This is a genomic window from Vibrio sp. UCD-FRSSP16_30, from assembly GCF_001676025.1.
Lineage (GTDB): Bacteria > Pseudomonadota > Gammaproteobacteria > Enterobacterales > Vibrionaceae > Vibrio.
Genome location: NZ_LZFW01000005.1, coordinates 1 through 56,359, shown reverse-complemented (window position 1 = coordinate 56,359; position 56,359 = coordinate 1). Strand labels below are relative to the sequence as shown.

68 protein-coding genes and 1 pseudogene (1 of these 69 cut by a window edge) are annotated in these 56,359 nt (G+C 43.0%); 19 read left to right on the top strand and 50 right to left on the bottom strand.

The annotated features are described in order from the left end of the window. Both apaG and apaH read left to right on the top strand, forming a co-directional pair. Positions 1–40: the end of a Co2+/Mg2+ efflux protein ApaG gene (apaG, locus tag A9260_RS04500; RefSeq protein ID WP_068696622.1), read on the top strand. 341 nt of this gene lie to the left of the window's left edge; the window shows 40 of its 381 coding nt (coding positions 342–381); its start codon lies off the left edge, out of view; the stop codon is at positions 38–40. A gap of 15 nt (positions 41–55) precedes the next feature. Next, complete coding sequence (apaH, locus tag A9260_RS04495) at positions 56–859, top strand: bis(5'-nucleosyl)-tetraphosphatase (symmetrical) ApaH (RefSeq protein ID WP_068696620.1); 804 nt, start codon at positions 56–58, stop codon at positions 857–859. 15 nt (positions 860–874) lie between these two features. Here the strand turns inward: apaH and A9260_RS04490 are convergent, their stop codons facing one another. The 9 genes from A9260_RS04490 to rplU all read right to left on the bottom strand — a co-directional run bounded on the left by A9260_RS04490 (position 875) and on the right by rplU (position 7,537). Beyond that, complete coding sequence (locus A9260_RS04490) at positions 875–1,423, bottom strand: porin family protein (RefSeq protein ID WP_231892567.1); 549 nt, start codon at positions 1,421–1,423, stop codon at positions 875–877. 118 nt (positions 1,424–1,541) lie between these two features. Further along, a complete protein-coding gene (locus A9260_RS04485) occupies positions 1,542–2,486 on the bottom strand; it encodes a LysR family transcriptional regulator (protein WP_068696617.1) in 945 nt (314 codons plus the stop codon). 68 nt (positions 2,487–2,554) lie between these two features. Further along, a complete protein-coding gene (gene folA / locus A9260_RS04480; protein WP_068696615.1) occupies positions 2,555–3,040 on the bottom strand; it encodes a type 3 dihydrofolate reductase in 486 nt (161 codons plus the stop codon). A gap of 10 nt (positions 3,041–3,050) precedes the next feature. Beyond that, positions 3,051–3,527 (bottom strand): threonine/serine exporter family protein, encoded by a 477-nt coding sequence (locus A9260_RS04475; protein ID WP_068696613.1) that lies wholly within the window; start codon positions 3,525–3,527, stop codon positions 3,051–3,053. Beyond that, positions 3,524–4,291, bottom strand: a complete 768-nt coding sequence (locus A9260_RS04470; protein ID WP_068696611.1) for a threonine/serine ThrE exporter family protein — start codon at positions 4,289–4,291, stop codon at positions 3,524–3,526. Before A9260_RS04470 ends, A9260_RS04475 begins: the two co-directional genes overlap by 4 nt. Before the next feature lie 117 nt (positions 4,292–4,408). Continuing rightward, on the bottom strand, positions 4,409–5,467 hold the full coding sequence (locus A9260_RS04465; protein ID WP_068696609.1) for an FUSC family protein: 1,059 nt from the start codon (positions 5,465–5,467) through the stop codon (positions 4,409–4,411). A 108-nt stretch (positions 5,468–5,575) separates the two neighbouring features. Next, positions 5,576–6,748 (bottom strand): Obg family GTPase CgtA, encoded by a 1,173-nt coding sequence (gene cgtA / locus A9260_RS04460; protein ID WP_068696607.1) that lies wholly within the window; start codon positions 6,746–6,748, stop codon positions 5,576–5,578. 200 nt (positions 6,749–6,948) lie between these two features. Then, the gene (gene rpmA, locus A9260_RS04455; RefSeq protein ID WP_017029046.1) at positions 6,949–7,206 is read right to left on the bottom strand and encodes a 50S ribosomal protein L27; all 258 of its coding nucleotides are present in this window, start codon (positions 7,204–7,206) and stop codon (positions 6,949–6,951) included. Between the two features lie 19 nt (positions 7,207–7,225). After that, complete coding sequence (rplU, locus tag A9260_RS04450) at positions 7,226–7,537, bottom strand: 50S ribosomal protein L21 (RefSeq protein ID WP_017029047.1); 312 nt, start codon at positions 7,535–7,537, stop codon at positions 7,226–7,228. Positions 7,538–7,806: 269 nt separating this feature from the next. Between rplU and ispB the strand changes: the two genes are divergently transcribed. Next, positions 7,807–8,778, top strand: coding sequence for an octaprenyl diphosphate synthase (gene ispB / locus A9260_RS04445; RefSeq protein ID WP_068696606.1), 972 nt, complete (start codon positions 7,807–7,809; stop codon positions 8,776–8,778). Between the two features lie 65 nt (positions 8,779–8,843). Here ispB and mdh read toward each other — a convergent pair whose 3' ends face one another. After that, on the bottom strand, positions 8,844–9,779 hold the full coding sequence (gene mdh / locus A9260_RS04440; RefSeq protein WP_068696604.1) for a malate dehydrogenase: 936 nt from the start codon (positions 9,777–9,779) through the stop codon (positions 8,844–8,846). Positions 9,780–10,071: 292 nt separating this feature from the next. Here mdh and argR point away from each other — a divergent pair, with 292 nt between their 5' ends. The 4 genes from argR to A9260_RS04420 all read left to right on the top strand — a co-directional run bounded on the left by argR (position 10,072) and on the right by A9260_RS04420 (position 15,259). After that, positions 10,072–10,542, top strand: coding sequence for a transcriptional regulator ArgR (argR, locus tag A9260_RS04435; RefSeq protein WP_068696706.1), 471 nt, complete (start codon positions 10,072–10,074; stop codon positions 10,540–10,542). A gap of 422 nt (positions 10,543–10,964) precedes the next feature. Further along, the gene (locus A9260_RS04430; RefSeq protein WP_068696602.1) at positions 10,965–11,933 is read left to right on the top strand and encodes a TAXI family TRAP transporter solute-binding subunit; all 969 of its coding nucleotides are present in this window, start codon (positions 10,965–10,967) and stop codon (positions 11,931–11,933) included. A gap of 241 nt (positions 11,934–12,174) precedes the next feature. Beyond that, complete coding sequence (locus A9260_RS04425) at positions 12,175–14,748, top strand: TRAP transporter permease (protein ID WP_068696599.1); 2,574 nt, start codon at positions 12,175–12,177, stop codon at positions 14,746–14,748. Between the two features lie 73 nt (positions 14,749–14,821). After that, on the top strand, positions 14,822–15,259 hold the full coding sequence (locus tag A9260_RS04420) for a universal stress protein (protein WP_068696597.1): 438 nt from the start codon (positions 14,822–14,824) through the stop codon (positions 15,257–15,259). Between the two features lie 259 nt (positions 15,260–15,518). Here the strand turns inward: A9260_RS04420 and A9260_RS04415 are convergent, their stop codons facing one another. Genes A9260_RS04415 through rapA form a run of 3 tightly spaced genes read right to left on the bottom strand, consistent with a single transcriptional unit; the run spans position 15,519 to position 20,188 of the window. Beyond that, a complete protein-coding gene (locus A9260_RS04415; RefSeq protein ID WP_068696595.1) occupies positions 15,519–16,487 on the bottom strand; it encodes a D-2-hydroxyacid dehydrogenase in 969 nt (322 codons plus the stop codon). Positions 16,488–16,530: 43 nt separating this feature from the next. Then, complete coding sequence (gene rluA, locus A9260_RS04410; protein ID WP_068696593.1) at positions 16,531–17,268, bottom strand: bifunctional tRNA pseudouridine(32) synthase/23S rRNA pseudouridine(746) synthase RluA; 738 nt, start codon at positions 17,266–17,268, stop codon at positions 16,531–16,533. A 13-nt stretch (positions 17,269–17,281) separates the two neighbouring features. Then, the gene (rapA, locus tag A9260_RS04405) at positions 17,282–20,188 is read right to left on the bottom strand and encodes an RNA polymerase-associated protein RapA (RefSeq protein ID WP_068696591.1); all 2,907 of its coding nucleotides are present in this window, start codon (positions 20,186–20,188) and stop codon (positions 17,282–17,284) included. Positions 20,189–20,486: 298 nt separating this feature from the next. Between rapA and A9260_RS04400 the strand changes: the two genes are divergently transcribed. Continuing rightward, positions 20,487–21,863, top strand: a complete 1,377-nt coding sequence (locus A9260_RS04400; RefSeq protein WP_068696589.1) for a PhoH family protein — start codon at positions 20,487–20,489, stop codon at positions 21,861–21,863. Positions 21,864–21,963: 100 nt separating this feature from the next. On the opposite strand, the gene A9260_RS04395 is transcribed toward A9260_RS04400, so the two are convergent. Together A9260_RS04395 and mpl are read right to left on the bottom strand one after the other, a co-directional pair. Beyond that, a complete protein-coding gene (locus A9260_RS04395) occupies positions 21,964–22,605 on the bottom strand; it encodes a flavin prenyltransferase UbiX (RefSeq protein WP_068696587.1) in 642 nt (213 codons plus the stop codon). Continuing rightward, positions 22,605–23,960 carry a UDP-N-acetylmuramate:L-alanyl-gamma-D-glutamyl-meso-diaminopimelate ligase gene (gene mpl / locus A9260_RS04390; protein WP_068696585.1) on the bottom strand — a complete coding sequence of 452 codons (1,356 nt, stop codon included), beginning with the start codon at positions 23,958–23,960 and terminating at the stop codon, positions 22,605–22,607. Before mpl ends, A9260_RS04395 begins: the two co-directional genes overlap by 1 nt. A 219-nt stretch (positions 23,961–24,179) precedes the next feature. Between mpl and fbp the strand changes: the two genes are divergently transcribed. Continuing rightward, positions 24,180–25,196, top strand: coding sequence for a class 1 fructose-bisphosphatase (fbp, locus tag A9260_RS04385; protein WP_068696582.1), 1,017 nt, complete (start codon positions 24,180–24,182; stop codon positions 25,194–25,196). Here fbp and A9260_RS04380 read toward each other — a convergent pair. From A9260_RS04380 to tamA, 4 genes are read right to left on the bottom strand one after another with little or no spacing between them, the layout of a single operon-like run. Beyond that, the gene (locus A9260_RS04380; protein WP_068696580.1) at positions 25,193–25,714 is read right to left on the bottom strand and encodes a lipocalin family protein; all 522 of its coding nucleotides are present in this window, start codon (positions 25,712–25,714) and stop codon (positions 25,193–25,195) included. The genes fbp and A9260_RS04380 overlap by 4 nt on opposite strands. 37 nt (positions 25,715–25,751) lie before the next feature. After that, positions 25,752–26,096 carry a gamma-glutamylcyclotransferase family protein gene (locus A9260_RS04375; RefSeq protein ID WP_068696578.1) on the bottom strand — a complete coding sequence of 115 codons (345 nt, stop codon included), beginning with the start codon at positions 26,094–26,096 and terminating at the stop codon, positions 25,752–25,754. A gap of 20 nt (positions 26,097–26,116) precedes the next feature. Beyond that, a complete protein-coding gene (tamB, locus tag A9260_RS04370; protein ID WP_082957054.1) occupies positions 26,117–30,112 on the bottom strand; it encodes an autotransporter assembly complex protein TamB in 3,996 nt (1,331 codons plus the stop codon). Continuing rightward, complete coding sequence (tamA, locus tag A9260_RS04365) at positions 30,112–31,836, bottom strand: autotransporter assembly complex protein TamA (protein ID WP_068696576.1); 1,725 nt, start codon at positions 31,834–31,836, stop codon at positions 30,112–30,114. Before tamA ends, tamB begins: the two co-directional genes overlap by 1 nt. Before the next feature lie 137 nt (positions 31,837–31,973). Between tamA and msrA the strand changes: the two genes are divergently transcribed. The 6 genes from msrA (at position 31,974) to A9260_RS04335 (ending at position 36,659) form a co-directional block, all read left to right on the top strand. Beyond that, entirely contained in the window at positions 31,974–32,609 is a 636-nt protein-coding gene (gene msrA, locus A9260_RS04360; RefSeq protein ID WP_068696574.1) for a peptide-methionine (S)-S-oxide reductase MsrA, read from the top strand. 75 nt (positions 32,610–32,684) lie between these two features. Then, complete coding sequence (locus A9260_RS04355) at positions 32,685–33,236, top strand: YtfJ family protein (protein WP_068696572.1); 552 nt, start codon at positions 32,685–32,687, stop codon at positions 33,234–33,236. Positions 33,237–33,392: 156 nt separating this feature from the next. Then, positions 33,393–34,115, top strand: coding sequence for a zinc uptake protein ZrgA (zrgA, locus tag A9260_RS04350; RefSeq protein WP_373604468.1), 723 nt, complete (start codon positions 33,393–33,395; stop codon positions 34,113–34,115). A gap of 66 nt (positions 34,116–34,181) precedes the next feature. Further along, positions 34,182–34,898 (top strand): ABC transporter ATP-binding protein, encoded by a 717-nt coding sequence (locus A9260_RS04345; protein ID WP_068696570.1) that lies wholly within the window; start codon positions 34,182–34,184, stop codon positions 34,896–34,898. Beyond that, positions 34,898–36,157, top strand: a complete 1,260-nt coding sequence (locus A9260_RS04340) for an ABC transporter permease (protein WP_068696568.1) — start codon at positions 34,898–34,900, stop codon at positions 36,155–36,157. The genes A9260_RS04345 and A9260_RS04340 overlap by 1 nt, the downstream gene beginning before the upstream one ends. 10 nt (positions 36,158–36,167) lie before the next feature. Next, positions 36,168–36,659, top strand: a complete 492-nt coding sequence (locus A9260_RS04335) for a DUF3299 domain-containing protein (RefSeq protein ID WP_068696566.1) — start codon at positions 36,168–36,170, stop codon at positions 36,657–36,659. A 49-nt stretch (positions 36,660–36,708) separates the two neighbouring features. Here the strand turns inward: A9260_RS04335 and cobA are convergent, their stop codons facing one another. Further along, complete coding sequence (cobA, locus tag A9260_RS04330; RefSeq protein WP_068696564.1) at positions 36,709–37,548, bottom strand: uroporphyrinogen-III C-methyltransferase; 840 nt, start codon at positions 37,546–37,548, stop codon at positions 36,709–36,711. Positions 37,549–37,733: 185 nt separating this feature from the next. Between cobA and A9260_RS04325 the strand changes: the two genes are divergently transcribed. Next, a complete protein-coding gene (locus tag A9260_RS04325) occupies positions 37,734–38,192 on the top strand; it encodes a GNAT family N-acetyltransferase (protein WP_068696562.1) in 459 nt (152 codons plus the stop codon). Here A9260_RS04325 and A9260_RS04320 read toward each other — a convergent pair whose 3' ends face one another. After that, entirely contained in the window at positions 38,193–38,783 is a 591-nt protein-coding gene (locus tag A9260_RS04320) for a LysM-like peptidoglycan-binding domain-containing protein (RefSeq protein ID WP_068696560.1), read from the bottom strand. It lies immediately after the preceding gene. Positions 38,784–39,072: 289 nt separating this feature from the next. On the opposite strand from A9260_RS04320, the gene A9260_RS04315 reads away from it, so the two are divergent. The 3 genes from A9260_RS04315 to A9260_RS04305 all read left to right on the top strand — a co-directional run bounded on the left by A9260_RS04315 (position 39,073) and on the right by A9260_RS04305 (position 41,893). Further along, positions 39,073–39,693: an FKBP-type peptidyl-prolyl cis-trans isomerase gene (locus A9260_RS04315; RefSeq protein WP_068696558.1), complete on the top strand. Its 621-nt coding sequence runs from the start codon at positions 39,073–39,075 to the stop codon at positions 39,691–39,693. Positions 39,694–39,841: 148 nt separating this feature from the next. Beyond that, positions 39,842–41,110 (top strand): O-acetylhomoserine aminocarboxypropyltransferase/cysteine synthase family protein, encoded by a 1,269-nt coding sequence (locus tag A9260_RS04310; protein ID WP_068696556.1) that lies wholly within the window; start codon positions 39,842–39,844, stop codon positions 41,108–41,110. A 288-nt stretch (positions 41,111–41,398) separates the two neighbouring features. Continuing rightward, complete coding sequence (locus tag A9260_RS04305) at positions 41,399–41,893, top strand: DUF2780 domain-containing protein (RefSeq protein ID WP_068696554.1); 495 nt, start codon at positions 41,399–41,401, stop codon at positions 41,891–41,893. A 69-nt stretch (positions 41,894–41,962) separates the two neighbouring features. On the opposite strand, the gene rplQ is transcribed toward A9260_RS04305, so the two are convergent. The 29 genes and pseudogenes from rplQ to tuf all read right to left on the bottom strand — a co-directional run. Continuing rightward, positions 41,963–42,343: a 50S ribosomal protein L17 gene (gene rplQ / locus A9260_RS04300; protein WP_021712504.1), complete on the bottom strand. Its 381-nt coding sequence runs from the start codon at positions 42,341–42,343 to the stop codon at positions 41,963–41,965. A 26-nt stretch (positions 42,344–42,369) separates the two neighbouring features. After that, positions 42,370–43,362: a DNA-directed RNA polymerase subunit alpha gene (locus A9260_RS04295; protein ID WP_068696552.1), complete on the bottom strand. Its 993-nt coding sequence runs from the start codon at positions 43,360–43,362 to the stop codon at positions 42,370–42,372. Positions 43,363–43,386: 24 nt separating this feature from the next. Continuing rightward, entirely contained in the window at positions 43,387–44,007 is a 621-nt protein-coding gene (rpsD, locus tag A9260_RS04290) for a 30S ribosomal protein S4 (RefSeq protein WP_068696550.1), read from the bottom strand. 31 nt (positions 44,008–44,038) lie between these two features. Further along, a complete protein-coding gene (gene rpsK, locus A9260_RS04285) occupies positions 44,039–44,428 on the bottom strand; it encodes a 30S ribosomal protein S11 (RefSeq protein WP_004398450.1) in 390 nt (129 codons plus the stop codon). 18 nt (positions 44,429–44,446) lie between these two features. Beyond that, entirely contained in the window at positions 44,447–44,803 is a 357-nt protein-coding gene (gene rpsM, locus A9260_RS04280) for a 30S ribosomal protein S13 (protein WP_068696548.1), read from the bottom strand. A 147-nt stretch (positions 44,804–44,950) separates the two neighbouring features. After that, positions 44,951–45,064, bottom strand: coding sequence for a 50S ribosomal protein L36 (gene rpmJ, locus A9260_RS04275; protein WP_068696546.1), 114 nt, complete (start codon positions 45,062–45,064; stop codon positions 44,951–44,953). Between the two features lie 39 nt (positions 45,065–45,103). Beyond that, the gene (gene secY / locus A9260_RS04270; RefSeq protein ID WP_068696544.1) at positions 45,104–46,438 is read right to left on the bottom strand and encodes a preprotein translocase subunit SecY; all 1,335 of its coding nucleotides are present in this window, start codon (positions 46,436–46,438) and stop codon (positions 45,104–45,106) included. A gap of 20 nt (positions 46,439–46,458) precedes the next feature. After that, positions 46,459–46,893, bottom strand: a complete 435-nt coding sequence (gene rplO / locus A9260_RS04265) for a 50S ribosomal protein L15 (protein WP_068696542.1) — start codon at positions 46,891–46,893, stop codon at positions 46,459–46,461. Positions 46,894–46,898: 5 nt separating this feature from the next. After that, positions 46,899–47,075 carry a 50S ribosomal protein L30 gene (rpmD, locus tag A9260_RS04260; RefSeq protein ID WP_068696540.1) on the bottom strand — a complete coding sequence of 59 codons (177 nt, stop codon included), beginning with the start codon at positions 47,073–47,075 and terminating at the stop codon, positions 46,899–46,901. Positions 47,076–47,080: 5 nt separating this feature from the next. Beyond that, positions 47,081–47,581, bottom strand: coding sequence for a 30S ribosomal protein S5 (gene rpsE, locus A9260_RS04255; RefSeq protein WP_068696538.1), 501 nt, complete (start codon positions 47,579–47,581; stop codon positions 47,081–47,083). 14 nt (positions 47,582–47,595) lie between these two features. Beyond that, the gene (gene rplR / locus A9260_RS04250; protein WP_021712512.1) at positions 47,596–47,949 is read right to left on the bottom strand and encodes a 50S ribosomal protein L18; all 354 of its coding nucleotides are present in this window, start codon (positions 47,947–47,949) and stop codon (positions 47,596–47,598) included. Between the two features lie 9 nt (positions 47,950–47,958). Continuing rightward, on the bottom strand, positions 47,959–48,492 hold the full coding sequence (gene rplF, locus A9260_RS04245; protein ID WP_068696536.1) for a 50S ribosomal protein L6: 534 nt from the start codon (positions 48,490–48,492) through the stop codon (positions 47,959–47,961). A 10-nt stretch (positions 48,493–48,502) separates the two neighbouring features. Then, positions 48,503–48,895, bottom strand: a complete 393-nt coding sequence (gene rpsH, locus A9260_RS04240) for a 30S ribosomal protein S8 (RefSeq protein WP_068696534.1) — start codon at positions 48,893–48,895, stop codon at positions 48,503–48,505. A 29-nt stretch (positions 48,896–48,924) separates the two neighbouring features. Continuing rightward, positions 48,925–49,230: a 30S ribosomal protein S14 gene (rpsN, locus tag A9260_RS04235; protein WP_068696532.1), complete on the bottom strand. Its 306-nt coding sequence runs from the start codon at positions 49,228–49,230 to the stop codon at positions 48,925–48,927. A gap of 17 nt (positions 49,231–49,247) precedes the next feature. After that, entirely contained in the window at positions 49,248–49,787 is a 540-nt protein-coding gene (gene rplE / locus A9260_RS04230) for a 50S ribosomal protein L5 (protein ID WP_068696530.1), read from the bottom strand. A gap of 23 nt (positions 49,788–49,810) precedes the next feature. Next, positions 49,811–50,128: a 50S ribosomal protein L24 gene (gene rplX, locus A9260_RS04225; RefSeq protein WP_023402471.1), complete on the bottom strand. Its 318-nt coding sequence runs from the start codon at positions 50,126–50,128 to the stop codon at positions 49,811–49,813. Between the two features lie 11 nt (positions 50,129–50,139). Continuing rightward, positions 50,140–50,511: a 50S ribosomal protein L14 gene (rplN, locus tag A9260_RS04220; RefSeq protein WP_006075569.1), complete on the bottom strand. Its 372-nt coding sequence runs from the start codon at positions 50,509–50,511 to the stop codon at positions 50,140–50,142. 164 nt (positions 50,512–50,675) lie between these two features. Next, on the bottom strand, positions 50,676–50,930 hold the full coding sequence (gene rpsQ / locus A9260_RS04215) for a 30S ribosomal protein S17 (RefSeq protein ID WP_068696527.1): 255 nt from the start codon (positions 50,928–50,930) through the stop codon (positions 50,676–50,678). Then, positions 50,930–51,121, bottom strand: coding sequence for a 50S ribosomal protein L29 (gene rpmC, locus A9260_RS04210; protein WP_017029095.1), 192 nt, complete (start codon positions 51,119–51,121; stop codon positions 50,930–50,932). The genes rpsQ and rpmC overlap by 1 nt, the downstream gene beginning before the upstream one ends. Then, entirely contained in the window at positions 51,121–51,531 is a 411-nt protein-coding gene (rplP, locus tag A9260_RS04205) for a 50S ribosomal protein L16 (RefSeq protein WP_068696525.1), read from the bottom strand. The genes rpmC and rplP overlap by 1 nt, the downstream gene beginning before the upstream one ends. A gap of 11 nt (positions 51,532–51,542) precedes the next feature. Then, entirely contained in the window at positions 51,543–52,241 is a 699-nt protein-coding gene (rpsC, locus tag A9260_RS04200; RefSeq protein WP_068696523.1) for a 30S ribosomal protein S3, read from the bottom strand. Positions 52,242–52,257: 16 nt separating this feature from the next. Further along, positions 52,258–52,590: a 50S ribosomal protein L22 gene (rplV, locus tag A9260_RS04195; protein ID WP_068696521.1), complete on the bottom strand. Its 333-nt coding sequence runs from the start codon at positions 52,588–52,590 to the stop codon at positions 52,258–52,260. A 10-nt stretch (positions 52,591–52,600) separates the two neighbouring features. After that, complete coding sequence (gene rpsS, locus A9260_RS04190; protein WP_004736729.1) at positions 52,601–52,879, bottom strand: 30S ribosomal protein S19; 279 nt, start codon at positions 52,877–52,879, stop codon at positions 52,601–52,603. 19 nt (positions 52,880–52,898) lie between these two features. Beyond that, the gene (gene rplB, locus A9260_RS04185) at positions 52,899–53,723 is read right to left on the bottom strand and encodes a 50S ribosomal protein L2 (protein WP_023402468.1); all 825 of its coding nucleotides are present in this window, start codon (positions 53,721–53,723) and stop codon (positions 52,899–52,901) included. A 15-nt stretch (positions 53,724–53,738) separates the two neighbouring features. Further along, on the bottom strand, positions 53,739–54,041 hold the full coding sequence (rplW, locus tag A9260_RS04180; protein ID WP_068696519.1) for a 50S ribosomal protein L23: 303 nt from the start codon (positions 54,039–54,041) through the stop codon (positions 53,739–53,741). Further along, positions 54,038–54,640, bottom strand: coding sequence for a 50S ribosomal protein L4 (gene rplD / locus A9260_RS04175; protein WP_068696517.1), 603 nt, complete (start codon positions 54,638–54,640; stop codon positions 54,038–54,040). The genes rplW and rplD overlap by 4 nt, the downstream gene beginning before the upstream one ends. A gap of 16 nt (positions 54,641–54,656) precedes the next feature. After that, positions 54,657–55,286: a 50S ribosomal protein L3 gene (gene rplC, locus A9260_RS04170; protein ID WP_068696514.1), complete on the bottom strand. Its 630-nt coding sequence runs from the start codon at positions 55,284–55,286 to the stop codon at positions 54,657–54,659. Positions 55,287–55,300: 14 nt separating this feature from the next. After that, positions 55,301–55,612 carry a 30S ribosomal protein S10 gene (rpsJ, locus tag A9260_RS04165; RefSeq protein WP_004736761.1) on the bottom strand — a complete coding sequence of 104 codons (312 nt, stop codon included), beginning with the start codon at positions 55,610–55,612 and terminating at the stop codon, positions 55,301–55,303. Between the two features lie 425 nt (positions 55,613–56,037). Further along, positions 56,038–56,359: pseudogene (tuf, locus tag A9260_RS04160) on the bottom strand (elongation factor Tu); the annotation flags it as partial.

The window sequence follows — 56,359 nt, the reverse complement described above, 5'->3', positions numbered from 1 at the left end:
CGCTCCCTTTAACCTTTCGATTCCAAATATCATCAACTAACCAGAGGCTATTTATTTGTCCAACTATCTTGTTGGAGATATCCAAGGATGCTTGGATGAACTCCTTTTATTGCTAGAGCAAGTCTCCTTTGATTCACAAAAAGATACTTTATGGATAGCCGGCGATCTGGTTGCTAGAGGTCCTAAGTCACTAGAATCTTTACGCTTTATTCGCTCTTTAGGTGATTCAGTCAAAGTAGTATTAGGTAATCATGATCTGCACCTTATTGGTGTTTACTTAGGTCTTCATCGAGTGAACCCTAAAGATAAGACACAAGCTATTTTTGACGCCGACGATTGCAGTGACATCATTGACTGGTTAAGACAGCAACCATTGTTAGTCGAGCATCCAGAGTTTGTCATGAGCCATGCAGGTATTTATCCCCTATGGACATTGCAACAAGCAAGACAAGCGGCTCAAGAAGTAGAATCGGTGTTATCCGGTGATAACTGGCAATCGTTAATCAAAGAGATGTACGGAAACGCTCCCGATATCTGGAGTCCTTATCTACAAGGTATGGCTCGCTTGCGCTTTAATATCAATGCACTCACTCGCATGCGCTATTGCTATCATGATGGTCGCCTTGATATGGCAAGCAAACTTCCTCCAGAGCAAGAAGATAAAAGTACATTAATACCTTGGTTTGAATTAAAGCAAAGGCAAACATTACCCAAGCAGGCCATTTTTGGGCATTGGGCTGCTCTAATGGGGATAGAGTCTGATGATGTGATTGGGCTAGATACAGGCTGTGTATGGGGAAACCATATGACGATGTTACGCTGGGAAGACAAGCGCTACTTTATTCAAGCAGCGCTGTAATTAAAATAGTCAGCTCTAAAAGCGATAACCAAACGTGAGTGAGAATTGACCATAATCTGCGTAGTCAGTAGAAAAGCCTTCAATACGCATATCGGCATAATAATGCTGATCGAGTGTCGCTCTTGCACCTACACCCAAGAATAGCGTAGTGTCATCAAAATCGTCTTTCTCACCATATAAATTCCATTCTTCATTGAGTTTAACCACACCAATTGCACCATACGGTTTAATAGAGAAGCGGTCAAAATGGAATGTGTAACCGATATCCGTATCAAGCTTAAAGGTTGAGCCTTCTACTTTTAGTGTAATACCTTGCTCTGAATAGCTATCACTAAAACCAGAATAAGAAAAATTCACGCCAATAATATTATTAAACTCATAGCCATATTCTAGTTTCAATCCATTACCTAGGCTAAGGTCATCATGAGTTACATCCTTGGTTGTTGCAAAGCCAACACCAATTCGGTGTCCATTCGCTTCTTGCTTAATAACTGCAGCATCATCCGCTAATACTGAGAATGAAAGAAGTACAGTGCTTGCAACTAAAGTAGTAAATTTGTTCATTTTAAGTCTCATCAATAAAGTTCGACGCTACATCTGTAACGATTAAATAAGCGTCTTGTGTCTGGATTGATGAGAAGTATAGGTAAGCTGAATAATAAGTAGAATTAAGAAGATCTTATTAGTCTAATAAGCATTTGTTATCAGCTATCTGCTGTTTCAATTCCGAACTTATAATATTGATCAACCATTTAATTAATGGGTTATTCCTATCTTTGACATGATAGTGAATATATAAAGGCACTTTGGTAACAGAGCGATCTACATTGACCTTTAGCGGGGTTAATTCAGGAAAGGCTAAGAAAGGGAAAATAGTTGAATGGGCCATGATTGCATCACTGCGCCTGACTATATCAATGACAGGGTAAAGTAACTCAGACCGAACACCTACTTGAATATTGATGTTCTGCTTAGCTAAAACATCGGCTATAACAACCCGATTATCATTCCAGCCCTTAGTGACAAATGATGCAAATTCAGCACCTTGTAGCTCTTCTAGCTCAATAACTCTTCCTGATAACGGATGATCTTTTCTTACAATAAGAACGCCATCGATATCAAGTAACCGCTGACTATAAACCTCTTTAAAATCCTTATTTTCATAGCCAATGGCCAGCAATGAAGTTCCTTTAATCAACTGTTGTAAAGAGTCCTCCCCCCAACTTGCAAACTCCAATTGCAAACTAGGAGCAAGCTCCCTTACTCGCTCATAAAGCCTTCCAATAAGCGAGGACTCAACAACTGAGGTACAGATAATGCTGACATTATGATCAAGATATTGAGGGTTAAACTCATTTAAGCTATTTACTGCTTGAGCTAAACCATCAATATGTGGCGTGATTCTTTCAATCAACTCCACAGTAAAGCTCGTTGGTTCTAACCCTGAGCGAACTTTAACAAATAGCTCATCATCAAAATGGTAACGCAACTTTTGCAGTGCTTGGCTTATTGCAGGTTGGGTGACATTAAGGCGTGTTGATGCTTTACGCATATTGAGCTCTTGAAATAGCACAACAAGCGTCTTTAATAAATTAAGATCTAAATTGCTAAACCGATCTTTTGCCATCAATATCCCAACCGTTAATAATGATACCAATCGTAGTAAATCTCTGATTGGTATGAGTCAAATAGCGACTATTTCTGCTTATCCAAAACAATAAATTCCATTGAGTACGCATTTTTTTCATCCGCAGAATAATGCTCACTATGGGTTTGTGTCCAATCCTCTCCCCAATCAGGAAACTGCGTATCACCATCCACTTCCAGATCGATATGAGTAAGATAAAGCTTATCTGCAAGTGATAAACAGCGCTCATAAATAGAACCGCCACCAATAATCATCACTTCTTGCTCATCAGATACAAGCGCTAATGCCGACTCAATAGAAGTCACCGTCGTCACACCTTCAATGCTTAAATTAGCATCTCGACTAATGACAAGGTTATGGCGGCCAGGCAACGGGCGACCTATCGATTCATAAGTTTTTCTACCCATAATGACGGGTTTACCCATAGTGCACTTCTTAAACCAGATAAAATCTGCGGGTAAATGCCATGGCATTTGATTATCTTTACCGATAACACGGTTGTTAGCCATAGCGGCAATCATACTGATGATCATTGATGTACCTTTAAACAATAGGACGACGACGATAAATAAACAATCCGGGCATTGCCAGCCCGATTGCAAGCCCTGCAATAATAAACATTGCAGTTAAAAAATTCTCTATCAAGCTAGCAAATAGTACATGGCTATAGCCTGCTTGATTTATTTCTACCATAGCAATCATGGCATTAAAGGCATACACCCCCGGAACCATAGGGATCATTGCGGCAATGGTAAATACTTTAGGGTGGGCTAAAAAGCGATGCGACCAAGCAACGCCTATAAAACCAACAAGAGTGGCAGCAAATAACGTAGCCCATTCAATAGGGACGCCAAAATGCAGTAACAAATAGCGAGAGCCATGACCGATAGCACCTCCTAATGCGCAATATTTTAACGCGCTAGTGGGTACATTAAAAACCAATGCAAAACCCACCGCAGGAATCGCAGCAAAGAACATATCATCAATAAGGCCAAGCAACAGCGAAAGAAACTCATTCATAGTGCAACTCCAAATAGACCTAACACACCACTGACAGCAACGATCCCCAAACAAGTGGCAAGCGTTAACAAACTCCCCATAACAAAACGAGCGATACCCATATTAATGTAGCCTTTGAGGACATCGGCTACTGCATTAATCAAAGGAAATCCAGGAACCAGCATCAGTACTGATGATGCCATGACTAAGTTGGGATCATTACCAATTTCAAAGACCACGGCTTGAGCTGAAATAAAGGTAGTTACAAAGGCTGTTGTAGCGAAGTTAAGCAGCGGATTAAAGTGACGATGACCTATCTCTTGTCTCACAATCATCCCAATGGCAGAAGCAACAAATGTCATCACGAAGACTGCATTATTACCTCCTGCAAGGTGACTAAATGCAGCGCAAGATAAACCAATCATAAATACGACTAACCAACGGTTATATCGTTCAGGAGTGATCTTATCTAGTTTCTGTTGGGCTAACTCATGGTCTAAAATGCCTTTTTCAAGCATGATGCAGACTCGCTGAACTTCCGTCACCACTTTCATGTTAATCCCTCGGTCGGGACAACGACGAGTTGTGGTCATGCAGTGTTCATCAGTTACAGTTGTGATGACTAATGAACTTGCAGAAAGGGAGACTTCAACCTCATCCATACCGCAGGCTAAACCAATACGTTGCATGATGCCGCCAATCAGAGCGCTTTCAGCACCATGCGCATGTAACATTTGCCCGGCTTGAGCAATAAGGCGGGATATAGCGCGTTGTTTAGATTCCATTCTTTTCTTAAAACAGCTTAAAATAAAGTCAATATTCTATTGGGTTTGCATGTAAAACAATACCCATATCTCAAATTAAGTTGATTGAAAACAAACGAATTTTAAAGTTCAACACGGTTACTGCTTATGCGATAAATTTAGAGCGAAAATCAACAATCGTTTCAAGTCGCCTAAATCTTCGATCAATTTAAGATTCAACCAAACATAGCCATAAATATTAGACTCATCACCACCTAGTTCTGCAATATTGTCTTTTAATTCACGCGTAATTTCATCGGATCCATCAATTTTTAATCCTCCTCGAACCTCACCTTTTTCAACTAAATAGGCGAGATCTAGCAGCTCTTGTTCAATCTGTTTTTGGCAACTATTTAAAGACTTAGACCAGAGCATATTTAAATGGCTTTCTCTATCACTCCAGTATGAGTGATTCAATAACTCGATAATATTGACTAAGTTCCGTATCTGAATATTAATGGCATCAAGCAATTGACGCTTCAGTTTGGTCTCTTTTATCGAAGGTGAAACCAAGGTATTAATGACGTTCATTTCTTTGATTATCGTACTTCGAAAAGGCTCTAAACTTGGTTTTTCTAACACATTGAGAGAATAAGAAAGATGATATAGTTTAGAGATATTGGTTAAGGTACTCACCATCCTTAAACGCCAGTGTATAAAGGCTCTCTGGGGGTGAATGAGGCAAAACAAGACTGCAATGACACAACCAATAACAACATCAAATCCCCGCCAAATAGCAACATGAATATCGGCATTTGAGGCACCTAAAGTGACCCCCAAAGTAATACCAATCAGTATGCCAACATAGGGCCTTTTACCTAAAGCAAAGTAACCACTCAAGAAAATAACAACAGAGCACCAAACATACATCAGCACCATAGAGTGCTGACTTATTGCGATACCTAATATCCCTGAGGCTGCACCAATTAACGTCCCTAATACTCGATGCCAAGCTCTAGGTATAACATTCCCTAGATAAGACATCGGGCCAATCACCACAAATAATGTAATTAGGATCCACGATCGTTCGGGTAGATCAAAGAAAGACGTCACGATCAGTGTTAATACAAAAGCCACCGCAATACGAATGCCATGAACAATACGGTATTTAGAAAAGATAAACGCTTCAAGATTGGAGATCTTTTGGTTTAGATTCATAATCTCAGATCCTTGAGATGAGGCTATACAACGCACAAAAAAAGAGCCAGAAATAATTCGGGCTCTTTTTATTATGTTTAAAAATCAATTCATTGTCTACTGATGAGATTAATCACGAACGTAGATGACGTGACCATCATCTTCATCGTCGTCGTCATCCCAGTCATCATCACCTTCTTCAGTGATAACATTGCTGCCAGACATCGCATCTTTATGGTAGTCATCCCACATAAAGTCGACTTTATCTTCTTCTTCAATTTCTTCAGCGTGACGAGGTAGTGCTTCCATGAAGTCGGCTAATTTGTAGCATAGCTCTTTAGTACCAAACTTATTGATTGCTGAAATCTTAAAGTATTGCTCTTCCCAACCAAGCGCATCAACGATCTGTTGGATCACTTCATTGGCTTCATCTTCTGGCATAAGATCAACTTTGTTGAATACTAACCAGCGAGGTTTACCTGCAAGTTTTTCACTGTATTGCTCTAGCTCATCAATGATGGTTAGTGCATTTTGGACAGGATCACTTTCGTCAACTGGCATGATATCAATAACATGCAGCAATACACGACAACGTTCCAAGTGCTTCAAGAAACGAATACCAAGACCGGCGCCATCAGCTGCACCTTCAATAAGTCCTGGAATATCAGCAACAACGAAGCTCTTTTCTGGAACCACACTCACTACACCCAAGCTTGGGATAAGAGTCGTAAATGGATAATCCGCTACTTTTGGTTTCGCAGCAGAAACTGAACGAATGAAAGTTGATTTACCAGCATTTGGCAGACCAAGCATGCCAACATCAGCTAACAATAGTAGCTCTAAACGAAGTTCACGAACTTCACCTTTAGTACCCATTGTTTTTTGACGAGGTGCACGGTTAACCGATGACTTAAAGCGGGTGTTACCCAAGCCATGCCAGCCACCTTTACCAATCATTACTTTCTTGCCATGCTCTGCAACTTCACCAACAACTTCATTGGTGTGAATATCAACAGCACGAGTACCAACAGGTACTTTCAATGTAAGATCTTTACCACGCTTACCAGTACAGTTACCACCGCGACCATTCTCACCACGATCAGCGGCATAGAAACGTTGGAAACGGTAATCAATAAGAGTATTTAGGTTCTCGTCAGCTTCAAGGTAAACATCGCCACCGTCGCCGCCATCGCCGCCGTCAGGGCCGCCTTTAGTAATAAATTTTTCACGCCAGAAACTGACAATGCCGTTACCGCCATCGCCTGCTTCTATTTTTACTGTTGCTTCATCTACGAATTTCATTTCTCACTCCGTATTGGTGTGAATATCCCGTCTGGATCAACTTTAGCAGATCCAAATCTAAACAGGATCTGGGATTCTTGGCTATAGGCCCTAGATAATCATTCACTAAGGGCCTAGGGCTAAGAAACCTAGTATCCTACAAATAAAAAACCCCGCCGAATCGGCAGGGCTTTTGAATTCAGCTTGAAACTAAGTATTAATTACTCAGAGTCGATGCTAACGAATTTACGGTTCTTAGGACCTTTAACTTCAAATTTCACTTTACCTTCAGTAAGAGCGAAAAGAGTATGGTCTTTACCGATACCAACGTTGTTACCAGCGTGGAATTTAGTACCACGTTGACGAACGATGATGTTACCCGCTAGAACTGATTCGCCACCAAAACGCTTAACGCCAAGACGTTTGCTTTCTGAATCGCGACCGTTACGAGTAGAACCACCAGCTTTTTTGTGTGCCATTGTTAAACTCTCCTAATACTTAAGCGTTGATGCCAGTGATCTTCACTTCAGTGAACCACTGACGATGACCTTGTTGCTTACGAGAGTGCTTACGACGACGGAATTTAACGATTTTTACTTTATCGCCACGACCGTGCTTAACCACTTCAGCTACAACTTTGCCACCTTCAACAAGAGGTGCACCAACAGTGATTTCTTCACCGTTAGCGATCATAAGAACTGAGTCAAACTCAACAGTTGCACCAGTTTCAACGTCCAATTTCTCTAAACGAAGAGTTTGGCCTTCGCTTACACGGTGTTGTTTACCACCAGATTGGAAAACAGCGTACATATTTTACTCCGCTTTTTCCGCACAGCCTTTGCTTAATTTTAGCATATCGGGTGTGCGCTAACTAATTCATCAATAGGGCGCAGATTCTACGTGAACGCATCACATAAAACAAGCCATATTTTAAAAAAATAGGCGAAAAGATAATCGCCACATAAAAGTGTGAGAATGATGCCTTTTACAGCTGTATTTGGCAACGTTTTTTAGTGTAAAATTCGACATTAATTATCATTTTAGCTACTGCGTAGTAGCAACTCAAAACCGGAAGTATCATGGACTTTAATGCTATCCAGGCTCTTACTGCTGACGACATGGCAAAAGTGGACCAAACTATTCACGCTCAACTGACATCTGAAGTCGCTCTAATTAATCAATTAGGCTATTACATTGTCAGTGGCGGTGGTAAACGTCTACGCCCTCTCATAACGCTTCTTTCAGCTCGTGCTTTAGGCTATTCAGGAGAAGGCCATATTACCGCAGCTGCATTTATTGAGTTTATCCACACTGCTACCTTGCTACATGATGATGTTGTTGACGAATCGGATATGCGACGAGGCAAAGAAACGGCCAATGCTGCTTTTGGCAATGCCGCTAGCGTACTTGTCGGTGATTACATTTACACCCGCTCTTTTCAAATGATGACTAGCTTAGGATCAATAAGGATCCTTGAGTTGATGAGTGAAGCTGTAAACGTAATTGCCGAAGGTGAAGTACAGCAGTTAATGAACTGTAACGATGCTTCTACCACTGAAGAAAGCTATATGCAGGTCATTTATTCAAAAACTGCTCGCTTGTTTGAATCTGCCTCGCAACTTGCTGCAATATTAACGGATGCAAGTCCTGAAATAGAAACGGCTATGCAAAACTATGGCCGACACCTAGGGACGGCATTCCAATTGGTCGATGATGTATTAGATTACACTGCCGATGGCAAAGAGATGGGGAAAAACGTGGGTGATGATCTTGCCGAAGGTAAACCTACCCTCCCGTTACTGTACGCCATGCAGCATGGCTCTACTGAGCAACAACAGATGATTGTTGAAGCTATCGAGAAAGCCAATGGTATGGACCGTCTAAGTGATATCTTAGCGGCTATGCATGAAACAGGCTCTTTAGAGTACACCACCCAAGTGGCTAACCAAGAAGCGGATAAGGCTATTGCAGCCCTAGCCATCTTACCTGATTCACCAGAGAAGCAGGCGCTTGAAGCATTAGCTCATTTGGCCGTCAAGCGTAATAAATAGAATAAAAAAGGCGGATCATGATGATCCGCCTTTCATTTATTCGATCGAACCAATAGCCATTGATGCTATTTTGCGAACTCTTCACCTTTACTAATATCAGCGCTAAGGGTTTCAAGCATATCGTCTAATGCGGCACGTTCGAAGTCGCTAAGTACACCATAACCCAATACCTCTTCAACACCTTCTTTGCCAAGCTTAACTGGCTGTGCGAAGAAACGGCTATGCTCACCATTACCTTCAACGTAAGCACACTCAACAATATTGGCTTCACCTTGAAGTGCTTTGACTAAAGACAGACCGAAACGACAGGCTGCTTGTCCCATAGACAACGTAGCGCTACCGCCACCCGCTTTAGCCTCAACAACTTCGGTACCTGCATTCTGAATTCGAGTCGTTAGAGACGACACTTCTTCATCAGTAAACTCAACGCCTTCCACCTGTGATAGCAAAGGTAAAATAGTCACGCCAGAGTGTCCGCCAATTACTGGGACATCTAGTTTAGTCGGATCCAAACCTCTTAGCTGGCCAATAAATGTTTCTGAACGAATCACATCCAGAGTAGTTACACCAAACAAGCGACGCTTATCATAAACGCCTGCCTTTTTAAGAACGTCAGCAGCAATTGCGACTGTCGTATTCACAGGGTTAGTAATGATGCCAATACATGCTGTTGGACATACAACAGCAATTCTTTCCGCTAAAGACTTAACAATGCCTGCATTAACGTTGAATAGATCTTCACGATCCATACCAGGTTTACGTGCAACGCCGGCGGAAATAAGTACGACATCTGCGCCTTCTAGAGCTGGCGTTGGATCTGGGCCTGCAAAACCGGTAACAGAGACTGGCGTTGGGATATGATCAAGATCAGCTGCCACACCAGGAGTAACTGGTGCAATATCATAAAGAGCTAGATCTGATCCAGCAGGAAGATTATTTTTAAGTAGTAGAGCGAGTGCTTGTCCAATACCACCAGCGGCTCCGATAACAGCGACTTTCATTGTGTTCTCCTTGGAAAAAATAGGGTCATTCAAGTTCCGTTTATATTGTTCCGAAATTATAATATTTACTTTGCATTTACAAATGTGTAACGCCACCTTTGCGACCTTACTCACTCATCCAAGGCTGATTCATTGCATTCACAGCCCTTCATCACGAATTGACACACTAAGTCGCTCGTTTTTCTCGACTCATCGCTCGACCGCTTGGGTATAAGAACGTTATATGAGACACTCTATTAATGGGATACTGGTCTCTGATAAAAATCAAAACCAATTATATGTGGAACAAGTCATGCGAAACAGCGAAAAACAGGACCGTTTAGTCCGCGAATTCAAATCTCTTTTGAAACAAGAACGTTTCGGCTCACAGAGCGAAATCGTTGAGGCGCTAAAACTAGAAGGGTTTGATAATATCAACCAATCTAAAGTCTCTCGCATGCTCACTAAGTTTGGTGCAGTTCGTACACGTAATGCAAAAATGGAAATGGTTTACTGTCTTCCAGCAGAACTTGGAGTACCGACTGTTTCAAGCTCGCTACGTGAGCTTGTTTTAGATATTGATTACAACAACGCGCTTGTTGTTATTCATACTGGCCCAGCTGGTGCTCAACTTATTGCTCGCCTACTCGACTCTCTTGGTAAGTCTGAAGGTATCCTTGGCGTTGTTGCCGGAGACGATACTATTTTCATCACTCCAACCTTAGATATTGATACAAAACAACTGTTTGAGTCAGTCTGCGACCTATTCGAATACGCCGGATAAACCTTGATAATCTCCTTATCACAGCCTAATTCTTAGGCTGTGATTGCGATCACAGCTCAGAAAAATACCACCTCACCGCCAAAACCCTCTAACTTATTGTTTTAAAACACATTAATCACTCAATCATATTTATTCGATCATATAAGTGATTAATTTCCTATGCATCAATTGATATACGCACCCTATTTCGCATTGTTTTTTGATATGATCCAGTCACTTTTTCAACGTTTTGCCCTTCACTACTGATGGAATACTAACCGTTCCTATAACAATCTCACTAAGCTTAAAGATTCAATGAGATCAGATACATAGCAGTTTTGTAGGTGACAGATCCAATTGAAAAAGATGCCGTTTCCATACAGGAAACCTCAACAGCACAAAGAAGGCTGTTGGTATGATCATGGACATAAGGAAGCAACATCATGGCATTTAAGAAAGTAATTAAAGTAGGTGCAATTGCCGCAACCATTATGGGTGCTGGCGTAGTTTCAGCTCAAGAGTTCATTACTATTGGTACTGGTTCTGTAACGGGTGTTTACTACCCTACAGGTGGCGCAATATGTAAATTAGTGAACAAAGATCGCAATGATCACAATGTACGTTGCTCAGTTGAATCAACTGGTGGTTCAATTTACAACGTAAATACACTTCGTTCAGGCGAGCTTGATTTTGGTATTGTGCAGTCTGACTGGCAGTTCCATGGTTACAACGGAACCAGCAAGTTTTCAGAGCAAGGCCCATACAAAAAACTGCGTGCTGTGTTCTCTCTTCATACCGAACCTTTTAACATCATTGCACGTCAAGATGCTGGCATAAACAATGTGACTGATTTAGCCGGCAAACGAGTCAATATCGGTAACCCAGGTTCTGGTGACCGCGCAACAATGGGTGTGGTCATGGACGCCTTGGGATGGACAAATGACAGCTTCAAGCTAGCTTCTGAACTTAAAGGTTCTGAGCGTTCACAAGCCCTTTGTGATAATAAAATTGATGCGTTCATCTATATGGTTGGTCATCCAAACGGATCAATCAAAGAAGCAACCACTTCTTGTGACGCTAAACTGGTCCCAGCAACTGGTCCTGAAATTGATAAAATCGTAGCGGATAATCCTTACTACGCATTTAGCACAGTTCCTGCTGGCATGTACCGTGGCACAGACCAAGACGTGAAAAGCTTTGGTGTAGCGGCAACAATGGTAACAACATCAGACGTTTCTGATGAAGTCGCCTATACCGTTGCTAAAGCTGTATTTGAGAACTTCAATACCTTTAAACGTTTACACCCAGCCTTCGCTAACCTTAAAAAAGAAAATATGGTTAAAGACGGCATCTCTATTCCTCTTCACCCTGGTGCAGAAAAATACTACAGAGAAGTCGGTCTACTTAAATAGACCAAATATAAAAGGAGGCAACTTGCCTCCTTTTTCACTGACTTGTAGAAATGGGGAGCTTATCCCCACTAGCTAAACCCAATTTTCATTGGGGCTTTCTTGCTTACCACTTTTTGGTAGCACCCCTCTCTATGGCAACACTTTTAGTTAGTATTTTAGCTTGGCTTAAAGCCGCTCAGTAATTAACAGCAATCCCTTTGCAGCTATCCAAGTATCGCGTCAACAGAATTAGGATACACTAATGACACATTCAACAACTCCAGCTCAAGAAGCGCAAGATATTGTCGCTCAGTCCGAAACAGGAGCACGAAACCCTGCCGGAATACCGGGGAAAATTCTCTGGTTTGTACCATTATGCTGGTCACTATTTCAGCTATGGTACGCCTCACCACTGCCATTTATTTTCAATTTTGCCATTTTAAACGATACTGAAGCGCGATCTATTCACCTTGCGTTTGCTATCTTCCTTGCTTTTACTGCTTATCCTGCGATGAAAAGATCGCCGCGAGATAGGATTCCCGCTATTGATTGGTTCTTGGCAATATCAGGCAGTTTAGCGGCCGCTTACATTTATCTATTTTACACCCAGTTAGCAGGCCGCTCTGGGGCACCAACCTCTCTTGACGTTGTCAGTGCCGTAATAGGAATGGTGTTACTACTCGAAGCAACACGCCGTGCATTAGGTCCACCTCTGATGGTGGTTGCGGCGATATTCCTTACCTACACCTTTGCTGGCCCACATATGCCAGACGTTATTGCTCACAAAGGCGCAAGCTTAAACAAAGCAATGTCCCATCTGTGGCTAACGACAGAAGGCGTATTTGGGATTGCGTTAGGGGTTTCAACCTCTTTTGTCTTTCTATTTGTACTATTCGGAGCAATGCTAGAGCGTGCCGGAGCAGGTGCTTACTTTATTAAAGTCGCCTTTTCTTTATTGGGCCATATGCGCGGAGGACCAGCCAAAGCTGCGGTTGTCGCTTCTGGACTTTCAGGCTTAGTTTCGGGTTCCTCAATTGCCAATGTTGTAACCACTGGTACCTTTACTATTCCACTGATGAAGCGAGTGGGATTTCCTGGTACAAAAGCGGGCGCAGTAGAAGTGGCTGCATCCACCAATGGTCAGTTGACTCCTCCCATTATGGGCGCGGCTGCCTTTTTGATGGTTGAATATGTCGGGATCTCTTATGTAGAAGTGATTAAAGCGGCGCTACTACCGGCTCTTATCTCCTATATTGCGCTTATCTATATTGTGCACTTAGAGGCGTGTAAAGCAGGTATGCAAGGTCTGCCTCGTCGTCATACTCCAACTAAGTTGCAAAGCCTACTTTCCTTTACCGGTACCATTCTTGGCTTATGCGTGATTAGTGCGGTGGTATATTACGGAATTGGCTGGACTAAAGGTGTATTTGGCGATGCAGCAACCTCTGTTGTAACCGTTATTTTACTGCTTTGTTATGTTGCTCTCGTTCGGGTTTCTTCTCGCTATCAGGAACATGCAGAAATGGATCCTGAGCTGACCGAAATCCCCGATGTCGGACCGACCGTCAAATCGGGACTGCATTTCCTACTTCCTATCGTGGTCTTAGTATGGTGCCTAACTGTGGAACGCTTCTCTCCGGGGCTATCGGCATTTTGGGCAACGGTATTTATGATCTTTATTTTGTTGACCCAACGTCCACTCATGGATCTGTTTAATAAACAAAATAATACAATGGCAGCCTTTAAATTAGGCGTTAATGACTTACTGGAAGCACTGGTTTCTGGCGCAAGGAACATGATAGGCATTGGCGTTGCAACGGCGGCGGCCGGCACCGTGGTTGGTGTGGTGACCCTCACCGGAATTGGTTTGGTTATGACAGACTTTGTGCAGTTCATTTCCGGTGGCAACATTATCATGATGTTACTGTTTACAGCGATCATTAGCTTAGTACTAGGAATGGGGTTGCCAACAACGGCAAACTATATCGTGGTATCAACATTGATGGCTCCAGTGATTGTTACGCTAGGTGCCGCCCACGGACTGATTATACCGCTTATCGCGGTGCATCTATTTGTATTCTATTTTGGTATTTTAGCCGACGATACACCGCCAGTAGGTTTAGCCGCTTTTGCCGCAGCGGCAATTGCTAAATCAGACCCAATTAGAACCGGTATTCAAGGTTTTACCTATGACATACGAACCGCAATCTTGCCGTTTATGTTCGTGTTCAATACCCAATTATTGATGATGGGAATAGACAGTTGGTGGCATTTATTACTGACGGTTTTATCTGCGACAACTGCAATGTTGCTCTTTTCGGCTGCGACACAAGGATGGTGGTTTACCAAGAATAAATGGTGGGAAACCATCGCGTTATTATTGCTGACCTTTACCTTCTTCCGCCCTGGTTTTTGGTGGGATCAAGTCTATCCCGCTAAGATTGAAGTACCGGCAACGCAGATATCAACGGTGGTGCAAGACATGCCTATTGGCCAACCACTAGAGATGCGAGTGGAAGGTGAAACTCTAGACGGTAAGTTCATGAGTAAGACGGTTCGCTTACCTTTTGATGATGACGCAACCACCGCAGAAGATCGTATTTCATCAATGGGATTAATGCTGTCAAAAAGTGCTGATAAAGTCATTATCGATATGGTGGAATTTGGTAGCCCAGCAGAAGCCTCTGGTATTGATTTTGATTGGCAAATAAAACATATCATTCAAAAGGCTGAACGCCCGATGAAAGAATTAGTCTTTATTCCAGCATTGCTATTAGTCATTTTAATGGTCATAAATCAAAAACGTCGCATCGCAAGAGAGTCTATCGTCGCATAGTTTGATTTGGCTCAATGCCCCATACCTCACAGTATGGGGCAATGGCATGACTGAAATATGAAGAGCACTTTCCATGTACAAACAGATCTTAGTTCCCGTAGACCTCAACGAAAAAGGGTTCTGCGATAAAGCATTAAAAGCGGCTGTGTGGCATGCCAAACAAAGCCACGCACAACTGCATTTGCTTAACGTATTACCTGGAATTCACATGTCTATGGTTGCGACTTATTTTCCTAAAGATGCCGTGCAAGATATGAAGAAAGATGTTGAGGCGCAATTACGCGACTTTGCAGATAAGCTTATCGACCCTGAGTTGGTTTACCATATACATATTGCCGAAGGTAAACCTTACTCTACGATTATCGATTATGCCGAAAAACTAGGTGCAGACCTGATTGTGATGCCAAGTCATAAGCGCTCTAAAATTGATAATGTTGTACTAGGTTCAGTGGCAACCAAAGTAGTGCATAACTCTCCTGTTAATGTACTGGTGATTAAGCCACAAGGTTAAGCCATATACAGATAATAAAAAGGGCAGCTAGTACTAACACTAGCTGCCCTTTTTTATTAAGAAGAAATGAACTGGCTGAACAATCAGGGTGAGATCACGAACGTTCTTTGAACAACATCATGTGCATTATAGGAACTAGCTTTTTTGTATGGATTTGTGGCATTGATTTGTGGCATGGATACCACTTGAAGCCATCATGGATGATTTCACGGCGTCTTGTGGAGATGATGGTCATGATTGGCTTATGCATTCACCCTAGCTAAACAACTCGGTTTAATGATTTTCCTTGCATGAAGTGCTCTATATTATTTAATAATATATTTACTAAACTCGTTAATGCCGAGTCACTCCCCCAAGCTACATGTGGGGTGAGCAATAAATTAGGCAAACTAATATTGGCAAGTAGCGGATTGGACTCATCAGCAGGTTCTTGAGTGAAAACATCCACACCCGCACCGGCAATTTGAGCCGACTTTAACGCTTCAACTAAATCAGATTCATTAACCAACCCACCTCTGCCGGCATTGATTAATATTGCAGTAGGCTTCATGAGTGCTAACTCTTTTGCGGCAATGAGATCAGTGGTGGCATCAGTCAAAGGGCAATGTAGCGTCACAATATCAGCTTGTTGTAGCGCACTTTCAAACGAGACATAACCCTCACGAACATCACCACATCCTTTGCGCTCGGCAAAAATCACTTGCATGCCCAATGCACGAGAAAGCGTGGCAACCCCCTCACCTAAGTTACCACTGCCAACAATCGCAATGGTTGACTCTGCGACATCGGTAATAGGATGGGTAAAAAAGCAAAACTGTTTATCGTGCTGCCAAACCCCATTAGCTATATCTTGGTGATAAGCAAACAGGTTGCGTTTTAAAGCAAAGATCATGCTGATAGCGTGCTCTGGTACTGAGCGAGTTGCATATCCTTGAATATTACACACTGCAATATTTTGCGTGCGGCAATACTCTAAATCGACATTATTGGTTCCTGTCGCAGACACCGCGATCAGCTTAATTTTCGGATACTGGCTTAACATCTGAGCATTAAGCTGTACTTTATTGCTAATCACAATATCAGCGTCTTGCAGTCGCTCGGCGAGTTGCTCAGGGGAGGTATAATCATACTCCACCCACTGATGCGGGAAGTTTAATTCTCGAAATTCAATATGCGCAGGAATGGTTGCCTTATCTAAAAAGACAACCTTAGGTAGAGATGATGACATGCGTAATCCTTAGTATTTTAGCGCTTATGCTGAACACTTAAAGCTAGTGCTTAGGCAAAGTTTTATAGTCCGGCAACTCAGGTTCAGCTGAGTAGAGTTCTAATACTAATGGTTTTGCTTGCGGATAAAAGTCGCATGGCACAAACATACTGACTAACTGATTATCTTTTGGGTGATAAAAACTCAGTTCAGTAGAGTGCAGTTGTAATCGGTCTGAAAAGGCTTGCGCCTCACCTTCAGAGTAAAATTCATCACCCACAATCGAATGACCTATTTCACTCATATGCACGCGCAGTTGATGTGAACGTCCTGTAATTGGCAATAGGCGAACAATACAGGTTTTTTCTTCTTGCTGTACTTTCTGATAATCAGTGCGTGAAGGCTTGCCGTCTTGAGTGCATACTTTTTGTCTTGGTCTATTCGGCCAATCACAAATCAGAGGTAAATCGACAATACCTTCTTTTTCTTCTATTTCGCCCCACACACGAGCGTAATACACTTTATGTGTTAGGCGATATTGGAACTGTTTCTTTATGTGTCGCTCTGCCTCTTTAGACAGAGCAAACAGCATTAAACCAGAGGTGGCCATGTCCAAGCGATGCACAACTTGGATCTCAGGATATTCCGCCACAAGGCGACTCCATAAACTGTCGTAATGCTTTTCTTCTCGCCCCGGTACTGACAATAATCCAGCTGGCTTATTGGCTACCAAGATATGTTCATCTTGATACACAATATCTATCCACGGATCTATTGGAGGGCGATACTCAATCATGGCCATAATTTATTTCACTCTAGTTGTGAGAAACAACGATTAGACGCAAAGAATCTAATTGAATTTGAGCTTGTGAGATAAAGCTACCTAGCTCGGTAATCTGTTGCTCAATGGCTTCTACTTCTTCATCACGAATGTTCGGGTTAACTGCTTTTAGTGCCAATAATCTTGCAAGCTCTGCATTGAGGCTGGTTTCCATTTCGGCCTTAGCTTGCTGTTTTACTAGCTCATGCTTAGGCAGTATTTTCTCATCACCTGCCGCAATTAATGCTTGTACTTGCCCTTGAACAGAAGTAACCAATTTACTTGCCATATGACGATTAATCGGACTTAGTTGGCGGTTAAAACTTTCAAACTCAACTTGCGCTGAAAGATCATTACCTTTGCCATCTAACATTAGGCGAATTGGCGTTTGTGGCAAGAATCGTGCGATACCACTGCGTTTTGGTGCTTGGGCATCAACAAGGTATACCAACTCTAAAAGCATGGTGCCTACTGGAAGCGCTTTGTTTTTTAACAAAGAGACCGCTGACGCCCCCACACCTTCACTAAGCAGTAAATCAATACCACCTTGAATCATTGGATGTTCCCAAGACATAAAGTTCATATCTTCACGAGACAAGGCAATATCACGCTCAAAAGTAATGGTTGCGCCGTCATAAGGAAGGCCAGGATAACTTGGCACAAGCATGTGCTCAGAAGGTGTCACAACCAGTGCGTTTTCACCTTTGTCATCTTGATTTAGGCCAATACAATCAAATAAGCTCAAGGCGAAGCTAACAAATTTAGTATCGTTATCTTTAGCTGCAATTTCCTGCACTAAGTCTTGAGCTCGCTCGCCGCCATTAGAATGCATTTCTAATAATCTATCGCGACCATGTTCAAGATCTTGTTTTAACTGCTGATTAATCTTCACTGACTGAGCAATAACATCATCAAGCTCAGAGCAATCACCCGTAGCAATCATCTCAGTTAACTCATAAGAGAACTTCTCGTAGACCGTTCTGCCTGTTGGGCACGTTTCCGCAAACGCATTCAGTCCTTCACTGTACCAGCGAGCCAATACGCTCTGTGAGCTTCCCTCTAAATATGGAACAAAAACATCGATATCTGAGTTTTGCCCAATACGGTCTAAACGACCAATTCGCTGTTCAAGAAGGTCTGGATTAAACGGAAGATCAAACATCACCAGTTGATTAGCAAACTGGAAATTACGACCTTCTGAGCCAATTTCAGAACAGATAAGTACCTGAGCACCACCCTCTTCTTGGGCAAAATAAGCAGCTGCTTTATCTCGTTCAATAATTGACATTCCTTCGTGGAATACCGTCGCTCGGATGCCTTCTCGCTCACGCAATGCTTGCTCTAGCTGTAGTGCAGTTGCCGATCGCGATGCAATCACCAAAATTTTATCTGCACGTTTTTGTTTCACTTTTTCAATCAGCCAATCAACTCGGCTATCAAATTGCCACCATGCGCCGGTATCCCCAAGCTCTTGGAATACTTCTTCAGGATAAAGCATGATGCCCGCTTGTTTATCCAAAGAAAGATCAACATTAAATATCTTCGACACTTTAATTGCGCGAGTATATTGCTCTGGCATCGGCATAGGTAATAAATGAACTCGACGCTCAGGGAAACCTTTTATCGCGGCACGAGTATTACGAAATAGCACTCGCCCTGTACCATGGCGGTCCATCAAGTTGTCTACCAACTCTTGTCTTGCCAGTGCTTGTTGTTCTGGGTGCTGCTGATCCGCAATCGCTTTAAAGATAGGCTCTACGTCTTGCTCTGATAACAGCTCAGTGATTTGATTTTTCGCATCATCTGGTAGTGCTTGTCCAGACAATAACTGACTGACAGCTTCGGCAACCGGTGCGTAGTTTTCTTCTTCGTCGACAAAGCTTTGGTAGTCATAAAAACGGTCAGGATCTAGCAGGCGAAGTCGAGCAAAGTGACTCTCACGGCCTAATTGCTCAGGGGTTGCTGTTAGTAGTAATACCGCAGGAATCTTTGATGCTAAAGACTCTACCGCTAAATACTCTTCACTTGGCGCCTCTAAGCTCCACTCTAGGTGATGAGCTTCATCGACAACTAACAAGTCCCACTGCGCTTCAAGTGCTTGCTGATGGCGTTTAGGGCTGTTTTTAAGAAAGTCTAATGAACACAATACAAATTGCTGAGTATCAAACGGATTGGCAGCATCTGCATAAGCTTCAACACAACGCTCTTCATCAAACACAGAAAAGTGCAGATTAAAGCGGCGCATCATCTCCACCAGCCATTGATGGATTAGAGTTTCAGGAACAACGATAAGAATTCGTTCTGCGCGACCGGCGAGCACCTGTTGGTGGATAATCATACCCGCTTCAATGGTTTTACCCAAACCGACTTCATCAGCAAGTAAAACACGAGGTGCGTGACGACGCCCTACTTCTTGGGCAATAAATAGCTGGTGAGGAATCAAACCTGCACGCATGCCAGTTAGGCCTCGCAATGGGCTTTTATGTTGTTGATACTGGTTATTCAACGCTTGATAGCGCAATACAAAATTGTCCATGCGGTCAATTTGCCCAGTAAATAACTTATCCTGTGGCTTATTAAAGCGAATTTGGTGACTTAGGAAAATTTCACGAAGTTCAATACCTTGCTCATCAGTATCCTCTCGAGTACCTCTATAACAAAGCACGCCTTTTTCTTCGTTCACTTCCTCGACAATCAGTGACCACCCTTCATGGGCTTCGATGGTGTCACCAACAGCAAAAGTAACACGAGTAATTGGAGCATCATTGATAGCATACAGTCGCTCTTCTTCAGAGGCGGCAAACATTAAAGTCACTGTTCGCGCATCAATAGCCACTATAGTTCCTAGTCCTAAATCACTTTCTGTATCACTAATCCAACGTTGACCAATCGCAAATGCCATTCAGCTAATACCCTTTTATAAATTTAACTCTAACAATCATAGAAGAAAACTCGACAAATCAGTCAAAGTTTCCTGTCAGAAAAAGGGCGTCATAATAGTACATCGATGCACTAGGAGCACGTAAAACCTTACGTTTAATGGATATAAATAGTGCAATCTCACTGTCAACGAAATGAAACTAAACTAGGCTTAAAATAGAAGAGGTTATCAATATCAAACTGTGCTCTCTTCATCAGGTTACTATCTGAATTTTGAGATCGCTCTGATACACAACGTCAAATAAGCAAAGGAGACGCTTATGGGTGATAGCGAACGCAAGATTTTTGTATTAGACACCAATATCCTACTTCACGAACCACATGCTATTTATTCCTTTCATGAACACGACGTCGTCATTCCGATGACAGTATTAGAAGAACTAGACCGAATTAAAGACAGCAAACGAGATGTAGCACACGATGCGCGTGTTGCGATACGAACCTTAGAAGATATTTTTCGGGAAGCGACGCCTGATCAGATATCTGAAGGTATTCGCTTTCACAACGAAAATCACGTAGGCGGCACTTTATCAATACTGGCAGACTTTGAGTTGCAAGAAACCGTTAAAGCTTTTGCTGATAAGGCGGGTGACAACCGCATCTTAAACGCGGTTATTTACCTGCAAAATAAACGCTCACCGAGAGAAGTGGTACTCGTCACTAAAGACATCAATATGCGCCTAAGAGCAAAAGGTGCCGGGGTGCGACACGTTGAAGATTACCGCACTGATCAGCTCATTGATGATGTGCAGTATCTCACTAAAGGTTTTACTCAATACGAGGGATCTTTTTGGGATAAAGTGGATGAAGTTAATTCCATTGCTTTAGCGGGTAAAGCGCATCATCTCATTAATCAGTCAGTCATTGAGATGCCTTATATCAATCAATATATCCTCGACTCTGATAGTGACTTTGCCGCTCGCATTACCGACATCAACGCAGAGTCCATCACTTTAAAAGATCTCAGCTGCGACAAAATGATGAACCGCCGCGCGTGGGATATAAAACCGAAAAACATCTACCAAGGCATGGCCCTAGATGCACTGATGGATCCGGATATCGACCTAGTCATCTTAACCGGTGCAGCCGGTAGTGGTAAAACCCTATTAGCAATGGCCGCAGCACTTGAACAAACCGTCGAATATAAGATGTTTGATAAAATCATTGTGACTCGCAATACCCCAGATATTGGTGAGTCCATTGGTTTTTTACCGGGCAATGAAGAAGAAAAAATGCTGCCTTGGCTGGCGGCGGTGACCGATACGCTCGAGGCATTACATAAAAACGATCACTGCACTGAAGGCTCTTTGCGTTACATCTGCGAGAAAGCCAATATTCAGTTTAAGTCGATTAACTTTATGCGTGGACGCTCTATTCAAAATGCGTTTGTATTGCTTGATGAATGCCAGAACTTAACCGCCTCACAAATCAAAACCATCATTACTCGATGCGGTGAAGGGACTAAAATTGTCTGTTCAGGAAATCTTGCGCAGATCGATTCGGCTTATTTAACGCCGGTAACATCAGGGCTGACTTATATGGTGGAGCGTTTTAAAAACTTTGAAGGTTCCGCTAACGTGCACCTCAATGGTGTGGTTCGCAGTCGCTTAGCTGAATTTGCAGAGGAAAATCTTTAATACTAATCACGGTAAGTAAAAATAACGCCAGCATTCCTGCTGGCGTTGTTTATTCGCTATTTAAACCATTATTTAGAACCCTGATTTAAAAACATAATTGCTACTGACGCCTATCGTAACCCCAAGGCTGCACGAGATCCTGACTGATCCCAACATGATCAAGTACTCGCGCCACCATAAAGTTAACCAGATCATCAATTGATTGTGGTTGATGATAAAAGCCGGGAGCTGCGGGCATAATGGTTGCCCCCATTTTTGAAAGCTTGAGCATATTTTCTAAATGCAAAGTAGAGAACGGCGTTTCTCGAACCACAAGAATCAGCTGACCGCGCTCTTTTAATACCACATCTGCTGCTCGCTCAATAAGATTGTCAGACATACCATGCGCAATAGAAGCAAGGCTACCGGCAGAACACGGACAAACAATCATTTGTTTTGGCGCAGCCGATCCAGAAGCCACTGGCGAAAACCAGTCTTCTTTTCCGCACACCACCAGCTGTGAGTCATCACAACCCAAATACTCGACCAGTGTCGCTTTAATCGCATCAGGACCACTAGGCAGTTTAAGATTGTGCTCAGTGGCCAATACCACTCTAGCGGCTGACGAAACCAAAAAATACACACGATAGTCTGCCTGTAAAAGCTTTTTGAGCAATGCCAATCCATACGGCGCGCCAGAAGCCCCCGTCATCGCTAAGGTAATACTCTTTTGTTGCGTCTTATCCTGCGTCTTGTCTTGCATTAGTTCCCTGCTACTTGTAGTGCGTTTAATAGCTTAGTATGAATACCTTCAAAACCGCCATTACTCATAATTAGAATTTGATCCCCTGCTTGAGATTCTTTGACTAGCTCTGCAACGATGTCATCAACCGATCGGGATGTAAAAGTCGCTTGCGAACATTGTTGGGCAATATCATCCACTGACCAGTCAATGTTGTCGGGTTGGTAAAGATAAACTTTATCCGCGGCAACTAAAGAGGCGGCTAAAGTCTGTTTATGCACACCCATTTTCATGGTGCTCGATCTTGGCTCTAATACTGCCAGAATTCTCTGCTCACCCACTTTGTTACGCAAGCCGCCTAAAGTGAGCTTAATGGCGGTTGGGTGATGGGCAAAATCATCATAAACCGTAATACCGCCAACTTCACCTTTAAGCTCAAGACGACGTTTAGTGTTGATAAAACGCCCCAGTGCTTCACACGCTAGGTCAGCAACAACCCCTACATGACGCGCAGCTGCAATCGCCATCAAAGCATTATTGACGTTATGATCACCGACTAAATCCCAATTAACTTCACCAACTTTTTGCAGCTCAAAGTACACTTCAAAATGACTGCCATCGGCTTTCAATTTATTGGCTTGCCAATCTTTGTGGGAAAACTCTGTTTCACTCCAACAACCTCGAGATAACACATCGTTTAATGCCACATCATCTGACGGTGCAAAAATACGCCCATTGCTTGGCACGGTTCGCACTAGATGATGGAACTGACGTTTAATCGCTTCTAAGTCATCAAAAATATCAGCATGATCAAATTCAAGATTGTTCATGACCAGTGTACGTGGATGGTAATGCACAAACTTAGAACGTTTATCAAAGAAAGCGCTGTCGTATTCATCCGCCTCTACGACAAAAAACATGCTATCGCCTAGGCGAGCTGATTGTCCAAAATTACCCAGTACGCCGCCGACAAGAAAGCCAGGTTCATAACCACACGCCTCTAATACCCACGACAGCATACTGGCTGTCGTGGTTTTACCATGAGTACCCGCAACCGCCAGCACCCAACGATCATGCAATAAGAACTCTTGTAACCACTGAGGTCCAGATGTGTAGCGCAAATTATTGTCTAAAACATACTCAACACATGGGTTACCGCGGCTCATTGCATTGCCAATGACCACAAGATCAGGACGAGGCTCTAGTTGCTTCGGATCATAGCCTTGAATTATCTCAACACCTTCCGATTCAAGAAGTGTACTCATCGGAGGGTAAACGTTTGCGTCACTGCCTGTTACTTTGTGCCCAAGTTGCTTTGCCAATACCGCAGCACCTCCCATGAAGGTGCCACAAACGCCAAGTATATGAATATGCATAGAATTCTCGCTATCTTTGTGAGGCGACTAAAGTTTTAGGCTCGCCAATAAGCCTTATAATCTAATTTTACCCAGATTTTCGACATGAACACATACAATTTGGAACGATTAAAGTCAGAAAACTGTGAAATAGATCAATTAGTTTTCGTGCCATAATATGTTTTGTGCTGTATATTTGGCTAAAAAAAGAACTTGTCATACAAATAAACGGAATCCCCCATGTCCAATTTAAGAACGTTAGGTGAATTTATCGTAGAGAAGCAAAATGACTTCCCTGCGGCTAGTGGTGAATTATCGTCATTACTATCTTCTATTAGTCTTGCTGCTAAGATTGTCCACCGTGAAATCAATAAAGCTGGCTTAGTTGATATTACTGGTGCTGCTGGCGCTGAAAATATCCAAGGTGAAGCACAACAAAAACTTGATGTACTTGCAAATGACACGTTTAAAAGTGCCCTAGAAGCTCGCGACCAAGTTTGTGGTATTGCAAGTGAAGAAGAAGACGAAGCGGTTTCTTTCGCTAGTGCACGAAACCTAAATGCTAAATATGTAGTATTAATGGACCCACTAGATGGTTCAAGCAACATTGATGTGAACGTATCTGTAGGTACTATTTTCTCTATCTACCGTCGTATTTCACCAATTGGATCACCAACAGAAAAAGAAGATTACCTACAACCTGGTACTGAGCAAGTCGCATCTGGCTACGTGATTTACGGTTCTTCTACTATGCTAGTTTACACAACGGGTGCTGGTGTTCACGGCTTCACATACGACCCATCTATTGGCGTATTCTGTTTATCTCATGAGAGCATGACCATCCCTAATGAAGGCAAGGTTTACTCTATCAATGAAGGTAACTACGTAAAATTCCCACTTGGTGTTAAAAAATACATCAAATACTGCCAAGAAGAAGATACTCCAACAAACCGTCCGTACACTTCACGTTACATCGGTTCATTGGTATCTGACTTCCACAGAAACTTGCTAATGGGTGGTATCTTCCTATACCCAAGTACTCGCTCTTACCCTATGGGTAAACTGCGTCTTCTTTATGAATGTAACCCAATGGCATTCTTAATGGAGCAAGCTGGTGGTCGAGCAACTGACGGCGAAAAACGCATCATGGAAGTTAAACCAACAGAATTACATCAACGTGTACCATTCTTTGTTGGCTCTAACGCTATGATTGAAACGCTGCATGGTTTCATCGAACAAAACCCTGACCAATACTAATCTACGGTCTGTTTGACCCAAATTAGTTTATCAGTATCAAAGCCAAGCTCTTTTGCTTGGCTTTTAAATTTCTGCTTAATCTCATCACTGATGGTCGGCGTTCGAGAAAGAAGCCATAAGTAAGAATGATCTGGACCCGAAACAAAAGCATAATCGTAATTGTCCTGCTCTAATTCAAATACGATATATGAGCCATAAAAGGGACCAAAAAATGATACTTTCAAGTAACCTGAATCAGTAGAATCAACAAAATAAGCCTTACCTTCAGCATCACTCCATTCATTGTCTTTTGTCGAATACCCTCGATTTAATACCCGAACACCACCATCATCTCGCATTGAATATTGAGCGGACACCTCTGTCATACCTCGCTCAAAAGAGTGATCTAAACGCGCAATTTCATACCATTGACCTAAATATCGGTCTAATTGAAAATTACTCACGGGTGTCACTTGCTCTGGCTTACCAACGCAACCCCAAAGAACAAAACTACTCAATAGTACGAGCATCCATTTCATTACAACATCCTTGTATTATATCAACCGCAATCAGTGGTCAGTTACGTAAATTCCAATCTCCAGATTCAATCGCCTTACCTGACTCCGTGCCTTGATAAATATAAATCCATGCTTCTCCAAAGGTGGTTTCTATCGTTTCTCGTCGATACTCAATGGGAATATCTTCAAGAATATCAAGCTTAGCTAGCACATCATCTGTAATCCGATAGACCTCTCCTGTGATGCTATCGTAGCCTTCGACTAATCCGGGAAAGGCGCTAAAGTCGTACAACGTATATTGCGGTGGAGTCTCATACAAACCAAGTAATTCGCTACCTTGCAAAAGGAAGTGGTTTGCTTCACCTTGCCTTAAGGTTCCATAAACAAAAACTAAATGCTGCATACCATCATCCTGTGTTATAGCTAATCAAATTCAAACTGATATAACAGGTCTACTGCGCTATCTGTGCCTGATACTAATTCTAGGTAAAGATCTTTCATTAAACGATAGCGGAAAGTAAATTCACCGATAGATTCAAATATTCCGACCCCGTACTTCACTTGCAATCCAGGTAGAATATAGCCACTCACCGTAACTTGAGAATCATCACCACTGCCTGCGGTATCCAATTGCAGATCGCTAACACCGAAAGCCTCACCAATTTCGCCCACTACTCGGCCACTTTTTGCCAAGCTTAAGCCAATAAGGGCGGTTGTCATGGCATTACCACCGGAATCACTATCGATATCCTGTCCTCGTAAAATATAAGACAGCGCATTTGCTTGTGGCATCGATGGCTCTGAAAACACTTCGATATTCGGTTCATCGGCAGGGCCTGTGACCTTAATACCAGCAATAACATCATCTTCTGTATTGTCAGGGTTTCGAATGGCTTTAATGGATAGATAAGGAAGATCGGCAGGGCCATTAAACAGCACTTTGCCTTCTTCTATTAATAGGTCTTGACCAAACGAGCGATACTTACCGTCAACGATATTCACCTCGCCTAAAATAAACGGTGCATTGTTCTTTTGAGAAACATTAATCTCACCAACAAGACCACCTTTCAAGCCAAATGCACTCAATAAGAAGTCATTACCGATAATCACGTTGATGTCAGTTTTGATCTTGAATGGGAACTTGGAGCTCTCTTCTAACGGTTTAAGATCTTTATCTACAATGACTTCATCTGAAGAAACAGAAATGGCTGATGGCGGAAGTTCTTCAACGGTAATTCTTCCCCAAGGCAGTCGGACTTTACCTTTCACATCAATCAAACCGGGCGTTACCGCAACATTGATATCAGGCTCTACTTTGGCCTTAACCATAGGCGGAACTTCAACAAGCAACTGATCAGCCGATATATTAAGGTTGGCAGCCCAATTTTCGATATCACGCCAGTCACCGTCACCATTCATTAATAGATCCCCTTCTTGGGTCTCTATTTTGGCATCCAAGTCACCTTGATAACCGGAAAATTTAGCAATAAGTTGCCCTCCGGTAACGTCAATTGGGGTTACATCACCGGTTGCAATAATATGCTCTACTCGGAAATCCCCAAATATCTGAGGCTTTTTAACTGGGCCTTTTAGTTTAATATCAGAGTTGATATCGGCTTCAACTTGGCTGAACTCCCCAAACAATGGCGCCAGCATACCCAAGGTGATTTGTTGCAATTGGATACGCGCATCAATTTGCTTGTTCTCTTTAGAAACTTTGTCTAACTCGACTCGACCTAGAACATCACCATTATCGGTAAAATCAATATTCCAGTTGGCTTTTAAGTCATCTTTAATCAAACTTGCATCAAAGTTGACCTGATTCCAGCCAACAACTAATGGGCGATCTAAATGCTGTGTCACACTGCCCTCTGGCAGCTTAACTTTCATCTCTACTTCTGGTAAGGCATTCGGCGACCATTTTGCTCTTACATTGGCATCGACCTTACCTACTAAGGAAATATCTTTAGGTAAAAGAGTACTTACCTGAGAAAAGTTAAAGTGTTGAATGCTGGCAAATACTTCTCCTGATTGTCCTGCTTTAACGTCTTTATCTAGACACAATTTAGAATCAGCCTGTAACCAGCAATGCGCTTCTACAAAGGCTATCTGAGTATCGCCGTCATAAGAAAGTTTAGGGCTATGATCGACAACCCACTCACCCTGAACAGTAGTTAAACTGGCATCTTCTAATTGACCCTGCCATTTCAACCCTGGTTTGGTTTGTAGGCTACCAGAAATACTAAATCCGCCTTGAACGACATCAGAATCAACACTAAACGAAGCTCGATGATCTTGCTGAGAACCACTAAAGCTAAACTCACTGCGTTTTACTTTTTGTTCAAGATGATCAACACCTTCAACCACAAGATCTAAGCTGCCCTTAGGAGCCGGCAGTGGACTCACATCCCCTTGTAATGAGATGGAAGCAACGCTCAATTGATCAAGCCAAGCTATTTTAGTTGCCGTTAAATCGGTAATAATTTCCGGAGTAGCAAATGCGCCTCTCACTTTAATTAAGCCAATCGCACGACCACTTACATCCGGAACCGTATTTTTAATTTCAGGAATATCAATCTTAGTGTTGATATTCCAATCTTCATTCAAATTACCTGAGACCTGAATTTTATTCTGACCATGAGCGATGACCATACCCGGAGTATTGACACGAAAATCGCCTTTTCCAGAGATGTCTTTTGCCTGCAACACACCATTAATATTAAGTGGGTAGTTACGGAAAATACCATCGATATCAAGATGCGAAAGCTCAACCTCCCAGCCACCCGCCTCCGGTAAACGTCCAGTAGTGATTAAGTTGCCACTAATGTCACCTTCTGCTTGAGGCCAATAACTTCCTGGCTGAATGTGCTCGAGATTTAACTCAGCCTGCCAATTAATTGGCGCGGCCCAATTGGCTAATACACTGCCTTTAATTGCGCCTTTGAGAGTCTCAACATCAATATGTTTTAACTGAATTTGTTCTAAGTTACCTTCGCCATCCACAGACAAATTAACATCTGGAATTTGCTTACCTTGCGCCGCAGCAATTAAATCTAAGTCGTATTGATTTAATATTCCTTTCGCCTGTAAGGTATCAATTTGCGCTTTATAATCAGCTTCTCCGCGCAATGGCCACTGCACTTTTGCTTTACTTAAATTGATATCAAAAGGTAATGCAGGATCAAGTAACTGCAACTTCGCATCAATATCAGCGACAATAAGGTCTCTCAAGCCTGCATCTAGGGTGAGATCAGCAACACTTCCCTCTGCATTTAAAGACACTGACTGCCCTGCTAGCGTGGTTTGTTTCACTTTAGCGCTAGCATCAACCGTTAATGCATAGTCACCTTTTAGCTGGGCATTACCTTTCAAGTTAACATCGGCAATCGGCATGGCTAATTCAAACTGCTCGATATTGACATTATTACCTTGCGCTGAAGCGACTAAATGCGCTCTATCTATCTGAACATCAGGGGATGACAATTGAAAATCTGTCACTGTGATGTCTTGTATGTTGATGCTTAAAGGTATCCAGATTTCAGGTAACACAATCTTGCTACTGATAGCATCAGTAGACGTTTGTGAGGTTTCATTTGCGGCTTGTTGCTTTTGAGTAAGCGGTTCTTGTTCTGACGCCGCTAGATCTTGTTGTTTGGTTGAGGGATCAGGTTTAGCCGAAGGCTCTGATTTAGCTGAGGGCTCCTGCTCCTGATTGGTTGCAAGGCTAACTCTGGCACCCTCAAAACGAGTTGGGCTTAACGTTAAGCCACCAAAGCGCATTTGCGCGCCAGTTTCAAAGGTTTGCCAAGCAACTTTGTTACCTAACACATCCAAATTAATTTTATTTAAGTACAGCCTCTCAACTTTAACCCCTAAGCCAAAAGGTAATGACACACTGCGGATAGGTTCGCTGACTTCATCGACAGGTTCTTCAGTAGGCGGAAGATCGGTAAGAGAAAAATTAGCACCTTCAATCCCTAACGTTTTAATACACACTTGAAGCTCTATAAGACAATGTAACTGTATGTCCATTTCAAGCTTGTCAGCTTTTAATTTGCTGGATAAAGCAGGGTTATCATAGCCAATGCCATACAATTGAAAGTCCGTTAATAAAGCACCTTCGGTACGGTCAACCGTCAATTCAGGAACGACCTTCTCCGCCCCCCAAAGAATGCTATTTAAGCCAGGATTGGTGAACAGTAAGCCCCAAAGCAATAAGAGTATAAGCAAGATAAGCGCAATAACGCCCAAAGAAATATGGGTCAAGGTCCATAAAATACGACGCCATAGAGGACGTTTTTTCTTATCTTTTGATTTGGTTTTCTTTGTTTTTAATGTGGCTTTTGATTCAGAGACAGCTTTGCCGGTCGTAACGCTATCGACTGCTTTTTCTTCACTGCGTTGCACGTCTTTATTCATTACAACTCCGGACCTAAACCAAAGTGAATTTGGAACTTATCAGTTCCTTCATCAGCATCTAAACCAAAGGCAAAATCCAATCTCACAGGGCCAACAGGTGAAGCCCAGCGAATACCGACACCCGTACCGGTTTTCCATAAAGGCGTTTCATTCCATGCATCACCATAGTCAACAAAAGTCGCCAGCCACCAATCTCCATAAACTCGATATTGGTACTCTAAGCTGGTTGTTGCCATAAACTTTGCCCCCGTTAGCTTATCTTGACCATCTTTAGGGGAGATCGACTCGTATTTATAGCCACGTAGGTTGTTATCACCACCAGCAAAGAAACGTAAAGAAGGAGGTAGATCAAATACAGATTCGGTAAAGTTAGCACCGCCGCCAATATAGAAAATGCCACGATGATTCTTTTTATAACTTCTAATCCAAGTGGTGCGACCTAATACACGTAATACTCTTGCTTCGGAAAAAAGGGCAGGATCGCCATACTCAAAGGTGATTGATTGCTTATCTCCCCATGTAGGCATGGGACCACCTCGAGTTCGTGTCTTAGAAAACGAAATACCAGGTAACAGCATAGTAAACTGATCGTCTTGAGCTCCCTGCGTAAAGTCTTCATTTAACAGGCGAATAAATAGTGTACGATGCCAACCACTATCGAGCTCCCAGTGCCTTTCTAGACCTAAGCTAGACTCTAAACTGGTAGTATCGTTATTATCTAAATACTTCATACCGTATTGAATACGATAATATTCACGAAGCACATCCTCTAAGGGAATTTTATAACCCACAACAATTTGCTGCTCTGGTTTAGATAAGACAAAGCTGCTATCAAAACTATGCCCTTGAGCATTGAGCCATGGCCTTCTCCAACTCAAAGACCCTCTAACACCAACATCGGTTGAGTAACCAATACCGGTCTCCACTTGATGTCGAGATTGAGGTGAAAGCTGAATGGTCATTGGCAACTCTCGATTACCATCACCCACCTGACTCAAGTCAGGTTCAACATAGACCGTTGAAAACCAAGATGTACTTGATAGGTTTTGGTTAAGCAAACCAATTTTACTTGCCGAATAGGGATCGCCTTGCTTAAAGGGGATTAAAGAATAAACCCTGTCTTCTTCTATTTGAGAACCGGATATTTTGGTTGGACCAAATCGATATCGAATGCCACTTTCATAGTGTAAATGGATAAAGGCTTTGTTCAGTTCAGGGGCAATTTCCAAACGAGTAACACTAAAATCTCCCTCAAAATAGCCACGTTTCAATGCTAGGTTACGTAACCCAGATTTAAGGGCATCATAATCACCGTGACTTAAAACCACGCCTGGTTTTAAATTGCTCGCTTGAACAAGCGCGATAAACTGTGGGTCTTGCTCTGCTTCACCGCTTATCTCAATATCCAAAGTATCGATAATAACGGGATCGCCTAATTCAACATCTACATTGAGTGTTTGTTCATCGTCACTGACTGTAAACTTAAAAATAGGATGGTAATAACCCAGCGCTCTAACAGCATCGGTAATGCTGTCTTCAATACGGGATTGAAAACGAAGAGAGGTAGAGTATTCTTCCTCGGGAATGGCAGACAGGTACGCATCAACGTTATCTTCGACCTTACCAGAAAGTCCATTAACATTGAGGGTAGCTTCGGCTTGACTCATTTGGCTAAAAACCAAAAGGACAAAAGCGATAAATATCCGTATTACGCGTTGATTCATTATTTAATTGTTACTGTACTTCCTGTAACGAAACAGAGGTATAGCCAGAAAATTTCCCCATGGGTCGACTAAGTAGTATAAAGGATTGATCCACGATACAAAATTCAAAAAAACACTTACTTTTGCTAGGAGAGCACATGTTTGACAAACAAACGATGATTTCAGAGAAAGATGCACTTCCAGGCCGAACAAATCCTATTGAAAATTTGGGTCTGCACTTTATTAACCAAACAGTTTTAACTGCACCTCCTGCAGAAGGTTATCAGCAAATTTCACTTGGTTTAGGTTGTTTTTGGGGCGCAGAACAACTCTTCTGGAATACCCCCGGTGTTATTTCTACATCTGTTGGCTATACCGGTGGTTATACTCCAAACCCAACTTATGAAGAAGTTTGCTCAGGACAAACTGGGCACACTGAAGTTGTTAAAGTTATCTACGATCCTACACAAATCTCGTTAGATACATTACTACAGATCTTTTGGGAAAAGCACGATCCTACTCAAGGAATGCGTCAAGGAAATGACACGGGAACACAATATCGTTCTGCTATTTATACTTATAGTAGTGAACAAAATATTCTCGCAGAAGCATCACAGCATAAGTATCAACAACTACTTAATCAGTCAGGAAAGTCCTTTATTACTACAGAAATATCACCTGCCAAAACTTATTATTTTGCTGAACTGTATCATCAACAGTATTTGGCAAAGAATCCGGATGGCTACTGTGGAATTGGTGGCACAGGAGTCTGCTTTCCCGCACAAAATAACTAATGATAGATGTGAACTTAACGGTTTAACATATACTTAAGCTCAATTAACTCATACAAAACAACAATGGATAAATACATGCAGATAAAGCACTTAATTGCCGTACTCGCTCTCACAGCACCACTCTCATCATGGGCTATCAACCTAAATGTGGGGACCACAGTTCCGACGGTAAGTGTAACTGACTACGGAGAAGTCATGGCAAACGGAGATGATATAACATATCATCAATGGCAGTCAGCAAGCATGATTGGCAAAACTCGAGTAATTCAAGCTATCGCAGGTCGCTCTGCAGCTAAGGCTTTAAATAAGCCAATGATAGATGCAATTATCGATGCCAATCTACCAAAGGATAAGTACCAAACTACGACTATAATCAACCAGGATGATGCTATCTGGGGCACGAGTTCATTCGTTAAATCGAGTGCTGAAGATAGTAAACGAGAGTTTTCTTATTCTTCTATTGTTCTAGATAAAGACGGAATGGTTGCTAAAGCGTGGGATCTTGACGCAAAAACTTCGATGATTGCGCTACAAGGTAAAGACGGTAATATTCTTTGGGCAAAGGATGGTGAATTAACACCTAAAGAGATCCAACACGTTATCACTTTAATTAAGAAAGACCTTTAAGCTCACTTTGCATATGCTTCGCTGCCAAGTTCTGCTGAGACATCGCAAGTTAAATACGCCCTACATACGGCGTATTTAACTTGATAAAAATGCCGCAGAGAAATATTAATGAAAGACTGAATTAATAAACTTTAATTAGGTCTGAATAGATAGGTAATGACACTAATGATTAAAGCAATGAAACCTCTACTTCCACTAAGCGTACTTGCGCTAGCAGTAACTTCTGTTTCTTCTCATGCTGAAGAAAACTTCCGTCAACATGGCGCTCATGTACACGGCAGTGTTGAATTTAATATTGCTCAAGACGGCAACGATCTTTTGGTTGAGATCTTAGCTCCTGGTGCTGATGTGCTTGGTTTTGAACATATTCCAACGAACAAAAAGCAACAGAAAGTACTAGATACAGCAATGGCTCACTTAAATTCAGCAGATTCAATCCTAACATTGAGTGCTGATGCTGGTTGTACATTAGCCTCTAAAGATGTAACACATAAACTGTCTGGTGATGAGCATGAAGATCATGACCACGACAAGCATGAGCATCACGATCATGCAGATCATAAAGACCATCATGACAGCCATGACCATGATAAGCATGATCACGATAAACACGACCATGCTGACCACAAAGATCACCATGATGACCACGACCATGACAAGCATGATCATGACAAACATGAACATGAACATCATGATGGCCACGGTGCATTTAACATTGCTTACCAATACCAATGTAAAGACATCAGTAAACTGAGCCAAATCGACACTAACTGGTTTGAACTATTTACAGGCACACACGTCGTTCATGTGAACCTACTCACTGATACAGCGCAACTTGCTTCAGAATTAGCTAAAGACAACACTGTTATTAAGTTTTAGTATCAACGGTCATCACTCAGTGATGGCCGTTTTTCATCACTTCTGCGAAATGTCATAGGAAATACAGTGGCTAAACATCCCAAAATAGATACCGTAATCGAACTTAATGATGTTCGTTTCTCATGGCCGGGTAATTCTACTCCGACACTAGATATCCCAACACTATCAGTTAAACAAGGCCAACATGTCTTTATCAAAGGCCCTAGTGGCTGCGGTAAATCGACCTTATTAAACTTATTTACTGGCATTACAACCTGTGAAAGTGGTTCTCTCAAAGTACTCAATACTGAATTAGCCTCTCTTTCTCAAACTCAAAGAGATCGATTCAGAGCTGATAATATTGGCTATATATTTCAACAGTTTAATTTACTTCCCTATTTATCAGTTATCGACAACGTTATTCTCCCTTGCCACTTTTCAGGCAAAAGAAAACACGCAGTTGACGGTGACCTAAAAGAGCAAGCACGCCAAATATTACAGCGTTTACACCTTGCTGAAGACCTATTAGATAAACATGTGGTTGATTTAAGTATTGGCCAGCAACAGCGTGTTGCCGCAGCTCGAGCCCTTATTGGTAAGCCTCGTTTGGTCATTGCCGATGAGCCAACCTCAGCCCTCGACTTTGCTAACCGCAGTGCATTTATCGAACTGTTAATGGAACAAGCCGAACAAGCTCAATCTACTCTCGTCTTTGTTAGTCATGATCCAACCCTTGAGGCACTTTTCAATACTCGCCTTAACCTTCAAGATATCAATCTAGTTAAAAGCGGAGCTGTAAGCTAATGAAAACGACAGCACATTTAGCTTGGAAAAGTCTTTCCAATCGAAAAACAACCGCTTTTCTGACCATTTTAACGGTCGCAATCTCGGTGATTTTATTGCTTGGTGTAGAGCGTATTCGCACCGAAGCTAAAAATAGCTTTGCCAATACAATTTCTGGTACAGACTTGATCGTGGGCGCTCGTTCAGGTCAAGTAAACCTCCTACTCTACTCTGTTTTCCGTATTGGTAATGCCACCAATAATATCGACTGGAAAAGCTTTGAAGAATTTAGCAATAGCCCAGTTGTTGATTGGGCTATCCCTATTTCTCTAGGTGACTCACATAAAGGTTTTAGAGTCATGGGTACAACTCAAGCCTATTTTGATCACTATAAATACGGTAGAAAACAGCACTTACAATTAACCGAAGGTAGACCTTTTACAGGGCTATTCGACACTGTCATTGGTTCCGATGTCGCTAAAGCGCTTGGTTACAAAGTTGGCACCAAAATTATCATTGCACATGGTATTTCTGATGTTGGATTTGCCCGACATGATAACCTGCCATTTACAGTGGTGGGTATTTTGGCTCCAACGGGGACACCTGTAGATAAAACCGTACATGTTTCGTTAAAAGCGATTGAAGCTATCCATGTTGGTTGGGAGTCTGGCGCGAATATGGGCGGAAACCCTGGTGCTGAAGTCCTCAAGACTATCGATTTTCAACCTAAGCAAATCACTGCATTTATGCTAGGGCTTAAATCCAAAATACAAACCTTTGCACTACAAAGACAGATTAATACCTATAATAAAGAGCCATTAAGCGCCATTTTACCTGGTATTGCGTTACATGAATTATGGGGAATGATGTCTGTTGCAGAGCAAGCTCTGTTAATTGTCTCTGGCTTTGTCGTAATATCAGGCTTACTCGGTATGCTCAGTAGTTTGCTGACGAGCTTACAAGAACGTCGACGAGAAATGGCCATTTTAAGAGCAATGGGCGCACGTCCACGACATATCTTTACACTATTAATTAGTGAGGCAACAGCACTTACATTAGCCGGGATTATCACCGGTATTGCTGGTTTGTATGCACTTCTACTAATAATACATCCCATCGCCCAGCGACTCTATGGTATAAGTATCGAACTTAGCATGTTGACTCCTCATGAATGGACTTTAGTCGGTTTGGTTTTAGGCGCAGGAGTTATTATCGGATTTATTCCAGCCTTTAGAGCATACCGCCAGTCGCTTGCGGACGGCATGACCATAAGAATTTAAGAGAGAAGAAATGAAGAAACTTGCTCAATGCTGTTTTGTACTGGCATTAATGCTGTCATCAATAATGGCTCACGCAGAGCCATTAACGCTAAATTGGATTGACCTCATTCCGGAAAGTGAACGAGCTCAGTTTGATCATCAAGGTTTGCCGATTGCGACTTCACATAATGGAGGCGCAGCGCCACAATCGATGGTAGGTACAGTTCGTACTGAACTGAATGGCAGCCAAGTTAGAATTCCTGGTTTTGTTATCCCACTAGAGGGGGATGCAAATCAGGTGACTGAGTTTCTATTAGTTCCTTACTTTGGTGCTTGTATTCATGTACCACCACCACCGCCAAACCAAATTATTTACGTTAAGTTTCCAAGTGGAGCGCCAATACAAGAGCTTTGGGATGTGGTCTATGTGGTGGGTGAGTTGAAAGCACAAACAGTAGAGCATGAACTGGCTGAAACAGGCTATCTGTTAAATGGTACCGCTATTGAAGAGTATGACGACTAACTCGCCACAATCTACTAGCCATCATGTAATTGATGGCTAGTAGCCGATTTTATTGAGCACAAGCTTGCTGCTGGTTATGTTGATTATCAGCGTCAAACCAAGCAAGCTTTTTACCTAACGCAACCACTTCCCCTACCACAATCAAAGCCGGAGATGCTGCCTGTTTTGATAATTCACTTAGCTCCGATAAGCTTCCATAAATGACTTTCTGAGAAGACTGTGTTCCGCGCTCTATAATCGCAATCGGTGTATCTGTGGATCTTCCATGCTGGGTTAACTGTTGCTCAATGATACTCGACTTCATCAATCCCATATAAATAACCAGAGTCTGATTGGCTCGAGCAAGTGTCGACCAATCAACACTAGAATCCTCATCCTTTAAATGCCCAGTGACAAACATAGCGGATTGAGCGTAATCACGATGTGTTAAAGGAATACCCGCATAAGCAGTCGCGCCTGACGCTGCAGTAATGCCAGGAATCACTTGAAAGCTCACGCCATTATCAACCAGCACTTCTAACTCTTCAGCACCACGTCCAAACACAAAAGGATCGCCACCTTTAATGCGTACAACTCGATATCCTTGTTTAGCAAAATCAACCAATAACTGATTGGTTTTATGTTGCGGCACACTATGCGCACCGGCACGTTTGCCCACACACACTAAAATAGCATCACTAGAAACAAGCGATAATATCTCGTCAGATACCAGATAATCATAAAGGATTACCTCAGCCTGCCTTAGCATATTAAGCGCCTTGATCGTCAAAAGCTCTGGATCACCGGGTCCTGCACCTACCAGAGCAACTTCTCCTGCTTTAAGAGCGGTATAAGGTAGTTTGGAATCAACAGCCGAGCGCGGGCTAAGGGGAACAACAGTGTCGAGCATAATAACGTCCTAGTCATACGGTTAAACTGATTATGCCGTGTAAGATTTATAACTGGAAATTCTATATTTTTATCTGTTATTACTTTATAGACTTAAAAACAGCCAGTATTGTCAAAGCCTGACGATCATCATCAAAAAGTGGTAACCTATTTGCCTCTATTTTAGGTTCATAGGTTTTCCCTAATATGATTAATTGGCAACTTCTTTCATTTACAGAAATCGACAATCACCTTCTTTATAAAATGCTCAAACTTCGCGTCGATGTATTCGTTGTAGAACAAGAATGTGCCTACCCTGAATTGGATGATAAAGATCATGCTAAAGGGGTTCGACATTTGATTGGTTTAAAAGAGAATGAAGTTGTTGCAGTGGCGAGACTTATTCCGGCAGGTTTATCTTATCCTGCGGTCAGTATTGGCCGAGTAGTGGTTAGTCCATTAGTTCGAGAGCTTAAAATAGGCCATCAACTCATGACTAAAGCCGTTGAAGGATGTCAGCAGTTATGGCCTAACCAAACAATTGAAATTGGTGCTCAAGCTCACCTAGAAGCCTTTTACCAACAGCATGGTTTTGAAGCTTTCTCTAAGCCTTATCTTGAAGATGGCATTCCTCACATTGATATGCGAAGAACACCACTGAAGTAATTACTTACTACGACCAAAACCACCATTAGAAAGACGGAAAAACATCACTGAATCGTTATCTCTTTCTAATTGAAGAATATCAAGGCGTCCTTCATCATCACGCTTAAAGCGCACTAGTTGACCTTGCTTAATTTGGCTTAGAGGCTTATCTATTCCTTCAATTTTAGCGAGCGCATTTAAATCGGTCATACTCAGGTTATTGGCACGAAATACATTAGCCAAGGTATCACCGGCTTTTACTTTATAGTCAATCCATAACCCTTTAGCTGGCACCTCACCAGAAACAACGACATGTGATGTTGTGGTGCTGCTGGTTCGCTGCTCACTTAAACCGCGAGTGTTGATGGGCACAGATACTCGTGCATCTGTTGGTGTAGCCACTTTAACTTCGGTTGAGCTCTTTGGCGTTGGCATCATTATTAAGATGATAGTGACCGGCACCAACACCATTAAAGCGCGACGATGCCACTTAGGTAACGGTAATGATGTAAAGACACCTTTAACCTTTGAAGGCAGCGTCATCCACTCTATTTGATTCCACTTGTCTGCAAGTAACTCTGTGTGTCTTTTAGAGCGGGTACGTCGATTCATCCTATCTCACTCCGACTTATCCATTTCTATCAGGATATAAAAAAAACGAGGTAATGAACACACCCCGTGTTGCTCATCAAACATAATAAGGACAAATTTAGGTCAAATTGAGAGATAATTCGTCACAAAGCACTTTTTAAGCCAAGTATTTGAAAATGCATTAGCCGTTCTATTTAGATTTTCTACATTATTTGAGCACTATCTATTATCTGCCCACCACAGTAATTTTCAACTCGAGCCAGAACTGGTATGCTTGCGCCTTTATATCAAAAAACTGAGAGTGACAACTATGTCTGAAGTTCAATTTGAAACTGTAGAGCAAAAAGCAAGCTACGGTATCGGTCTACAAATGGGTCAGCAACTTGCTGGCAGTGGTCTTGACGGCCTAAGCGTTGATGCAATCGCAGCGGGTATCGCAACAGCATTGACTGGCGGCATGCCAGCAATCGAAGTTGACGAAATCAACAACGCACTTCAAGAACTACACACTCGCGCTGAAGCTGCGCGTGCAGAGCTATCTAAAGTTGCTGCTGCTGACGGTGAAGCTTTCCTAACAGACAACGCTCTTCGTTCTGACGTTACTGTTCTTGAGTCTGGTCTTCAATACGAAGTACTAACTGAAGGTACTGGTGAAGTTCCAACTTCTGACGCTCAAGTACGTGTTCATTACCACGGTGAGCTAACAGACGGTACTGTATTTGACAGCTCTGTATCTCGCGGTCAACCTGCTGAGTTCCCTGTAACTGGCGTTATCAAAGGTTGGGTTGAAGCTCTTCAACTTATGCCTGTTGGTTCTAAGTGGAAACTATACATCCCACAAGATCTTGCATACGGTGAGCGCGGCGCTGGCGCGGCAATCCCTCCATTTGCAGCTCTAGTATTTGAAGTAGAATTACTGGCTATCCTGTAATTATTTCAAAGACTTAGTTAAAAAGGCTTTTCCTTATGGAAAAGCCTTTTTTGTATGTGCGTACATTCAAAAACGAGACATTCCCCCCCTTGTCGAAGCATAGTCATTCATGGCATCTTATCCTTATCACAAGGAAAGGAAGAAACGAATGAAAGACCAAACTCTCGCGATCCATCACGGATATGAAACAGACCCAACGACTAAGTCATGTGCTACACCAATTTATCAAACTGTCGCTTATGAATTTGATGATGCACAACATGGCGCAGATCTATTCGATCTAGCCGTACCCGGTAATATCTATACTCGAATCATGAACCCAACTAACGATGTATTAGAAAAGCGCATGGCGGCGCTAGAAGGAGGTATAGCTGGTCTTGCAGTTAGTTCGGGCAGTTCGGCTATTCACTATGCGGTGTTAACCCTAGCGCAAGCTGGAGATAATATTGTCTCTACGCCACAGTTGTATGGTGGTACTTACACCTTATTCGCGCATATGTTCCCAAGCTTAGGTATCCAAGTAAAATTTGCTGAAGATGACAAACCTGAGTCTCTAGCGGCATTAATTGATGAAAATACCAAAGCCGTTTACTGCGAATCTATTGGTAACCCGGCAGGTAACATTGCTGATCTTGAAGGGATCAGTAAATTAGCACATGAACAAGGCGTACCGGTGATTGTCGATAATACGGTTGCAACACCTTCAGTGTGCAAACCTATCGAACATGGCGCTGATATCGTCGTTCACTCATTAACAAAATATGTAGGTGGCCACGGCACAACATTGGGCGGTATGATTATCGATTCTGGTAAATTCCCTTGGGCTGAACACAAAGAGCGTTTTCGTGTGTTTAACCAACCAGAGCCTTCATACCATGGTGTTGTTTATGCTGAAGCATTTGGGGAAGCAGCCTTTATTGGGCGAGCACGTACTGTGCCATTAAGAAATACAGGCTCAGCTCTATCACCAATGAACGCTTTCATGTTGATGCAAGGGCTTGAAACTCTTTCGTTGCGTATGGAACGACACTGTGAGAATGCGATTAAAGTCGCTAACTTCCTACAAAATCACCCTAAGGTAAGCTGGGTTAGCTACGCCGGTCTAGAAGATTCACCTTTCTATGAACTGTCGAAGAAATACATGCAAGGAACGCCATCAAGCATTCTATCGTTTGGCTTAAAAGATGGTTATGAAGCAGGCGTTAAATTCTACGATGCACTGCAAATATTTAAGCGATTGGTCAATATCGGTGATGCTAAATCTCTAGCTTGTCACCCTGCATCCACTACGCACCGACAGCTCACAGAGCAAGAACAGAAAAATGCGGGTGTCAGTCCTGAGATGATTCGTCTGTCTGTAGGCATCGAACATATCGATGATATTTTACAAGATTTAGAACAAGCACTGAATCAATAGGCATTTGTCTAAAGTAACTTGTTATTTACGGCGCTTCGGCGCCGTTTTTGTTATCTAAAGTTATACCAATCACAGTAATTAAATGTTCAGAAATAGCGGAGGAAAAATACTTGAGAACAGGCGAATAATTTCGATAAGTCGTTATTCTACAATCAAAAATTTTAACTCGGTTATCAAGTATTAAAACCCGCTAGGCTGCTAAGAGATTTGCTACGATTGGTATTAAAGTAAGCAAACCTAACAAACGTTTCCTAGACTTAAAGAACCCCAAATAAAGAGGAATAGGGAATGAAAGGGATTGCAGCAACAACACTAATAGGCGCTTTGGTACTCAGCGCACCAAGCTATGCTTTTTTTGGGTTTGGATCGAGCGATGATGAAGATAAATCTACCGATATGTCTGCGCTAACAGGACAAATCTCACAACAGCTAAATACCGCACAAAGTACACCTTTAACCGACATGATTAGTAGTCAACTAGACGTTAGTCCAACTCAAGCGGCTGGTGGCGCGGGAGCATTGCTATCACTTGCTCAAACACAGTTATCGGATGAAAACTCTAGCGAATTAAGTTCTTTAATACCGGGTCTAAATAATTTTACAGGCTCAACAGGGCTGACCTCGATGATTACCAATATGGACTCAGTAAAAAGCACTTTTGAAGGTTTGGGAATTGATCCTGCATTGGTTACGCAATTTGCGCCAGTGATTCTGCAATACCTGACCTCTGAAGGCGCAAGCAGCAATCTATTAGGTTCACTAGGCAGTTTATGGGGTGCTTAGAGAGTTATTAAAAAACAGACACAAAAAAGCCGAGCATAAATGCTCGGCTTTTTAGTTCTAACTGAACTATTACTCAGCAGCTTCTTCAGCAACTGGACGATCGACAAGCTCAATGAATGCCATTGGTGCTTTATCGCCAGTACGGAAACCTGCTTTTAGGATACGAGTATAACCGCCTTGACGGGCAGCGAAACGTGGACCTAGTTCGTTAAATAGTTTTGCCACAACTTCGTTATCACGAGTGCGAGCAAATGCTAGACGACGGTTAGCAACACTGTCAGTCTTAGCTAATGTAATCAAAGGCTCAACTACGCGACGTAGCTCTTTTGCTTTTGGCAATGTAGTCTTGATAACTTCATGACGTACAAGAGAGCTAGCCATATTGCTGAACATCGCTTTGCGATGTGAGCTGTTGCGGTTGAGTTGACGACCACTCTTACGATGGCGCATGACCTAATCCTTCTAACTATTATTGATTAATCTTCAGCGATTGACGCTGGTGGCCAGTTTTCTAGGCGCATACCTAGAGACAGACCGCGAGAAGCAAGCACATCCTTGATCTCAGTAAGTGATTTCTTACCAAGGTTAGGGGTTTTAAGAAGCTCCACTTCAGTACGCTGAACAAGATCACCAATGTAGTGAATCGCTTCTGCTTTTAGACAGTTGGCAGAGCGAACTGTTAGCTCAAGATCGTCTACAGGACGAAGTAGGATAGGATCGAACTCCGGCTTCTCTTCGATAACTTCCTGAACACGTACATCACGAAGATCTACGAAAGCATCCAATTGTTCAGCAAGAATAGTTGCTGCACGACGGATAGCTTCTTCTGGCTCAAGAGTACCGTTTGTTTCCATGTCGATGACAAGTTTATCCAAGTCAGTACGTTGTTCTACACGTGCCGCTTCAACGCTGTAGGCAATTTTGTCTACAGGGCTGTATGTTGCGTCAACAAGTAGACGACCGATTGGACGCTCATCTTCTTCAGTATGGATACGAGATGAAGCGGGAACATAACCACGACCACGTTCAACTTTTATACGCATAGCGATATCAGCGTTGTCATCAGTTAAGTGACAAATAACGTGCTCTGGGTTAGCGATCTCTACATCACCATCATGGGTGATGTCACCTGCAACCACAGGGCCTGAGCCTGATTTGTTCAGTGTAATAAACACGTCATCTTTGCCTTCCGCTACGCGTACAGCTAAACCCTTAAGGTTAAGTAGGATTTCAAGAATGTCTTCTTGAACGCCTTCTTTAGTGCTGTATTCGTGTAGCACACCTTCAATCTCAACTTCTGTTACGGCACAACCCGGCATAGAAGATAAAAGAATACGGCGAAGTGCATTACCAAGAGTATGGCCAAAACCACGCTCTAATGGCTCAAGAGTTACTTTTGCGTGTGTCGTGTTGATCTGTTCGATATCAACAAGACGTGGCTTAAGAAATTCTGTTACAGAACCCTGCATTGTGTCCTCTCTTTAGTTTAAACCTTACTTAGAGTAAAGTTCGACGATCAGGTGTTCGTTGATGTCAGCAGACAGATCAGAACGTTCTGGTAAACGTTTGAATGTGCCTTCCATTTTGCTGCCATCTACTTCAATCCAAGTTGACTTTTCGCGTTGTTCAGCAACTTCTAGAGCCGCTTTAATGCGAGATTGCGTTTTAGCTTTCTCACGAATTGAAACAACGTCGTTCGGTGCAACTTTAAATGAAGGAACGTTTACAACTTTACCGTTAACTAGGATAGCTTTATGGCTACATAGTTGACGTGCTTCTGCGCGAGTTGCGCCAAAGCCCATTCGGTAAACTACATTATCAAGACGACCTTCAAGAAGCTGCAGCAAGTTTTCACCTGTGTTGCCTTTAAGGCGAGCAGCATCTTTGTAGTAGTTACGGAATTGTTTTTCTAGAACGCCGTAAGTACGACGAACTTTTTGCTTCTCACGAAGCTGAACGCCATATTCAGATAGACGACCGCGACGAGCGCCGTGTACACCTGGTGCGTTATCAATTTTACACTTGGTATCGATCGCACGGACACCAGACTTAAGGAATAAGTCAGTACCTTCGCGACGGCTAAGCTTCAGCTTAGGACCCAAATATCTAGCCATGTTCTTTCTCCAATATTCCTAGAAACGAAACTTAAACGCGACGTTTCTTAGGTGGACGACAACCGTTATGAGGGATCGGAGTTGCATCAACGATGTTAGTGATGCGGTATCCAGCAGCGTTTAATGCGCGGATAGTTGACTCACGACCAGGACCAGGGCCCTTAACCATAACTTCCAAGTTCTTTAGGCCATATTCTTTAGCCATTTCGCCAGCGCGCTCTGCTGCAACCTGAGCTGCGAACGGAGTTGACTTACGAGAACCACGGAAACCTGAACCACCTGCAGTAGCCCAAGCTAGTGCGTTACCTTGACGGTCTGTGATAGTCACGATTGTGTTGTTGAAAGAAGCATGAATGTGCGCTACGCCATCAGCTACTTGCTTGCGAACGCGTTTACGTGCGCGAGTTGGTTGTTTTGCCATTGTACTATATCCTTCCGACTATTTCTTGATCGGCTTACGCGGACCCTTGCGGGTGCGAGCGTTGGTTTTAGTACGCTGTCCACGTAGAGGTAGACTGCGACGATGACGAAGACCGCGGTAACAGCCAAGGTCCATAAGACGCTTGATGTTCATCGAGACTTCACGACGTAGATCACCTTCTACAGTGTATTTAGCTACACCGTCACGCAGTTGATTGATCTGCTCTTCTGTTAGTTCACTGATCTTAACATTTTCAGCAATACCCACTTCAGCTAAAATAGCTTGAGAACGGGTCTTACCGATGCCGAAGATTGCAGTTAATGCAATCACAGCATGTTTATGATCAGGAATGTTAATGCCTGCTATACGGGCCACTATTCACTCCTAGTACTTATGTAAAGAATTATCCGCAGCAAAGCCCGTCTAGGATACGCTGCGGCATACTACTTCTTTTGCACGCAAAAGGTAGGCCGAGGAATATACTCGAACCTACCCTGTTTTTCAAGTAAAAAATTCTACTAATTAGCCTTGGCGTTGTTTATGCTTTGGCTCACTGCAGATTATACGCACAACACCGTTGCGCTTGATAACCTTACAGTTACGGCAGATTTTTTTAACGGAAGCACGAACTTTCATTGCTAAACTCCGTAAATGAAACCCAGAACTACAGCCGAATTATCGGTTATAACTCTTAAGGTTTGCTTTCTTCAACACAGAATCATACTGTTGTGACATCAGATGAGTCTGTACCTGTGCCATGAAATCCATGATTACAACAACTACGATAAGTAGTGATGTGCCGCCAAAGTAGAAACGTACGTTCCACATGACCATCATGAACTCGGGAATCAGACAGATAAATGTAATATATAGAGCACCTGCAAGGGTTAGTCTAGTCATTACTTTATCGATGTATCTAGCTGTCTGCTCTCCTGGGCGGATGCCGGGTACGAAAGCACCAGACTTCTTCAAATTATCTGCTGTCTCACGCGGGTTGAATACCAACGCCGTGTAAAAGAAACAGAAAAAGATGATCGCTGATGCATAAAGCATTACGTACAGAGGCTGACCTGGACTTAGTGCCAGTGAAACATCGGTTAACCAACCAAATGTTGCACTTTGACCGTTCTGACCAAACCACTGTGCTAATGTTCCTGGGAACAAAATAATACTTGATGCAAAAATTGCAGGGATAACACCGGCCATATTAATTTTTAATGGCAAATGAGAGCTCTGCGCTGCATAAACTTTACGACCCTGTTGGCGCTTGGCATAGTTAACGACGATACGACGTTGACCACGTTCCATGAACACAACAAAGTAGATAACAGCAAATGCAATTACAGCAATCAACAATAGAAGAAGTACGTGCAATTCACCTTGACGCGCCTGCTCAATTGTTGAACCGATTGCTTTAGGCAATCCTGCGACAATACCTGCAAAGATGATTAACGATATACCGTTACCAATTCCGCGCTCTGTAATTTGTTCACCTAACCACATCAAAAACATGGTGCCGGTTACTAAACTCACGGTTGCAATCAGGGTGAACATGGTTTGGTTGATAACAACCAGATTGTCGACCATGTTCGGTAAGCCTGTTGCTATACCGATAGCTTGGAATGTTGCAAGTACAAGCGTGCCATAACGTGTGTACTGACTGATCTTACGACGGCCAGCTTCACCCTCTTTTTTAAGCTCTGCAAGAGCGGGATGAACCACAGTTAGCAATTGGACCACAATCGATGCCGAAATATACGGCATGATACCAAGGGCCAAGATAGATGCACGCGAAAGTGCACCACCGGAGAACATGTTAAACATTTCTACGATGGTACCTTGTTGCTGGTCTAACAGTTGGGCAAGTACAGCCGCGTCAATACCAGGGATCGGCACAAAAGAACCCGCACGAAATACTAACAACGCACCTAATACGAATAATAAGCGTGTTTTTAGTTCCGATACGCCACTTTTTGCACTACTAAAATCTTGTCCTGGTTTTTTAGCCATCTGTACCTTTCCCTCGAAGATTATTCTTCGATTTTACCGCCGGCAGCTTCAATAGCAGCTTTAGCGCCTTTAGTTACGCGAAGACCTTTAACAGTCACAGCTTTGTTAATTTCGCCAGAAAGAACAACTTTAACAAACTCGATGTTCTTAGTGACTACGTTAGCAGCTTTAAGGCTGTTAAGATCTACAACGTCACCAGTTACTTTCGCTAGCTCAGCTAGACGAACTTCAGCAGTCACTAGACTCTTACGAGAAGTGAAACCGAACTTAGGTAGACGCTGTTTCAAAGGCATTTGACCGCCTTCAAAACCTGGACGAACACTGCCGCCAGAGCGTGACTTTTGACCTTTGTGGCCACGGCCACCTGTTTTACCAAGGCCAGAACCGATACCACGGCCTACGCGCTTCTTAGAAGGCTTAGAACCTGCAGCCGGTGATAGAGTATTCAAACGCATTCTGATTACTCCTCAACTTTAACCATGTAGTAAACCTTGTTGATCATGCCGCGAACTGACGGCGTATCTTCAAGTTCTACTGTATGGTTGATGCGACGAAGGCCAAGACCACGTAAACACAATTTGTGCTTAGGTAGACGACCGATTGAGCTTTTAGTTTGAGTTACTTTGATAGTTGCCATGGTGCTTACTCCGAAATATTTTCAACAGTTAGACCACGTTTAGCAGCAATCATCTCTGGAGATTTCATACCGCTTAAACCATCAATAGTCGCGCGAACTACGTTGATAGGGTTCGTAGAACCGTATGCTTTCGCAAGTACGTTTCGAACACCTACAACTTCAAGTACTGCACGCATCGCACCACCGGCGATGATACCTGTACCTTCCGCTGCTGGCTGCATGTATACTTTAGAGCCAGTATGACGACCTTTCACCGCGTGGTGAAGAGTACCCTCGTTTAGCGCGATAGTAACCATGTTACGACGTGCTTTTTCCATTGCTTTTTGAATCGCAGCTGGTACTTCACGAGCTTTGCCGTAACCGAAACCAATGCGACCATTACCGTCACCAACTACTGTTAGTGCAGTAAAACTAAAGATTCGACCACCTTTAACCGTTTTTGCAACGCGGTTAACGGCGATAAGTTTTTCTGCCAAATCTGAAGCTTGTTGTTGTTCTCTAGCCATCGATCAACCCTACCTTAGAATTTAAGACCAGCTTCGCGAGCAGAATCTGCTAGCGCCGCTACTCGACCGTGGTATTGGAAACCAGAACGATCGAAAGCAACATTTGAAATGCCTTTTTCGATAGCGCGCTCAGCAATAGCTTTACCTACAGCTTTAGCAGCGTCAACGTTACCAGTGTTCTTAACTTGCTCACGGATCGCTTTTTCTACAGTAGAAGCAGCTGCGATAACCTCAGAGCCGTTTGGTGCAATAACCTGTGCATACACATGACGAGGAGTACGATGTACTACAAGACGATTCACACGAAGTTCAGCAATCTTACGACGTGCACGTGTAGCACGACGGATGCGAGATGCTTTCTTATCCATAGTGTTACCTTACTTCTTCTTAGCTTCTTTGGTACGCACATATTCATCTGCGTAACGAACGCCTTTACCTTTATAAGGTTCTGGCTCACGGTAAGAACGAATGTCAGCCGCAACTTGACCAACTAGTTGCTTATCAGCACCAGTTAGAACAATTTCAGTTTGGCTTGGACATTCAGCTTTAATACCCGCTGGCACAGCGTGCTCAACTGGGTGAGAGAAACCTAGAGTCAAGTTTACAGCGTTGCCTTTAACAGCAGCACGGTAACCAACACCCTTAAGAGTCAGTTTCTTGGTAAAGCCTTCAGTAACACCAACAACCATGTTGTTTACAAGTGCACGTGCAGTACCTGCTTGTGCCCAAGCACCAGCAACACCTTCACGTGGACCGAAAGTTAGGTTGTTATCTTCCTGAGAAATTACTGCTGCGTTATTGAAAACGCGAGAAAGTTCACCTTTAGGACCTTTCACAGTTATTTCTTGACCATTAATCTTCACCTCTACTCCAGCTGGAATAGCGACAGGTGCTTTAGCAACACGAGACATATTCTACTCCTTAAGCTACGTAGCAGATGATCTCACCACCAAGACCCGCTTTGCGAGCGGCGCGGTCAGACATAAGACCTTTGGAAGTGGACACTACAGCAATACCCAAACCACCCATCACTGAAGGAAGGCTGTCTTTATTTTTATAGACACGCAGACCTGGACGAGAAACACGTTGGATTTGCTCGATTACTGGTTTTGCTTGGAAGTACTTAAGAGTAACTTCTAGCTCTGGTTTTGCTCCGCTTTCTACAGCGAAGTCTGTGATGTAACCTTCGTTTTTTAGCAAAGTAGCAATTGCAACTTTAAGCTTTGAAGAAGGCATTTTTACAGCAACTTTACTTGCTGACTGACCGTTACGAATGCGGGTCAGCATATCCGAAATCGGATCTTGCATGCTCATACGATTTACTCCAAATGATTAAGTGGCAATTACCAGCTAGCCTTACGAAGACCCGGAATCTCGCCTTTCATGCAAGCTTCACGAACCTTAATACGGCTAAGACCGAATTTACGTAGGTAACCGTGTGGACGACCAGTTTGGTTGCAACGATTACGCTGACGCGATGCACTTGAATCACGTGGTAGAGATTGCAATTTAAGAACTGCATCCCAACGCTCTTCTTCAGATGCGTTAAGGTCACTAATAGTGATCTTAAGCGCACGACGCTTTTCAGCGAATTTAGCTACTAGCTTAGCACGTTTAGTTTCACGCGCTTTCATAGATTGTTTAGCCATAACAGTAACCCTTCACCTTACTTACGGAATGGGAAGTTAAAGGCAGCCAGCAAAGCTCGGCCTTCCTCATCGGAATTCGCAGATGTCGTGATAGTAATATCAAGACCACGAACGCGATCAACTTTATCAAAGTCGATTTCCGGGAAGATGATTTGCTCGCGAACGCCCATGCTGTAGTTACCGCGTCCGTCAAAAGACTTAGCGCTAACACCACGGAAGTCACGTACACGTGGTAGAGCGATGTTAATCAAACGCTCAAAGAAATCCCACATACGTTCGCCACGCAAGGTTACTTTACAACCGATTGGGTAGCCTTCACGGATTTTAAATCCAGCAACAGATTTACGCGCTTTAGTGATAAGTGGCTTTTGACCAGAGATCGTTGCCATATCAGAAGCTGCGTTTTCTAGAAGCTTTTTGTCATTGATTGCTTCACCCACACCCATATTAAGGGTGATCTTATCGATTCTAGGGACTTGCATGACGCTTGAGTAGCTGAACTCTTTGGTAAGTTCAGCAACTACAGACGACTTGTAGTAATCATGCAGTTTCGCCATAGTTCACTCCAAATTACTCTGTTTTAGTTAGAAACGGTTTCGCCGTTAGATTTAAAGAAGCGAACCTTCTTACCATCTTCGAAACGGAAACCGATACGGTCTGCTTTGCCAGTAGCTGCGTTGTAGACTGCAATGTTTGAAGCATCAATTGCTGCTTCTTGCTCTACGATACCACCTTGAACATTCATAGCCGGTACAGGCTTCTGATGTTTTTTAACAAGATTGATACCTTCAACGATAACTTTACCAGTTGTCAGAACCTTAGTTACTTTACCTTTCTTGCCTTTATCTTTACCAGCAAGAACGATTACTTCGTCATCACGACGGATTTTAGCTGCCATTTTACTGCTCCTTATAGTACTTCTGGAGCCAGTGAAACAATTTTCATGAATTTCGCATTACGAAGTTCACGAGTCACTGGGCCAAAGATACGAGTGCCGACTGGTTGCTCAGTAGTGTCATTCAACAATACACAAGCATTACGGTCGAAGCGAATGACAGAACCGTCTGGACGACGTACGCCTTTACGAGTGCGCACAACAACCGCCTTCAGTACATCACCTTTTTTAACTTTACCGCGAGGAATTGCTTCCTTCACTGTAACTTTAATGATGTCACCGATATGTGCATAACGACGGTGTGAGCCACCCAGAACCTTAATACACATTACCTTGCGCGCACCAGAGTTATCTGCAGCGTCAAGTGTACTTTGCATTTGGATCATTGTTAGTGCTCCGCTAAATATTAAAAACTAGACCCTCTCGGGTCGGGCTGCCTCTTTAAAGGGACGCGAATTGTAACACCCTTTGTCCCGATTGGGTAGACAAAAAATAAGCGGCCCCCAATTAAATTAGGAAGCCGCTTTAAGTTGTTAAAAATTAAAGAAAATTAAATCTTCGCTTTTGTTACAACTTTTACCAAAGTCCAAGACTTAGTCTTAGACAGTGGACGACACTCTTTGATTTCAACGGTATCGCCTAGGCTAGACTCGTTGTTTTCATCGTGTGCGTGGATCTTAGTCGTGCGCTTTACGTACTTGCCGTAAATTGGGTGTTTAACCATGCGCTCGATAGCAACAACAATAGACTTTTCGCCTTTGTCACTAACAACACGACCAAGTGAAGTACGGGATTTGTCGCTCATTATGCGTCTGCCTTCTCAGTCAATACGGTTTTAACACGTGCGATATCACGACGTACAGCTTTAAGAGTATGTGTCTGCTGTAGTTGACCAGTCGCAGCTTGCATGCGCAAGTTAAACTGTTCACGTAGCAGATTCAATAGCTCAGCGTTTAATTCTTCAACGCTTTTTTCACGTAGCTCTTGTGCTTTCATTACATCACCTGCTTAGTTACAAATGTTGTTTTGATAGGCAGTTTACATGCCGCTAGGCGGAACGCTTCACGTGCCAACTCTTCAGGTACGCCATTCATTTCGTACATAACCTTGCCAGGTTGGACTTGAGCAACCCAGTACTCAACATTACCTTTACCTTTACCTTGACGAACTTCAAGAGGTTTTTCAGTAATTGGCTTGTCTGGGAAGATACGAATCCAAATTTGACCTTGACGTTTTACGTGACGCGTCATAGCACGACGTGCCGCTTCGATTTGACGAGCAGTAATACGTCCGCGACCAACAGCTTTAAGACCGAATTCGCCGAAGCTTACTTCAGTACCTTTAGCTAGGCCACGGTTACGACCTGTCTGAACCTTACGGAACTTAGTACGTTTAGGTTGTAGCATCTGTCGTCTCCTTACTTACGGCTTTTACGCTGCTTCTTAGGCTTGTCAGCCTTAGGCTCTACTGCATTAGCAGCTGGCATTCCACCAAGGATTTCTCCTTTGAAGATCCAGACTTTAATGCCGATCACACCGTATTGGGTGTGAGCCGAAGAAGTTGCGTAATCGATGTCAGCACGAAGAGTATGTAGTGGCACACGGCCTTCACGGTACCATTCAGTACGCGCGATTTCAGCACCGCCAAGACGGCCGCTTACTTCTACTTTGATACCTTTAGCGCCAAGACGCATTGCGTTTTGAACCGCGCGCTTCATAGCACGACGGAACATAACACGACGCTCTAACTGAGATGCGATGCTATCAGCTACTAATTGACCATCAAGCTCAGGTTTACGAACCTCAGCGATGTTAATTTGTGCTGGAACACCTGCAATCTTAGCTACAGCTGCGCGTAGCTTCTCAACGTCTTCGCCTTTCTTACCGATAACAACGCCAGGACGAGCTGTGTGAATAGTCACACGAATGCTCTTAGCTGGACGTTCGATAACGATACGTGAAAGAGACGCTTTTGAAAGTTCCTTAGTGAGGAACTGACGTACCTTGAAGTCGCCGTCTAGGTTGTCAGCGAAATCTTTGGTATTAGCAAACCATGTAGCATTCCAAGGCTTGACGATGCCAAGACGAATACCATTAGGATGTACTTTCTGACCCATTGCTTATCTCCTAGTCTTAAGCGTCTGCAACAACAATTGTGATGTGGCAAGAACGCTTCAAGATACGGTCGGCACGGCCTTTAGCACGAGGCATAATACGCTTCATGATAGGACCTTCATCTACGAAGATTTTAGCGACATTTAGATCGTCGATATCTGCACCTTCGTTATGCTCAGCGTTCGCGATTGCTGATTCAAGAACTTTCTTAACTAGTACAGCAGCTTTTTTGTTGCTGAAAGTTAGAATTTCTAGTGCTTGATCAACATTCTTGCCACGGATAAGATCCGCAACAAGGCGCGCTTTCTGTGGAGAAATACGAGCAAAGTTATGTTTAGCTAAAGCTTCCATCATCTACTCCTTACTTCTTCTTAGCTTTCTTATCTGCAGCATGGCCGCGATAAGTACGAGTTGGCGCAAATTCGCCCAGTTTGTGACCGATCATTTCTTCGGTAACGAAAACTGGTACGTGCTGACGACCATTATGGACAGCGATGGTCAAACCAATCATTGTTGGGATGATCATTGAACGACGGGACCAAGTCTTAATAGGCTTTTTGTCTCCGCTTTCCACCGCTTTCTCTACCTTCTTCAGCAAGTGCAGGTCAATAAAAGGACCTTTCTTGAGAGAACGTGGCATGGCGATTCCTCTTTATAGATTACTTGTTACGACGACGTACGATGTACTTGTCAGTGCGCTTGTTCTTACGAGTCTTAAAGCCTTTAGTAGGCTGACCCCAAGGTGATACTGGGTGACGACCACCAGAAGTACGACCTTCACCACCACCGTGTGGGTGATCTACCGGGTTCATTACAACACCACGTACGGTTGGACGTACGCCGCGCCAGCGTGAAGCACCAGCTTTACCTAGTTCACGTAGCATGTGCTCAGAGTTACCAACTTCACCGATCGTAGCACGACCTTCAGAAAGTACTTTGCGCATCTCACCAGAACGTAGGCGTAGAGTTACATATGCACCATCGCGAGCGATGATTTGTGCGTATGCACCTGCAGAACGAGCAATTTGTGCACCTTTACCAGGCTTAAGTTCAACACAGTGTACTGTTGAACCTACTGGGATGTTGCGCATCGGCAGAGTGTTACCTGCTTTGATTGGCGCATCAACACCAGACTGGATTGAATCTCCAGCTGAAATGCCTTTAGGTGCGATGATGTAGCGGCGCTCACCGTCTGCGTACAGAACTAGAGCAATGTTTGCGCTACGGTTTGGATCGTATTCTAGGCGCTCAACTTTCGCTGGGATGCCATCTTTAGTACGTTTAAAGTCAACTAGACGGTAATGGTGTTTATGACCACCACCGATGTGACGTACTGTGATACGACCGTTGTTGTTACGACCACCATTTTTAGAGTTTTTCTCTAAAAGTGGAGCGTATGGCTTACCCTTGTGGAGGTCAGCGTTAACAACTTTAACTACGTGACGACGACCAGGGGAAGTCGGCTTACATTTAACAATAGCCATTCTTAACTACTCCTGTTATTCCGCACCGCCAACGAAGTCAAGATCTTGACCTTCTTTCAAGGTAACGTAAGCTTTTTTCACGTCTGAACGACGGCCTTCACGCATACCTTGACGTTTGGTCTTACCCTTTTGAACAAGAGTATTTACAGACTTAACTTCAACTTCAAATAGCTTTTCTACAGCTGCTTTGATCTCTTTTTTAGTTGCTTCTTTAGATACTTTGAAAACGATAGTGTTCGCTTTCTCAGCAGCCATAGTTGCTTTTTCAGAGATATGTGGAGCACGTAGAACTTTTAGTAGACGCTCTTCAGTGATCATGCCAGCATCTCCTCAACTTGCTTCACTGCATCAGCAGTAATTAGTACCTTGTCGAAAGCAATTAGACTTACTGGATCAATACCAGCAACGTCACGTGCATCAACTTTATAAAGGTTACGAGCAGCCAAGAATAGATTCTCATCTACTTCACTAGTCACAATCAGAACATCGTTAAGCTCAAGTTCATTAAGCTTAGCTAATAGCTCTTTAGTTTTTGGTGCTTCTACTGAGAAGTTATCAACAACGATTAAACGCTCTTGACGAATTAACTCAGAAAGAATGCTTTTCATAGCACCGCGGTACATTTTTTTGTTTACTTTTTGGCTGTGATCTTGTGGTTTCGCAGCAAAAGTAACACCACCTGTACGCCAGATTGGGCTACGAATTGTACCAGCACGAGCACGGCCAGTACCTTTTTGACGCCATGGCTTAGCGCCACCGCCAGATACTTCAGAACGAGTCTTTTGAGCACGAGTACCTTGACGAGCACCTGCTGCAAACGCAACAACTACTTGGTGTACAAGAGCTTCGTTAAAGTCACGTCCGAAAGTAGTCTCGGAAACAGTTAGTGCATCAGCACCTTTAACTATCAATTCCATTACTTACTCCTAGACGTTAAGCTTTAACAGCTGGTTTTACGATAACGTTGCCGCCGATTGAGCCTGGTACTGCACCTTTAATAAGAAGCAGATTGCGCTCAGCGTCAACACGTACGATCTCTAGGTTTTGAGTCGTTACACGCTCAGCACCCATGTGACCAGCCATTTTTTTGCCTTTAAACACGCGACCTGGAGTTTGACATTGGCCAATTGAACCCGGTGCACGGTGAGACAAAGAGTTACCGTGAGTCATATCTTGAGTAGAGAAGTTCCAACGCTTAATAGCGCCTTGGAAGCCTTTACCTTTAGATGTACCAGTAACGTCTACTTTTTTTACTTCATTGAAAAGTTCTACGTTTAGCTCAGCGCCAACTTCAAACTCTTCACCGTTTTCTAAACGGAATTCCCAAAGACCGCGGCCCGCTTCAACACCTGCTTTCGCAAAGTGACCAGCTTCTGGCTTGCTTACACGGTTAGCTTTCTTAGAACCAGCAGTAATTTGGATTGCAGAATAACCATCAACTTCAAGTGTACGCACTTGAGAAACACGGTTAGATTCTACTTCCACAACTGTTACTGGAATAGAAACGCCTTCTTCGGTAAATACGCGGGTCATACCCACTTTACGTCCGACTAGACCTATCATTATTCTAATCTCCCTTAACCTAAGCTGATTTGAACATCAACACCAGCTGCAAGGTCTAGACGCATAAGAGCATCTACAGTCTTGTCAGTTGGTTCTACGATGTCGATCAAACGCTTGTGAGTACGAATTTCGTACTGATCACGCGCATCTTTGTTAACGTGTGGAGAAGTTAGAACAGTGAAACGCTCTTTACGAGTAGGAAGTGGAATAGGACCACGAACCTGTGCGCCAGTACGTTTTGCTGTTTCAACGATTTCCGCAGTTGAAGCATCGATTAACTTGTAATCAAAAGCTTTAAGGCGGATACGAATACGTTGGTTCTGCATGAGACAGAGCTCCAATTAATAATTAAATACACAAACAATATCGCCACTCACGCTTAATATAATAAGGGAATGCCGATTGATTTATGTGAAACCGTAGCCTCCAAAATCAGGAAGCATTGTCAGTTAATTTTCTATTAACTTGTAGCTTAACGCTATTTTATTAATTGTATTAACCGCGAACATAAGCTGAGTATACGTTACCTAGGATAACCTAGCCCCTCAGTGCTCATTGGTTCACAACCGACTTAAGTCAGTGGGAAGGATTATACAGAAGCTAAGATGGGATGCAAGAGGTGGGTGAAAAATAATCTAAAGAAGTAGGGAATGGGTTCTGGGAGATAGAAAAACAAAAAGGGAAGCCGAAGCTCCCCTTTTACTATGCGTGTTCTTCATAAAGAAGAAGTGTGCAAGATATTAACTAAATATTAGTCAAAGATCTTAGCAACAACACCAGCACCAACAGTACGGCCACCTTCACGGATTGCGAAGCGTAGACCTTCGTCCATTGCGATTGGAGCGATTAGCTCAACAGTCATTTGAACGTTGTCGCCTGGCATTACCATCTCAACACCTTCCGGTAGAGTGATGTCGCCTGTTACGTCAGTTGTACGGAAGTAGAACTGTGGACGGTAACCTTTGAAGAAAGGAGTGTGGCGGCCGCCTTCGTCTTTTGAAAGAACGTACACTTCTGACTCAAATTTAGTGTGTGGGTTGATTGAACCTTTAGCAGCAAGTACTTGGCTTGGC

Bases quoted from the DNA above. Each gene is read 5' to 3' on its own strand.
- rplF (WP_068696536.1), bottom strand. From the start codon at position 48,492: ATGTCTCGTGTTGCTAAAGCACCTGTCGCTATTCCAGCTGGAGTAGAG.
- A9260_RS04355 (WP_068696572.1), top strand. From the start codon at position 32,685: ATGCAGATAAAGCACTTAATTGCCGTACTCGCTCTCACAGCACCACTC.
- msrA (WP_068696574.1), top strand. From the start codon at position 31,974: ATGTTTGACAAACAAACGATGATTTCAGAGAAAGATGCACTTCCAGGC.
- rplO (WP_068696542.1), bottom strand. From the start codon at position 46,893: ATGCGTTTGAATACTCTATCACCGGCTGCAGGTTCTAAGCCTTCTAAG.
- rpsQ (WP_068696527.1), bottom strand. From the start codon at position 50,930: ATGAGCGACAAATCCCGTACTTCACTTGGTCGTGTTGTTAGTGACAAA.
- ispB (WP_068696606.1), top strand. From the start codon at position 7,807: ATGGACTTTAATGCTATCCAGGCTCTTACTGCTGACGACATGGCAAAA.
- rplE (WP_068696530.1), bottom strand. From the start codon at position 49,787: ATGGCGAAACTGCATGATTACTACAAGTCGTCTGTAGTTGCTGAACTT.
- rpsS (WP_004736729.1), bottom strand. From the start codon at position 52,879: ATGCCACGTTCTCTCAAGAAAGGTCCTTTTATTGACCTGCACTTGCTG.
- cobA (WP_068696564.1), bottom strand. From the start codon at position 37,548: ATGCTCGACACTGTTGTTCCCCTTAGCCCGCGCTCGGCTGTTGATTCC.
- A9260_RS04375 (WP_068696578.1), bottom strand. From the start codon at position 26,096: ATGCAGCATTTAGTTTTTGTTTATGGAACCTTAAGGCAAGGTGAAGCA.
- rplP (WP_068696525.1), bottom strand. From the start codon at position 51,531: ATGCTACAACCTAAACGTACTAAGTTCCGTAAGGTTCAGACAGGTCGT.
- rpsC (WP_068696523.1), bottom strand. From the start codon at position 52,241: ATGGGTCAGAAAGTACATCCTAATGGTATTCGTCTTGGCATCGTCAAG.
- mpl (WP_068696585.1), bottom strand. From the start codon at position 23,960: ATGCATATTCATATACTTGGCGTTTGTGGCACCTTCATGGGAGGTGCT.
- A9260_RS04395 (WP_068696587.1), bottom strand. From the start codon at position 22,605: ATGCAAGACAAGACGCAGGATAAGACGCAACAAAAGAGTATTACCTTA.
- rplB (WP_023402468.1), bottom strand. From the start codon at position 53,723: ATGGCTATTGTTAAATGTAAGCCGACTTCCCCTGGTCGTCGTCACGTA.
- rplR (WP_021712512.1), bottom strand. From the start codon at position 47,949: ATGGATAAGAAAGCATCTCGCATCCGTCGTGCTACACGTGCACGTCGT.
- mdh (WP_068696604.1), bottom strand. From the start codon at position 9,779: ATGAAAGTCGCTGTTATCGGAGCCGCTGGTGGTATTGGACAAGCACTC.
- A9260_RS04295 (WP_068696552.1), bottom strand. From the start codon at position 43,362: ATGCAGGGTTCTGTAACAGAATTTCTTAAGCCACGTCTTGTTGATATC.
- fbp (WP_068696582.1), top strand. From the start codon at position 24,180: ATGTCCAATTTAAGAACGTTAGGTGAATTTATCGTAGAGAAGCAAAAT.
- A9260_RS04340 (WP_068696568.1), top strand. From the start codon at position 34,898: ATGAAAACGACAGCACATTTAGCTTGGAAAAGTCTTTCCAATCGAAAA.
- A9260_RS04485 (WP_068696617.1), bottom strand. From the start codon at position 2,486: ATGGCAAAAGATCGGTTTAGCAATTTAGATCTTAATTTATTAAAGACG.
- A9260_RS04470 (WP_068696611.1), bottom strand. From the start codon at position 4,291: ATGGAATCTAAACAACGCGCTATATCCCGCCTTATTGCTCAAGCCGGG.
- rpsH (WP_068696534.1), bottom strand. From the start codon at position 48,895: ATGAGCATGCAAGATCCGATTTCGGATATGCTGACCCGCATTCGTAAC.
- A9260_RS04465 (WP_068696609.1), bottom strand. From the start codon at position 5,467: ATGAATCTAAACCAAAAGATCTCCAATCTTGAAGCGTTTATCTTTTCT.
- tamA (WP_068696576.1), bottom strand. From the start codon at position 31,836: ATGAATCAACGCGTAATACGGATATTTATCGCTTTTGTCCTTTTGGTT.
- A9260_RS04310 (WP_068696556.1), top strand. From the start codon at position 39,842: ATGAAAGACCAAACTCTCGCGATCCATCACGGATATGAAACAGACCCA.
- cgtA (WP_068696607.1), bottom strand. From the start codon at position 6,748: ATGAAATTCGTAGATGAAGCAACAGTAAAAATAGAAGCAGGCGATGGC.
- rplC (WP_068696514.1), bottom strand. From the start codon at position 55,286: ATGATAGGTCTAGTCGGACGTAAAGTGGGTATGACCCGCGTATTTACC.
- rpsK (WP_004398450.1), bottom strand. From the start codon at position 44,428: ATGGCAAAACAACCAACTCGCGCACGTAAACGCGTTCGCAAGCAAGTA.
- rpsD (WP_068696550.1), bottom strand. From the start codon at position 44,007: ATGGCTAGATATTTGGGTCCTAAGCTGAAGCTTAGCCGTCGCGAAGGT.
- folA (WP_068696615.1), bottom strand. From the start codon at position 3,040: ATGATCATCAGTATGATTGCCGCTATGGCTAACAACCGTGTTATCGGT.
- A9260_RS04475 (WP_068696613.1), bottom strand. From the start codon at position 3,527: ATGAATGAGTTTCTTTCGCTGTTGCTTGGCCTTATTGATGATATGTTC.
- rpmJ (WP_068696546.1), bottom strand. From the start codon at position 45,064: ATGAAAGTTCGTGCTTCCGTTAAAAAAATCTGCCGTAACTGTAAGGTT.
- A9260_RS04320 (WP_068696560.1), bottom strand. From the start codon at position 38,783: ATGAATCGACGTACCCGCTCTAAAAGACACACAGAGTTACTTGCAGAC.
- rpsN (WP_068696532.1), bottom strand. From the start codon at position 49,230: ATGGCTAAACAATCTATGAAAGCGCGTGAAACTAAACGTGCTAAGCTA.
- A9260_RS04380 (WP_068696580.1), bottom strand. From the start codon at position 25,714: ATGAAATGGATGCTCGTACTATTGAGTAGTTTTGTTCTTTGGGGTTGC.
- rapA (WP_068696591.1), bottom strand. From the start codon at position 20,188: ATGGCATTTGCGATTGGTCAACGTTGGATTAGTGATACAGAAAGTGAT.
- A9260_RS04305 (WP_068696554.1), top strand. From the start codon at position 41,399: ATGAAAGGGATTGCAGCAACAACACTAATAGGCGCTTTGGTACTCAGC.
- tamB (WP_082957054.1), bottom strand. From the start codon at position 30,112: ATGAATAAAGACGTGCAACGCAGTGAAGAAAAAGCAGTCGATAGCGTT.
- rplV (WP_068696521.1), bottom strand. From the start codon at position 52,590: ATGGAAGCTTTAGCTAAACATAACTTTGCTCGTATTTCTCCACAGAAA.
- A9260_RS04415 (WP_068696595.1), bottom strand. From the start codon at position 16,487: ATGTCATCATCTCTACCTAAGGTTGTCTTTTTAGATAAGGCAACCATT.
- rplD (WP_068696517.1), bottom strand. From the start codon at position 54,640: ATGGAATTGATAGTTAAAGGTGCTGATGCACTAACTGTTTCCGAGACT.
- rpmA (WP_017029046.1), bottom strand. From the start codon at position 7,206: ATGGCACACAAAAAAGCTGGTGGTTCTACTCGTAACGGTCGCGATTCA.
- secY (WP_068696544.1), bottom strand. From the start codon at position 46,438: ATGGCTAAAAAACCAGGACAAGATTTTAGTAGTGCAAAAAGTGGCGTA.
- rplN (WP_006075569.1), bottom strand. From the start codon at position 50,511: ATGATCCAAATGCAAAGTACACTTGACGCTGCAGATAACTCTGGTGCG.
- rpsE (WP_068696538.1), bottom strand. From the start codon at position 47,581: ATGGCTAGAGAACAACAACAAGCTTCAGATTTGGCAGAAAAACTTATC.
- rpsJ (WP_004736761.1), bottom strand. From the start codon at position 55,612: ATGCAGAACCAACGTATTCGTATCCGCCTTAAAGCTTTTGATTACAAG.
- A9260_RS04430 (WP_068696602.1), top strand. From the start codon at position 10,965: ATGGCATTTAAGAAAGTAATTAAAGTAGGTGCAATTGCCGCAACCATT.
- rplW (WP_068696519.1), bottom strand. From the start codon at position 54,041: ATGATCACTGAAGAGCGTCTACTAAAAGTTCTACGTGCTCCACATATC.
- A9260_RS04490 (WP_231892567.1), bottom strand. From the start codon at position 1,423: ATGAACAAATTTACTACTTTAGTTGCAAGCACTGTACTTCTTTCATTC.
- A9260_RS04335 (WP_068696566.1), top strand. From the start codon at position 36,168: ATGAAGAAACTTGCTCAATGCTGTTTTGTACTGGCATTAATGCTGTCA.
- A9260_RS04325 (WP_068696562.1), top strand. From the start codon at position 37,734: ATGATTAATTGGCAACTTCTTTCATTTACAGAAATCGACAATCACCTT.
- A9260_RS04425 (WP_068696599.1), top strand. From the start codon at position 12,175: ATGACACATTCAACAACTCCAGCTCAAGAAGCGCAAGATATTGTCGCT.
- A9260_RS04400 (WP_068696589.1), top strand. From the start codon at position 20,487: ATGGGTGATAGCGAACGCAAGATTTTTGTATTAGACACCAATATCCTA.
- rplU (WP_017029047.1), bottom strand. From the start codon at position 7,537: ATGTACGCTGTTTTCCAATCTGGTGGTAAACAACACCGTGTAAGCGAA.
- rplX (WP_023402471.1), bottom strand. From the start codon at position 50,128: ATGGCAGCTAAAATCCGTCGTGATGACGAAGTAATCGTTCTTGCTGGT.
- rplQ (WP_021712504.1), bottom strand. From the start codon at position 42,343: ATGCGCCATCGTAAGAGTGGTCGTCAACTCAACCGCAACAGCTCACAT.
- zrgA (WP_373604468.1), top strand. From the start codon at position 33,393: ATGACACTAATGATTAAAGCAATGAAACCTCTACTTCCACTAAGCGTA.
- A9260_RS04315 (WP_068696558.1), top strand. From the start codon at position 39,073: ATGTCTGAAGTTCAATTTGAAACTGTAGAGCAAAAAGCAAGCTACGGT.
- rpmC (WP_017029095.1), bottom strand. From the start codon at position 51,121: ATGAAAGCACAAGAGCTACGTGAAAAAAGCGTTGAAGAATTAAACGCT.
- A9260_RS04420 (WP_068696597.1), top strand. From the start codon at position 14,822: ATGTACAAACAGATCTTAGTTCCCGTAGACCTCAACGAAAAAGGGTTC.
- rpmD (WP_068696540.1), bottom strand. From the start codon at position 47,075: ATGGCAACTATCAAAGTAACTCAAACTAAAAGCTCAATCGGTCGTCTA.
- argR (WP_068696706.1), top strand. From the start codon at position 10,072: ATGCGAAACAGCGAAAAACAGGACCGTTTAGTCCGCGAATTCAAATCT.
- rluA (WP_068696593.1), bottom strand. From the start codon at position 17,268: ATGGCCATGATTGAGTATCGCCCTCCAATAGATCCGTGGATAGATATT.